The sequence below is a fragment of the Mucilaginibacter oryzae genome, assembly GCF_003148845.1.
Classification (GTDB): domain Bacteria; phylum Bacteroidota; class Bacteroidia; order Sphingobacteriales; family Sphingobacteriaceae; genus Mucilaginibacter; species Mucilaginibacter oryzae.
On record NZ_QGHA01000003.1, the window covers coordinates 263,942 to 321,612 of the forward strand.

Genomic DNA, 57,671 nt, shown 5'->3' on the forward strand with positions numbered 1-57,671 from the left:
AAGCGCGCACGGCGACCATAACGATTTGATGGATAACATTAAAACGATTGGCCCTGATAAGCTAAAACATGTATTCCTGGTGCATGGTGAGAGCGAAAGTATGCAACTTTTAGCCAATGATCTGGAAAAAGAAGGTTATGGCGTTACTATGCCTGAGAAGGGCGTGAGTTATATTATATAAATATCTGATATCTGCCGCGGGTTTAGCGCAGCGCAACCGGTGGTACACCATTACTTAAGTTTTCAACTTAAGTCCCGACCTATTTGAGCTGAAGGCTCAAACTATTTTACACCACGGGTTACGCTGCGCTAAACCCGCGGCAGTAGGTTGTTATAAAACACAAATGGATGTATCGTGCAGATACATCCATTTGTGTTTTATACTATTTGAATTGACCGCTTTATTAAGCGTTTTTAAAATGCTCAATAATCAAGCTTGCAAGTTCAACACCAATACGCTCCTGTGCCTCGTTGGTAGCGGCACCGATGTGCGGGGTTAACGAAATTTTAGGATGAGTTAAGATCTCGGCACGTGGGGTTGGTTCGTTATCAAACACGTCAAGTGCAGCGAATGAAACCTGGCCGCTGTTCAGGGCGTCAACCAGGGCCAGTTCGTCTATCAAACCACCGCGGGAGATATTTACCAGACCAACGCCTTTTTTAGTTTTAGCCAGTTCTTCAGCGCCTAAAAGGGCTTTGTCAATAAATGGCGTATGCAGGGTAATGAAATCAGCAGAAGTAATGATTTCATCAAGTGTAGCTTTTTTAACAGCTACTTTAACGGTTGTACCGCCACCCAAAACAAGATCCAGTTCCGGGTTAAAATCAAAAAGATCATAAGCCAAAACATCCATACCAACACCGATAGCTATTTTCGCTACTTCCCTGCCAATACGACCAAAACCCACAATACCTAAAGTTTTACCGCGAAGCTCAACACCTTTGGCATAAGCTTTCTTTAAACCGTTAAAGTTGGTAGCGCCTTCAAGCGGCATTTTGCGGTTGCTGTCGGGCAAGAAGCGTACGGCGCCAAATAAACTGGCAAACACCAATTCGGCTACTGATAATGAAGAAGATGCCGGGGTGTTGTACACGCCGATGCCTTTTTCCTTGGCATATTCAACATCAATATTATCAACACCTACACCACCGCGACCAATCAGTTTCAGGTTAGGCGTAGCGTCGATCAATGCTTTACGTACTTTAGTAGCGCTGCGTACCGTAATGGCATCATAATTTTTTAACTTTTCAGGAAGCTCTTCCTGTGGGATATTGTTGGTATCAACAAAAAAACCGGCGTCTTCCAGCATTTTTTTGCCTATCGGGTCGATACCATCATTAGCTAATATTTTAATCATGTCTTAATTTTTGCCCCCCGGCCCCCTAAAGGGGGAGTAAATAACCCTTTGAAGGCCGGAGGTAATTATAAACTATAGTTCCCCTTCAGGGGGTTAGGGGGTTATTTATTCTTTTCAGCAAATTCCTGCATTACATCAATCAATACGTAGATGCTGCTTATTGGCAAGGCGTTGTAAATAGAAGCACGGAAACCACCTACGCTCCTGTGGCCCTTTATACCAACAATGCCGCGTTCTTCGGCCAGTTTCAGGAATGGTTTTTCCAGCTCCGGGTTTTCCATTACGAAACATACGTTCATTTTTGAGCGGTCTTCAACGGCGGCTACTGCCCTGAACAGCGGGTTGCGGTCAATTTCCTCGTATAATACGCGGGCTTTGGTTGTATTTTCCTGCTCAATAGCAGCAACGCCACCTTTGGCTTTTAACCACTTAAGGGTAAGCATTGATACATAGATGGCAAACACCGGCGGTGTGTTGTACATGGAACCACCTTCAATTTGCGTTTGGTAGTTAAACATAGCAGGGATGTTTCTGCCGGTTTTACCCAACAGCTCATCTTTTACAATAACCAGGGTAACACCTGCAGGACCCATATTTTTCTGGGCACCGGCGTAAATTAAACCAAAATCGGCAACGTTAACTACGCGGCTAAAAATATCTGACGACATATCGCAAACCACCGGGATAGGTGATTTAAAAAACTCCTGTAACTGTGTACCGTAGATGGTATTGTTTGAGGTGATATGGATATATGCCGCATCGGCCGGAATTTCGAAATCTTTAGGGATGTAGGTAAAGTTAGCCTCTTTTGATGAAGCCACTACTTGTACCTGGCCAAAGTATTTAGCCTCTTTTAAAGCTTTATTAGCCCAAACGCCGGTTTCAACGTAAGCTGCTTTACCGCCTTCGGGCAACAAGTTGTAAGGAGCTAATGCAAACTGGGTGCTAGCGCCACCTTGCAGAAACAACACCGAATAACCTTCAGGAACGCTGAATAATTCTTTTACCAGTGCCACAGCTTCGTCTAAAACAGCTTCAAACTCTTTTGATCGGTGTGAAATTTCGAGCAAAGAAAGTCCGGTACCATTAAAATCAATAACTGCCTGTGAAGCTTGCTTTAAAACTTCGTGTGGTAAAATGCCTGGTCCGGCACCAAAATTATGTTTCATATAATTAAAGAATTGTAGGTTCGTAATAAACTATTAGAAAGTTTATATTTTGTTGGGCCGAAGTTAATTAATTTGACAAAATATATAGAGATTATTTACATTTTTTGAAAAAATATACAATTAATCAACAAACGGCCTTTTGATTGCAAATAATTAAATTAACCCTACAGGGCTGGTAGTAATTATTACAATTGTAATAACTTTACGCGTGTTTGAGTTGTGAAATGGCTGCCGGCTGGCTCGCCGACGAGAACACCGAAGTGCCTGCAACCAAAACATCCGCACCGGCTTCTACCAGTTTAGCAACGTTGTTAGCATCTACCCCACCGTCAATTTCAATCAGCAAACCTGGATTTTTCTCATTACTTAGTGTTCTCAGCTCTTTGATCTTTTTATAAGTGTTTTCGATAAAGTGCTGCCCGCCAAAACCGGGATTAACAGACATGATCAAAACCATATCCAACTCGGCCAAAATATCTTCCAGTAAAAAAACAGGCGTTGCCGGGTTAATGGCTACGGCCGCCTTGCAGCCTAATTGTTTAATTACCTGTATGGTGCGGTGCAAATGCGGGCAGGCCTCGTAATGTACGGTAATGCTATCTGCACCGGCATCTTTAAAAGCTTTGAGGTAACGGTCGGGATCAACAATCATCAGGTGAACATCCAGCGGCTTAGTGGCATGCTTTTTAACAGCACTCACTACCGGGAACCCGAACGAGATATTGGGTACAAACATACCATCCATAATATCAACATGGATCCAATCGGCCTCGCTGTTATTGATCATTTCAATATCGCGCTGCAGGTTGGCAAAATCGGCTGCTAAGATAGATGGTGCTATGAGGTGATTCATATGCAAATATATAAAAGCAGGTAATCTATGGGTTTGATCGGCTAATTATTTTTATGGGAGAATTGTAAAAAAGAAACGATAACCGCTAAAACCTAAACCCTATAGTAATATAAGGCAACGATCCCTCCTTTGAAAAACCCATCACCGCTTCGATCAACACCAATTGTGCCGGGATCACGTAAACGCCGCCGCCGTAGCCGTCATGCCACCTGTCTGATGATTCGCCCGGCACCCATACCCTGCCAACATCATTAAAGCCAATCAGGCCGAATGAACCGGGTAGCAGGTACGATGTAAAATCCGTCACCTTTAACCTTAGTTCGAGGTTATTGTAGGCGACTGTTTTGCCGGTAAACCTGTTGGTATGAAAGCCACGGAAGTTTTGCGAACCACCTAATTTCATCTGTTGAAAATAAGCTGCGTTACCTACCGTTGTACCAACACCGGTACGATTGGCGATCACCAACACCGAATCCCTATCCGGGTTAAGGTAAAAACTAAACTCAGATAGTATCTGCCCGTACGTATTATGGCTGCCTGATCCGCCGCCGCTAAAACCGCTCGCCGTGGTTGTCCATAAAATACCTTTGGTTGGAATGATCAATTTGTTGCGGGTATCGATGGTAGCGTTGGCGGTGAGGCCTCCGTAAACCCTGGTGCCAAATACTTTTTCACCAGGGAACGCGGCGTTATAGCCATTCAAAAACCGTTCATCATTATTGGATGCCTTGCTATTGTAAAACTGCCCGGCTACACCGGCGCTTACATGCAGGTTACCAAAATTGCGGTGCAGGGAAACATCGCCGGTAACATAGTCATAGTGGTTACGGTAATAGGAAATTTCCCGGTCGCCTTGGTTTTCAAAAACAGTGTTGTTACCTATCCCGAAAAAGTTACTCAGGTTGTGCGGCCCACGTGAAAGCATATTAATACGCAGATCATTATTGCCTATCGCTTTTTTCCAATCGGCTACGTAGGTAAACAGCAACGATTTACGTTCGAGCGAGTAATTAACCAGGAATTCCTGCCGAAAAGCATAAGGTTCTTTACGGAAGCCATGCCGCTCATAACTAAATCCGCCTATCAGCAAAATACCAATATCATTACTGTAGTTAGCCAGCACTATAGGTTCAAACCTGTCGTATTTAAATGCTGTTTTATCATAACTATTTACAGCAGTATCTGTAGATGTGCGGATACGGACTTGTGACGGAGCGGGTAAGTTATTCTCCTGGTCCGAACGATCATAAATGTAGTTTTTGGATTTATTATTGAGCGAGCTATCCACTTTAAAAGTATCCCTGCCCTCCCCGCCTACCATCCGCACAATGATTGATGACGGTGTTGAGCCCATAACCTCAAACTGATCGTTACCGTCAAAACCATACAGCCTCACCTCTTTGGTTACACCGGGTTTAAAAGTACGCTGATAAGTTACTTTATCAATGCTGCCATCCTTTTTGATCTTGTTCACCGTAACCGTAATATCGCCGTTAGCATTATGGGCAATGGTAAACTTGTCTGTTTTATCACTTGCGGGAACGTCGACATATATGGAGATAAACTTATAGTATTCAAGCGCCTGTTTCAGGAGAATATTTCTCCGCGCTATCAGCTTGCTGATAATTTCCGGACCGGATAGTTTATAGATGGTATCGGGCATTAGCTTAACCGCTTTCGTAATCACATCATCAGTCAGCTTACTTTGTACAAAAGCAATCTGTTCCTTCCAGTCATTCTCACTTAAGCCGTTCAGAAAATACCGGTCGAAATAGCGCGCATTAAAATTCCAGCCGTTAATATCCCTGATCTCATTGCTGTAACCCTGAAATTTTGATTTCAACCATTGATGGGCTACAATCCACGGAAATACGCCTGATGTTTTGTAATACACCTGATCGCGGTCGCGGGGAACAGGCTCGTAGGTAGTTTCGTGTTTACCGTCAATCTTTTCCCAGCGCCATTGGTCTTCGTGCCGGTCCCAATCGCCTAAAAGCATATCCAGCAGGCGGGCGCGCAACACCGTTTTCTGGTCAACCCGGTTATCATTATCATCCTTTAGCTTGCGTTGCACCTTTTCGGTGTTATCCGTTTTTTCGGCATCAAGCGGTTCGCGCTCTTCAAACAGAAACACCTGGTTGGCAAAATCCTGCCGGTACTCGCCCAGAGCCGGATCATCGGGCACATAAACAATTTTAGGGTTTGAATGCGGAACGCCAAGCGCCTCGGCCAGCGGCGGAACAGTAAGCGCCGAAAAAGGGTGGGCGGCAGATACCTGGTCTTGTAGGATATCTTTAGCGATGGTGGGCCGTAAATTAACAGGGAGGCCCTTTTCAGGATATTTTTGTAAAGTGCGGATTACCCATTGCTGACCGGTTGGATCCTGCAGGCGTAATGATTTGGTTTGTTTACCTCCGCCGCGCTGCAGTATTTTCAACCCGCCTTTTTCCCTATCAATATGAAATACAGGGAGCGTAACGGGGGCTGCCCATAGCGCGCGGTAATTATCCCCTAAAAAGAAACGATGCGTACCACTAACATGGTTGTATTGCGGTTCGATGGCCAGTTTGATGCTATCGGGCGTGGTTTGAGCGTTACCAATGTCGGCCCTGAATAAAAAGCCTGTGGTTAAAACAAGTAATAAGGAGTTAAACAGGTATTTACCGGGCCCCATAGTTTTTTAGTTAAACGATAGTACTAAAACCCTATATTACAAAATAGTTTTGGTGTCTGAATCAGAATTTACAGAATTATAGGATTTTCAGAATTTCCTGTCGCTAAAAGGTGCTCAATGCCTATCATTCGGTGTACGCTTTGCAACTTTTAAACAATTCCTAACCATTTGTTTCAACTCGTAAAAAATTCGTGTAAATATTAATTTGCCGGCAGTTCAGTTTCAAAATTAACCCCAACCCGCAAGGCTTTCAAACCGCTTACGCCCTGCAATTCTTCCAGTTCAAGATATTCCAGGTCGTCAAGTAAATAACCTTCCAGTTGCAGGTACCTGATGTACTCGTCATATTCGGCAGCTTCGCCCGGATTAAAGTATACCATGGCAATTTTACCCGGCTGGGTCAATCTTTCAAAAGTACCGGCTATCAGTACCTTATCTATACGTTTTTTGATTACTTCGTAACGGATGTTATATGCACCCTCCACATCAAAACGGCGTTCATCATTCCTGAAGCTGATATCTATAGCGTTTGAATGGATAAATATCAGGTGTGTTGTTTGCAAGGGGCGCGACAACTGATCGGCTAAGCCGTTAGTCATCCGGGCAATCTCGGCCATCGATCTTACCTGCCACAACCTAATGTTTTTTAAATACAACACGTCAAAAGCGCGTTGCGGCGCAATGGATTGACCAATATAAATATCATACTCCACGCCGTCGGTACGGAATTTCTCAAAATAGCAGGGATACGACTCCTGCACTTCGGTTTGCGCGGCTTCGAGGTACTGGTTAATGGAGGTGTTGATCAGCTGCATGGAGGTTTCGAGGTTACGCCGGTGCGCGTAGGCCGCGCCTGTTTCCTCATTAAGGGCCTCAAAATACTTATCAATGGTTTCCTTTTCGGCTGGATAATTCTTCCTGAAGTGTTCGAGAAACGGATTTACCTCATTATCAAGAAAAGTATCCAGCAATAACTCATCGTTGGTGGTGATATAGCCGCTGATCCGGTCCAGCCACTCTTCGCATTTTGAAATCAGTTTGCCGGTAAGGCTTAACCGGATATGTTTACTCAATGCCCGCAGTGTATCTGCCAACAGCGTAAGCAGGCTTTTCAAATCTTCCTGCAAGGCGCTGTTACGCTCAACGGTTGAGTTGCGGATATCGATAGCGCCAAACAGCGGATATACATGGCTAAAGGTTACCGTTTCTATCTCTGGGTTCTTTTTCTTTTTATCCTTTTGCCTGATATACTTCCAGGCTACTTCATTAAACTTCCATTGTACAGATGGCTGCAGCGAAGTGAATTTGTTTTTGATAACACTGTTAATACGCGCCTCGAACCTGTCAATACTGTTTTGCAGTAACTGGGCTATCATGGGTATGGTAGCCTGTAGTTTGGAAAGCAGTTTTTCGTAAAACACAATCTCGTTGTACGAAAACACCTCCATGATGCCAACATTTTTCTTGTTGTAATAAACAGGGAAAATACCGTACGATTTTATGCCGGCCTTTTTCAATACCTGCAAAAACGGAAATTTGGCTATCTTCTCGTCAGTTAGCGAGTTGAAAAATATCGGTCGCGGATTGGTGCTGTAATCGTCAACTACGGCATCAAAAGTTTCTTCGGCAAGGTGAAACTCTTTGGCGGCTTTTAACAGCGCGCTTTGCGAGCATTGGTCGTTATCAAATATCGGCTCGTTATTAATGCTCAAAAATGGCATCAGCGCAAACTCAATGCCCTGGTTTTCGCTGATGGTTTTGAGTGAATGGATCACATGTTCATACTGTTCCTCCTCGTTGGCCGTATGGTTAACCAATTCGGTCCGGATATTTTCCATGGCATGCTGTAGAGTGATATCTGTAAGGGATATCACCGTAAAGCCCTTAAACTTAAACAGGTGCAAGGGCAAAGCCTGCTCAATTAAATCGAGGCTGGTGTTGCTGTGCAAATAGGGCTCTATGGCGTCAAAGTTAAGTTCGGGCAATTGGCCTTTCAACTCAATCTCCACAAAGCGCGGATCTGTTTGAATATTAAAGTATCTTGAAAGCCCCGTTTCAGGGTCAACGTACGAGAACAGCAATTCATTACGTATAGCTGATGAAAAACCGTACAAACGCTCCAGGATCAGGCTATAAATAAACCTCTTCTGCCTGTCGGCAAACATCTCGTTGCGCGACTCGTTAATGGCATACAGGTTGGAACGCTGACTGGAATGAAAATCAAAAAAGGCCTCGGTGCTTAAAAAAACCTTATCGGGCACTGGTGTGCTTAAAGCCCAGTAAAATTCCTTTTCGTTGGCAATAGGCGGTGTAAGTATCGAATAAATGAGTTCCAGCATTTCGCGGTGCCTTTCGGCATCGGCGGGGCGCATGTTCAGGTCAATACAAATATCTTGTTCAAAACGCTCTAAAACATAGCGGTAAAACTCGCTTTTCAATGTTTTTTCTGTCGATACCCTTTCGCGTAAATGCTCAACGAAGGGATTAAATGTCAGGCAGGATTCAACCTGGCAAACAGAACATTCATCCTTGCTTATATTTAATACTTCGGTATGCATTATTAAATTTCTTTTTTAAAACCGGAACCCCGCCGAAAGGTATGGGTACCACCCTTCTTCCGAGTAGCCGGCTACAACTTTTATTACAGTTAACCTGGCAGGCGCCACATAAAGCCCGGCTCCGGTACCGTTATGCCATTTATTTGATGTTTGCCCGGCTTCCCAAACGCGGCCAATATCATAAAAGCCAACAAACCCAATCTGGCCCGGAACAATATAGCTGGCAAAGTCGGTAAGTTTAACGCGCAGCTCCAGGTTGTTATAAAAACTGTGCTGCCCCGAAAACCTGTACAGCCTGTACCCCAGCAAATTATCCTGCCCGCCTAAAAATAATGATTGGTAAAAGGAAGTTTTACCAACCGTAATACCGCCCCCAATCCTGTCGGCCAGTACTATAGTGCTTTTAGCGTTCAGGCTTTTGTACAATGCTACCTGCGGTATCAGTTGCGCAAAGCTGGTTGATGCATTGTTTAAGCCTTTATAGCCTTGCAGCTTAATGCTAACATAGCTACCCCAGGCCGGCAAAACCTTATCATTGCGCTTATCATTAACAAAATCAACAACCAAACCCGCGTGCAGCTTTGTTTTATCAAAGGTATAACTATCGGGCGAGTTGGTGAGTAACGGGTATGTAATAAAGCGGCCAACATTGTCATCAACATCTAATTTATAGTACTGAAACGACGGACCAACAGTTAGCGAAGTACCCGACTCATTGCGCCATCTGAAAGCCGGGTTAAAGTTAATGATGTTGAAACGGGTACGATGATACCTCCTGAAATCGCCCTCTTTGATAAATTGTGTTTCATTACCGCGGCCAAAAAAGTTGATATTATCGGGAAAGTTGAGTTCGGCGCTCATCAGGTAATCGGCCTTGCCAAACGCGTGGATCCACTCACCATTGTATTTAAACCTGAACGCCTTGGTGCTAAACGAGTGACTTGCAAATACTGTTTGCTGATCATTATAAGGAAGTTTTTGAAAGCCTTCCTGGTGCGTATACCTGAAACCGGCGCCAATTAACACGCCCTCATCCGGATTGTAAGAAACATTGGCTAACGGCGCGTACACGTTCATCAAATTCACCCTCAGGTAGGAGGTATTGGCACTATCCCTGCTGATATGCTTGTTAACCCGCGATTCATCTCCGGTAATAGTTAACTTTTTTCCCCTATCATATAATTGTACAATGTTCACAGATTTTACAATGTGATAGTTTTTAGTGCCGGTACTATCAATAAAGCGCAGTTTAATGGGCGAGGTGGCGTTGTCAAGCACAACCTTATCATCGCCGCCGCTTACGTAAATGCGCAGTTCTTTGGTTATATCGGGGTGATAACTCTGGTTCATGAGGGTATCTTTTACCTCACCTTCCTTATTAATCTTGTTGATCACCACGTTCAGGCTCCCATTTGGCTCATCCTTTACCGTAACAAGTTCATTTTTATTCGATGCATGGATATCAACTATTTTATTAATAAACTTATAGTAATACTCCATAGCCGCCGGGATATTGGCCCGGCGCTCTTTTAATTGCTGCAATAACACATCGTGCCTTAATTTGTATGACGATTCGGGCAAACGGCGCAGGCCCGCTTCCAGTACCTCGTCAGTTTCGGCAGCTATAAAATCATTTACAATTTTGGTCCACTGCTCGTGGCTGTATTGCACCGATGGCCAGCGCTGCATAAACATGGTTTTCCAGAGGGAATATTTAACGCTGTAGATCTCGCCGCTAAAACCCTGCAGGTTTGGTGCAAGCCATGGCTGGGCGGCGATGGTTGGCAATATACCCTGGTTGGTGTAAAATACCTGGTCGCGGTCGCGCGGAACGGCGGTGTATAATTTCCCTTTTCCTTTTTGCTCATCCCGCCAGCGCCACTGATCGCCGTGCCGGTCCCAGTCGCCTATCAACAAGTCAAGCAGGCGGGCGCGTAAAAACTCCTCCCCATCAACTGAATTATCGTTATCATCCAACATTTTACCGATCATCTTTACGGTATTGTCTGATTTTCCTCCCGGTTCGCGCTCTTCCAGTAAGCAAACCTTGTTGGCAAAAATGTTGGCATATTCACCTAAAGCAGGGTCGGGCGATACTACGCCGATCATGGGGTTGGCATGAGGAACACGCGCGGCTGTAGCCAATGGCGGCACTATCAATGCCGAAAAAGGATGCTGCGCGCTCATGGCATCGTTAACCCAATCTTTCGCGAATGTTTCCTGGAACTCTTCGGGCAAAATTCTTTCGGGTTGCTTTTCCACACTGCGCAAAACCCATTCCTTACCGTCCTTATCAATCAGCCTTAACGAGTGCGTTTGAAAACCACCGCCAAGCTGCTCGGCTTTTAAGCCGCCATGAACCTGCGATAGCCTGATCACCGGGAGTTTAGTTTCGGCAGCCCATTCCTTACGATAATTTTCGCCAAACCAGCGGCGGTGAAAGTTGCTTACACTATCATATTTAGAGTGAACCCTGACCATAACGCTATCGCCCTTAATTGGCGTATGCAGTGTATCGGGCACATTTTTTACCGAGGTGTAGGGCTGCGTATAGGTAAAAGCCTGCTTCATCCCTTTATCACTATCACTGTAATAGGTAAAGCGAAGGCTGTTATCTAACAACAAATCAGCAGTTACATAACCCTGGGTAGCATCGGCAAATAACGAGTACCTGCCTTTAACGGCGTAGGTTTGCTTAGCCCCTGCACCGCTTACTACCTGTACCTGTTTGCCTTTGATAAATTGCAAACCATGTTCATGCCCGGCCACATGTACCAGGTTTGGGAAACCGGCAAAAACGGCATCCACTTTTTTGATCATATCCTTGTATAAGGGATGACCGAGATCTTCGGGGTTGGAAAAGGTCGATCTTAAAAACGGGTACAACGAACCGACTACCGGCAACGGGATCCACAGATCTTTGTCGACCACGGTTAGCGGGAAAATGTGATCTTTCAACGAAAAATAACCTCCGTGCGTTCCGTAACTCTGAAAGGGATGATGGGATGCCAGGATGATAACCTTGTTTTTATTACGCTCGAAAATCAGTTTAATTTTATCCGCAATATCGTCCTTGGTTTTGCAATCACATTCGGCACCAGGATTGCTTTTGCTGAAGGGGTACAGGAACCATTCGCTGTCGAAAGCGATAACGGTAAGTTGATCACCGAGGTTAATCTCTACCGGGTCCGGGCAGCCATTTTCCGGCACCATTTTAAGCCCTTTATCGTTCTGCTCCTGCAAATACTCCCATTGGCGTTTCACTTTGGCTAAGCCCAGCGGCCCCGATTTGTCCCAGTCGTGGTTTCCGGGTATAAAATAAACCGGTGCACCGGCAGCACGCATCGGCAGATACTGTGATTGCAGGATCTTCCGGGTTTCCGCTTCTTCCGGGCTACCGGGCAAACCCATACCGCGCGGGTAAATGTTATCGCCAAGGTAAAAAACGGAGGTTTTATTTTTGATGATATTGGCCGCGGCGTGTTTCAATACCATACCCTGCCGGGTATCCATTTCGCCGGCATCGCCGATAAGAATAATACGGTACTTAACCGAATCCTGGGCGTGTGCTTTAAGCATGCCAGCCAATAAAAGTAACAGCAAGGGTAATTTTTTGATCATATGGACCGGTTTAAGATGTATGTTTTCAAGCTGTATGAGGAAGCTTCTTAATTATTTCACAAAGCTGAATTTCAGAATATTACCGGCGCTTAACTGATCCCCTTCGTTCGAAATATAAAGGTTGCTCCGGTTATCAAACGCCATCCCTTCGGGCTGGATAAAAATAGTAACACTAAGCGGATAAACCGCTTTAACCTTCCAGTCCGCGCCGGCAACCGCCAGCATCTTGTTTACTGACGACAGGATATACCACTCATTTGTAGCCGTGTTTTTGGCCATAGCCGAGGGCCGGAAAGGCACCCGCTTCTTATTGACAAGCCGTTCAATTTCTTTCACATCAATCACAAAACTACCGCTTTGTTTAAGCGAACCATCGGCATTTAATTGCAATATATACCCGCTGCTGCTTTTTGATGTTTTTTCGTCGGCGCAGTGCTTGCACAGTATATAAACCAAACCTGTTTTTTCATCGGCTGCCATGGCTTCAAATTCGCCTTCGGGCAACAAACCTTTTTGTTTTTGTACGTTAGCAGCCTCTTTATTTCTTACTTCGCTAAACGGGAATGTGAATAGTGAACCATCGCTTTTAAGCATGATTACCCAATTGCGGCAGATGGCAACATCCTCATAATCGCCGCTTTTGGCAAATTTGGTATAGGAGGCTTTGGTATCACCAAACCTGAGATTAAACAAATTACCTTCTTCATCCTGCTCGGCATAAACCGAATCAGCGTTGCCGTTATGAAAAGCGAAACCCGAGATCTCGGTAAGGTCATCAGGCATTTTATATTTCACCGGTTTATTCAGGTCATATCCCGGCGGACTAACCGGGATTGCCTTTTCTTTATTTTTGCAGGAGGCTGTTAAAACCATGGCTGCGAACAAAAATGGCCTCATCTTATAAAAATCAGCCACGCGTAACCACTCCTGCGCTTTAAACCTGTTCATATACTTTTTGCTGTAACAGTTCATAAATAGCCCGTTGCGATTGTACCAACGGTTCCGTTCCATGAACCCTTATATTCTGTAATTGTTCGTTTAAAGTAACGGCTTTTACGTTGTCATTGAGCTGCAACTCAATCATAGCCATGATCTCGTTTTTGATACCCTCATCATAAACAGGGAAGCAAACCTCTATCCTGCGATAAATATTACGGTTCATCCAATCGGCCGATCCCATAAAAACCTCGTGTTTGCCGCTGTTGTGGAATATAAAAATACGGCCATGCTCCAGGTAACGGTCTACAATACGCCTTACGGTGATATTTTCGCTCATCCCCTTTACGCCCGGAATCAGGCAACAGATACTCCTCACTATCATCCTAATTTGCACCCCGGCTTGTGATGCCTCATAAAGCTTGCCTATCAGTACCCGCTCTTCCAGGTTGTTCATTTTGATGGTAATGGCTGCGGGGTTGCCTTTGCGGGCCTGGTCAATCTCCCGGTCAATCAGCTCGATAAACTTTGATTGCAGGTTAAACTGTGCTACCAGCAGATGCTGAAAATCAATATCATAGCCATCCGCTGATTTTGCCTTTTTGGCGAGGTAAATAAATAACAGGTCCATATCGCGAAGCAGTAGCGGATTGGTTGTCATTAGGATATGATCGGTATAAAACGCTGCCGTACTTTCGTTAAAGTTACCTGTTGCCAGCAAGCCCGCGTATTTAATGCGGCCATCAACCACCCGTTTAACCAGGCCCACCTTGGCATGAACCTTTATAGCTTTATCGCTGTAAATAATACTGGCGCCCGCTGCTTTCAGTTTCTTAGCCCATTTAATGTTATTGGCCTCATCAAACCGGGCTTTCAATTCAACAAGTACACGTACCTTTTTTCCCCTTTCGGCGGCGCTGATTAGCGCGTTCACAATGCGCGAATCGCTCGCTACCCGGTAAAGTGTAACCGAAATCTCTTCTACATCCTCATCCATAGCGGCCTCATTAAAAAAGCGGAGGATGGTGTTGTACGATTGATAGGGCGCGTGAAAAATACAATCGCCCTTAGCTATAAAATCAAATATCGATTCGTTTGCGCCGATCTGCCTGTTAACCAAGGCTGGCCATTTTGTATATTTCAAACCCGGGCCGCCTGCCGGTAAGCCGGTTAAATCTTTTAAATTATGATAAAAACCGCCTTCAACAATGCTTGAGCCTTGTAAGCCAAGTTTATCCTCAATTAAATGAAGTATGCGCAGCGGGATGCCCGGCTGGTGTAAAAACCGGGTGGCAAGCCCCAGGTCGCGTTTTGCCAGTTGCTTTTCAATCTGTTCCTGAACATCGCCGTTGTAGTCACCGTCCAGATCAAGTTCGGCATCGCGCGTAATCTTAAAACTGTAGCAGCCCTTTATCGTTTCTGTTTTATAAATCTTATCAAGGTTATACCTGATGATGTCATCTAAAAACACAATGTATTGCCTGCCATCCTGGTTAACGCTGAAAAAGCGCGGCAGTTGATTGGAAGGTATATTAAGTATTACCGATTTCTCCTTCCCGTCTTTTAAAGCGAGGTTCACCAAAAAATAAAGCTGATTATTTTCGGGGAAGAATTGCTTTTTACCGCCAGTCAAATCAACAGGGTGCAAAAACGCCAGCACCTGGCTATAAAAATAATCGTTTACGGTATCGCGGATAGCTGCAGGAATGGGCTCATGAAAAAGCAGGTGGATATTATTTTCCTTTAACAGCGGGATGAGCCTTTGTGTAAAAACCTGGCCAAACCGGTTCTGCATGTGTTCAATCAGCTGCTGGGCCTTATAAAGCACGTCTTCACTCTGCTCGTTTTTGGCAAGCAGGTTTAATTTACCCAGTGCCATAACCACGGGCATACGCACACGGTAAAACTCATCGAGGTTGGATGAAAATATCGACAAAAAACTTACCCTTTCCATTACAGGTAAATCTTCGCTTTCGGCCTCCATCAAAATGCGTTCGTTAAATAACAGCCAGCTCAGGTCCCTGTCGAAAAATGAGTATTCCATAGTGTTTTTGCTTAGTTTAAGTCCTGAGTCGGTAGTCTTTAGTCAGAAGTTAATAAAATCAGGTAACTTTTGGCTCAAGGCTTCAGACTAAAAACTTTCGACTTATCTTGACTTATAACAATGATGATATAATGAATGCCAAAACCGAAACTATCAACCCGAACATAAAAATGTTGTAGGCAGCACGTAATAACCTGTATTTTTTTCCCAATACCACCCCCTGCGAATAATTGTCGCGGATCAGGCTTCCATACAAAAACTCCCTGTCGTCCATCATTTTTTCCATACCATCGCTATAAGCATCGTACGACATGCGGTAAAAGTTACCAAAAAACAGCAGGTTAACTTTTTTACTGTCGATATCCTCTGGCGTAAACAAACCCGCCGGAATTGACGGACGGGTAGAGAGTATCGAAAAAATCATGGTAGCCAAACTAACAGAAAGCAGCATCAAAGTAGGGATCAGGAGGTTTGAATGCTCATCCAGCTTGCGCAGCACGAGGCTGATAATGGCTGAAAGGATAATGGAGTTAACGGTAATCATAATATGCGCCTTATTGTCGGCCATATCACTTAAGCGCTGGTGGTTGCTTGAGCTGATCCGGAACATGGTTTCGATACCACGGTCGGGGCGGTCGCTTTTATGCTTTTTGCCATGGTCTTTATCTTTGTCGTGGTCATCCGGCTCCTTTTCTTTTTCGTGGGCAACGATGGTGCCTCCGCCGGTATCAACAGCTGCACTGATGGCGGACGGCGTTTCTTTAACCTCAACTTCGGCTTGCTTTTCAACCAGTTTTTGCAGGTTTTTTTGTTTCTGATCGTTCAGTAACAGGCGGCAATAATCGGTGTAGTAGTCATGTCCCTGCAAAAATTCGATATTGTAGGTACGCCACTGATCCTTATCGATTTCAGTTTTTTTAAACGCCTCCATCTCTTTACGCAGGAGCTTGCTTTTTTCTTTAAAATCGTCGGTACCGAGGTGAAACAGGTCGGCGTCGCAAAGTATCTGCTGTAAAAGGTCGGTGGGGTTTTGCGGCATCCTGGTGGCCTGGATGCAGCCGTTTACCTTATCAATAACAGGTTGTTCAACTTTGTGCTGTTTCAAAAAATGCCCGGCTAAGCCCGCGCTTTTCGCTTCATGATCGGTTTTATCTGTAAAATACCCGGTATCATGAAACCAGGCTGCCGAAACTACCGCAAAAAAATCCTCATCGCTTAACTGGTAATGATTAGCTATCTGGGTGGCCGCCGCAACAACATCCTTTGTATGCCTCAGGTTATGATAAACAAGATCGGGATCGTGGTGAAGATCAAAATAGGATATAACGTACTGCTTAACCTGTTCTAACAGCGGTTGAAATTTCATTGTGGTTTTTTATCGTTAAAAGTAAATCAAATTTATTTTAAAATTCCCTATTTACAGCCTTGAAGAGGCATAAACGTTAAATATCGTGTAATTGTTTACCGGGCACGCAGGGGTTTTATCATTTTCAGCCAGGCAAAGCGCGTACCTTCAAAATTTATCGCTGATTATCAAACGCTTGAGCAAAAAACAAAAGCTTCCAAACAACGATATATCGTAAAGTGCCGAAAAAAAGAAGTATGCAAATCAGGACCGGGCATTCAAAATATTAAGCCTGCGGGCTTTCAGGCCCCTCATAACTGTAATTATAAGGCGGATGCGGCACTATAAAAGTTTCCTGTACGCGCGATGAGCGCCTGAAATAAGGGATCCATATCGCAGCTACAATAACCGATCGGATAAGCGGGTTAAGCGCCGAACCGGCAAGTTTGCTGCTGATGCCGGCGGCCAAAATATAATCGGCAAGGAAAAACACAAAGCCAAAAACAAAATACCCGGTAATAAATGTCGGCAAAATATCCCGCTTATTAAGCAACAGCACCAGGCAAAAAAGGGCATATGCCATCAGTACCAGGTTACCCAACATCTCTACCACCAATAAAATCCTGAAACTAAACGCATAACGTGTATTATGATATAAATTCCAGCTATGCAGGCTAAAATAATCAACCGATATGATCCTGGAAGCAGTGATTAGCGTGGTACCTGCCAACCCCAAAGCTACCAAAATGAGCCAGCCGCCTATAGGAACAAAAGTTGATCCGTATGCGAAAACTATTCCAGGCGTTTCGCGTTGGTAAAGCCATACGGCCAGAAGGATAAGGCCGAAAGCGACAACTACAGCAAAAGCAACCAGTGTATTGTTTATGGTTGACGGACGGTTAGCTTTATCTGGCGTATAGGAAAAGCTATAGCCCAAACTTGTATTATTAAGCTTTTTCACGTCGGCCCTAAACTCATCCAGTTTATTTACGGGCACATTATCTTTCAAAAACGCAAGCTTATAGTTAAGCTTGAGCGTATCCCCGGCCGATGTAAAATTTGATTCGTAACGGTAATAATCGCGGTTGATGGCATCATGATCTTCGCTAATGTCCCAGCCGCCAGGCAGAACTACCTTAATGGTGTAAGCTGCATTGTACGGATAAGTGAGGGCGACCGGCGTTTTGGTACGGCCGGTTATTGAGGGGAGTTGATTATTGATAAAATTGGCGAACAAATCGGCATTGAGCTTACCCGAAGCAGAATCTTTCTTCAAAAAGTCACCCACTTTATAAGTTTCGATAGTTGTGAGGATATTTTTAGAAATATCGTCTTTTACCTGGATCGAATCCCTCGCTTCAATTTTATTATAAATCTTCGAATAATAATCAAGGTAGTTTTTTTCGGTTTCGTTGATCCCGGATGATTCCAGCCTGCCCCTTACATAGTCGGCTTCATCACCGCTGTAAACCGTTGTTACCGTAAATAAAACGGGCGATTTAACATCTTTAATGGTATAAACATCTTCGCAGGTTATCATCCCGTTTTTTGATGGCGGAATAGTTGTTAAAGCGTCATTACCCGCCTTTAAAACAAGTCCCTTACCATAACGGGGAAAGTAAATATCGGTTCCCTCCCCTCCCTGGTTATCCATAGTGGCATCAACCCAAACCTGTTTGCCGTTTACATTAGCCGTTACCACTGCATGGTTAAAGGCATAGGCCGTTGGTATGTATTGCTCCACATGCTCGTTCAGATCAGCGTTAACCAACACCATTTGCGCATCAATGCCGTTTGCCTTCAGCATGGATACCAGCAGCAGCGATTTATCTTTGCAATCGCCGTAACGTTGCTTAAATACTTTTTCGGGGTTATTAGCCCGGTGCGAGTACTCTCCTATTTCAATACCCATGTAACGCACTTCCTGCTGCACGGTACGCACTGCCGCCCTGAAATACTTTTCTTTACTGTTGCCTGCATCCTTTTTCAGCTGCGCTATGCGCGCAGCCAGTTCGCCTTTTATATTGAGCGAGGGCGGGTTAATGCTTAGGGCCCAGTTTACCACATCGGCCCAGGTGCTAAACTCACTTACCTGTATCAAACCGCGTTCGTTGTACCAGGATGGCTGGGTATTATCATCATGCGCGGGTGGAATTTGAAAGCCCTCGTAAGCGTAAGTTGTTAAGCCGCCATCCCGGGTTACCAGAGGTTTGGGCACCGTGTTAAACGTTTTAAAATTAAGCTTCCGGGTTGACAAAGCAATGAGGGCTATATAGTGGTGAGCGATGGGCGTACCCCATTGAAAATATAAATCGCCGCAAAAGCGTCCGTTTAGGATGGGATTGCGCCCGGTGATGGTGTATGAATATTCAATTCTGTCGCCTTTACGGATATCATCAAGAATACACAGGGCCGAAAAACTTCCCTGGTAAATAAAATTGGAAAGGTCCTGCTCGTCAGCCAGAACCTTAAACGACGAAGCTTTTAAACGATTTAAGGGTTTCCCGTTGCGCCATACGGTAATATCATGAAAATCCAGCCTTTCGTAAGCCGGATCGAAACTCACTGAAATTTGCGACGCGTTTTGAATACCTGTTTCAGAAACTATTTCGCGGATGACGTGGTTATAATCGGCCTGCTTTTCAACCTGCAATTGCTGTTCTATCAACGCGTAGTAAAACCCGCGTTCTATGGTACGTGCCGACGGGCGCTGATTGTAAGGTTTAAGGTTGCCGGCCCATGCCGGTTTTGCCGAGATATGCACAACAGGCGCATTGCCGAAAGCCGCCCCGCTACACCAAAACAAAAACACCAGACAAAGCGAAAACCCAAATACTATTTTAAAAAACCGTTGCATACCGGCTATGAAAATAAACAATCGGGCCGACTTTAGACTAATTATTTTAATATTTAACAATATATCAACGGTGGGTTTGCATATGGTTAAAACAGCTTACTCACCCCGGCATTGCTTCGCTTGTCACCCCTCTCTACGCTTGTGACCGTTGCATAATCTTTAACAACGTCGGCTCAGTAATTATAATGCGATTTCATTATTCGAAGTAGTCATTAAAACGATGGCAATTTTTAATGTAAACTGATATAAAAGTATAAATCAAGCAGCCTTTTAACCGAAGGTAAAAATTAACAACCGTAGCGTGACCGGAAAGCTGAAACTAATGTGAAGAAACTTTCCCGTTGTGTTTGCTTGCCTTGTATGCCTCAATTTACTTAAAAACAGCATTTAAATCAATATTTCAAATAACTATATTGTTAATCCCTTAATTGTGCAACAGTCACACAAATACAGCGTGGGTTGGCAAGCGCAGCAAATCCGGGGTAAATAAATATGCGGGTAATAATTTTATAAATCATCTAATGATGGGTTATTATTCTTTCAAGAGGGGAATCGCACAATACCGTCGATTTTTGCTAAACTCGACGGGTATACCTTGGATAGGTTTTTTAGGATGCGGCTTCATCCAATTGCAATATTGAGGCGTTTGTTTGCTTGCCTATTTAATTAGCTTTACTTTTGAGATAAGTATTTAAATGAAAAACACTACCAAAACTCCGGGTTCAGGGCCTACCTATAAAGCTGCGGGCAAAGTGGCTACCATTATCGAAAGGCATTTCAGGCACTTCCATGCCAAAGCACTTGCCGATAATGACGAGATAGACCTTGCTCCTACACCAGGCTGTACTACTATCGAATCGCTTATCGATATCTCATTTTGGGCAAGTTTGCGCCGTGAGGAGGGCTTTTCGCCTAAGTTTACGCTGGCTTTTTTACCGCCCGAGGCAGCCGGGCAACCCTTATTGTTTGGCAGTAAAATAAAACTCGCGCCTAATATTCTTACTAAGTTCGCTTCGGCGGTACAACAGCCGGGTATTCATCTGGGCGTGTGGTTAGAGGATGATGAACTATACATCTGGGGAACTACCCTCGCTATCCCGGCTTACTGCTTTGTATTGGAAGTAATTGAACCGGGCTTGCTGGTAATTAAACACCGCCGCGTTGAGGGCTTCGGTAAATTTGTAAATATAGCCATATTAAAAGGCGACGAAATTAAAGTAGTTGATGAGCATGGCTCCAGTATTTCTGATTGCCCCAATGTACTCTCTGCCATGCTTGATTTTACTTTGCCTTCCCTGTGGAACGACCCGGTGAATGTATTGGTTCAACTGGCTACCTCTATGCAGGCCCACAAGCGCGGCGGCATATTACTGGTGGTGCCATCAAACAGCGACGAATGGCGCGAATCCATCATCAGCCCAATCTCCTACCCGGTTAATCCTCCGTTTTCAGGTTTAACAGATCTGATGATCCACGAGGGTATCGACCGATACCATACCTCCTGGCAGGAAAAAATGCGCCGCGCGGTAGATACCATCGGCGGCTTAACCTCTATAGACGGAGCAACACTGATAAACGATAAACATGAACTACTGGCTTTCGGCGCTAAAATAGGCCGATCGGCAAAAAGTTCGCCTGTTGAAGAGATTGTAGTTACCGAACCGATAGTAGGCTGTTCAACCCGCGTTATCCACCCGGCGCAAAACGGCGGCACCCGTCACCTGGCCGCGGCACAGTTTGTTTACGATCAAAGGGATGCCCTGGCACTTGTAGCATCGCAGGACGGCCGGTTTACGGTATTTGCATGGTCGCCGATAGTGGGGATGGTGCATGCGCACCAGATTGATATATTGTTATTGTAATTTGTCTGAACCGGAATTTGGGGAAATTAAGAAATTGACAGAATTTGAAAAGGCGGAAAGCAAATTCGATAAATTCTCAAATTATTTTAAAATTTGAGTTCAGACAATGAATTCCGCCTGCAAACTCCCCCTTCAGGGGGCCGGGGGGCTCAATCGCAATTCAACAACAAATCGTAATATTTTTTCATCAGCACCGTATCGTAGTTCACTAATGATTGATAGGCTTCTGATACCAGTTCATTCAATATCGATGAACCCAGCTGGCCGCCTCCGTTGGGGATGGAGTCGTAGTAAACGATAATTTCTTTAACCCTGATAATTTCATACAAAAGCTGCTGCACCAGATCGGTCGAGCCGGCCGACTGCATCCCCTGGGGGTTGCTGTTCAGAAAGTCTAAAGGATCATTATTAGTAACAGGGGTCATTTTTATCAAACAGGATCGGATTTCGGCTTTACCAATTACATCTTAACTGCTTATAAGTTTAAACATCAGCTTTTTGTTTTAAAAAAATGAAAAATTTTAAAACAAAATAACAAAACCCTCTTAAAGAGGGTTTTGTATTATCAATAACTGATTAATTATTCGGTTTTTGTTCCGGTTTTTCCGGTTTTGGCAATAATACTTTTCTTGAAAGCTTCAGTTTACCTTGCTTATCAATATCAAGTAATTTAACCCTTACCTCGTCACCAATCTGGAAGATACCGTCCATCGTTTCAAAACGGCGGTGGTCAATTTCCGAGATATGTAATAAACCGTCTTTACCAGGCATAATTTCAATGAACGCGCCGAATGGCATGATCGATTTTACTTTACCTTCGTAAATTTCGCCAACCTCAGGTTTTGAAGCGATAGCACGGATGCGGCCTAAAGCTGCATCTATAGAAGCTTTGTTATCAGCAAAGATCTGAACAATACCCTGGTTATCTTTTTCCTCGATAGAAATGGTAGCGCCGGTTTCGCGTTGCATCTCCTGGATAATTTTACCACCTGGCCCGATAACCGCGCCGATAAATTCTTTATCAATTTTAATGGTAACGATACGCGGAGCGTGTGGTTTGTAATCCTCGCGTGGTTTTTCAATGGTTTTGGCCATTTCGCCAAGAATATGTAAACGACCCTCTTTAGCCTGGTTCAAAGCGTTGGTTAACACTTCGTACGAAAGACCGTTAATTTTCAGGTCCATTTGTACTGCAACAATACCGTTTTTAGTACCGGTTACTTTAAAGTCCATATCACCTAAGTGATCCTCGTCGCCAAGGATATCTGAAAGGATAGCGTATTTGGTACCCATTTCGTTGGTGATCAGGCCCATCGCTATACCTGATACCGGTTCTTTAATTTTAACGCCGGCATCCATCAAAGCCAAAGTACCCGCGCAAACGGTAGCCATTGATGATGAACCGTTTGATTCGAGGATATCAGAAACTACACGGATTGTGTATGGGTTTTCATCTTCAGAAGGCAATACCTGTTTCAACGAACGCATTGCCAGGTTACCATGACCAATTTCGCGGCGACCGGCACCCCTGTTTGGCCTAACTTCGCCGGTTGAAAAACCCGGGAAATTGTAGTGCAACAGGAATTTTTGATAACCGTTAATGAAAGCACCGTCAATCATTTGCTCATCATCCTTACCGCCGAGGGTAACAGAAGTTAATGACTGGGTTTCGCCACGGGTAAATACCGCCGAACCGTGAGCAGATGGCAAATAACCAACTTCGCTCCATATCGGGCGGATCTGGGTAGTGGTACGACCATCTAAACGTTTACCTTCGTCTAATACCAGGTTACGGATAGCATCGTACTCCACATCGTGGTAGTATTTTTTAGCAAGTGTTTTGGTAGCCTCATCAATCTCTCCTAAAGTTTCGATGTACTCATCACGCACCTGTTTAAATTTAACAGCACGTTCGTCTTTTGCCGAAGCCGAAGAAGCAACCGCGTATACTTTATCATAAGTAGCAGCGTAAATAGCTTTTTTCAGTTCTTCGTCGTTGTTTTCGTGGCTGTAAACACGTTTTTCAGTTTTACCGGCTTCAATGGTCAACTCTTTTTGAGCTAAACACTGAACTTTAATAGCGGCATGGGCAAATTTGATAGCCTCAACCAATTCAGCTTCCTGGATCTCTTTCGATTCACCTTCAACCATGTTGATATCGTGCTCGCTGCCGGCTACAATAAATTCTAAGGTAGCTTTTTCAAGCTGGCTTAAGGTTGGGTTAATCACCAGCTGGCCGTCAATTTTAGCAACACGTACTTCAGAGATAGGACCATTGAAAGGAATATCAGATACTGCTAAAGCAGCAGATGCTGCCAAACCGGCCAAAGCATCAGGCATAATATCTTTATCGGCAGATATTAATGAGATCATCACCTGGGTATCAGCATGATAATCATCGGGGAACAAAGGGCGTAAAGCACGGTCAACCAAACGGGAGATCAAAACCTCATAGTCTGACAAACGGGCCTCACGGCGTAAAAAACCACCAGGTATACGGCCTGTTGCAGCGTATTTTTCCTGGTAATCAACAGATAACGGCAAAAAGTCGACACCTTCTTTTGCTTCAGGCGATGATACAACGGTAGCCAATAACATGGTATCACCCATTTTCACTACTACCGAGCCATCAGCTTGTTTGGCCAGTTTACCTGTTTCGATCTCGATAGTGCGTCCGTCGCCCAGATCGATAACTTTTTTAATTACGTTTAAACTCATCTTTTTTTGTTTGTGATGCGCTTTTCATCTTCGGGAGCGCACCGGGATTTTATGTGTGTAAATATATTGTTTCAAAAGTAAAAAAGCCATCCTCAAAACAGGATGGCTTTTAAATAAAAAAGGAGAGAATTACTTAATGATATCCCTAAGCTGTAAAGCTTTGATGATAGCACGGTACCTTTCAATGTCTTTATTATACAGGTAAGCAAGTAAAGCACGACGTTTACCTACTAATTTTTGCAATGATAATTGAGTTGAAAAATCCTTTTTGTTTTTTTTCAAATGCCCTGTTAAGTGAGCAATACGGGTAGTAAATAAAGCTACCTGACCTTCGGCAGAACCTGTGTCGGTTGCTGATTTACCATGTTTTGCAAAGATCTCTGCCTTTGCTTCTTTACCTAAATACATTACTTGAATAATATTAAAGCGTTAACTATTTTGTTATTTGTGGGTGCAAAGATAGTGATTAATTACGCAATTGCAAGGGGTGGGTGATTTTTAAGTAAGTGGTTGATTGGGTTGATTATGTAAGTGGTTGATTAGATATCAGATCAAGGAATGTGTCGATGCTTATCACGTTCACCTTCGGAAAGTCAATCAAAATCAATCCCTGAAAATGTGCGTCGTTAGTTACTATAAAATCAGCGCTTCCAGCTATTGCCGCATCAACAAACTTATTGTCGTCCGGGTCTTGCTCAATCAATTTCCATCCAAAATAAACATCTACTTTACGAACGTTATTTAAATTCAATAGCATTTCGGCAATATTGCTGGCAACAATATTATTGGTCTTTTGCTGGATAATTTTCTATGTATTCAGAAAGAATTTCGTTGCTTAATATCAATTCAAACTTTGAAGCAATTAGCGCATCAAAAATTGGCCGGTAGATTGACTTTTTAGGGATCGATACCAAAAGCGCGTTGGGATCTAAAACAATAGTCATTTAACGTTATTTTCTTAAATGTTCTTTTGACCAACTTTCCATAGTTTCAGCGTCCCAATTATATTCATCCCACAACCTATCCATTTCTTCTGTAGCCGATTTTGCAAAGTATTGCGCAAGAATATCCTTTATCTCCGCCAATTGCTTTTCAGGCAGGTTATACGGAAATAATTTCAGCAACTCCAATTGCATATTGGTTAATTTTTCAACCGCACTCATAACGATGTATTTACTTGATAAACAAAAATAAGCAAATTAATGCTAATGCTACCTATCGAAATCAGGGGCGTTACCTGCGGCCCGCGCTATACGCTCATACTGCACGGGCCTTAGCCGCAAGGCCGGTATCCGCTCCTATCGCTAACGCAAATTTCGTTAAACTTCAGCCAACCACTCACTTAATCAACCACTCACCTACAACAAATACTCCCCTGCCTTACCGTATTTTTCCAGCTGCCTTATCCCTGTACTTGAAATATGTTCAAACTCCATATCGCAAAAAATGGCGGTTACGTTGATCTCTTTACCACCTAATTCCTGCAGATAGCGGTATTGGTTTAACTCATATTGCAGGTCGGAGCCATTCCTTAACCCGCGGATAATCGTAACCTCGTAACCAAGGCTATTAATAAATTCGGTTAGCAAACCTTCGTAGGTTTCCCGGCTTAGCATAACTGCAGACAGCAAGGTTCCTGGCATCAACCGTTACTAACTACTCTAAATAACACATCTCGCCAAAACAAAAAACCACCTGTTATTACTAACAGGTGGCGGGATATAAAATTAAAACAATAAACTGCTAAGCAAGGTTACGGCCGGCATTTACAATACCGTAAACCGTACGGATCACCAGCTTGTTGTAAACATCATTAAGCCCGGGATCCTTTTGGTTATTTAAACATTGCAGGGCGTAGTGCTGGATAATTACCAGCGGCAATACAATCTTTTCGCGGATGGCGATCGAACGTCGTTCAACCGGGTATTCTTCCATCAGTACCGAGCTTCCTGTCAGTTCCAGCAGCATTTCGCGGGTAAGTACAAACTCATCCTTCAGGGTTTTCCAGAACCCGCCAAACCTTTCATCATGTTCCAGGTACGCGGTAACACGGAAATCTGATTTCGACATCGCCATCATACAATTATCCAGCATGGTTTTAAAAAAACCTGATGTTTGGTACAACTCTTTAACCTCATCCCATCCGCCGCTTTCTTTAACGCTTTTCAGCGCAGTACCTACACCATAAAAACCGGGGATGCTTTGTTTCAACTGGCTCCACGAAGTTACAAAGCTGATAGCCCGCAAATCTTCCAGTTTCAACTGTGCACCAGCGTTACGCTTGGTTGGGCGGCTGCTGATATTGATCCTTGATAATAACTTCAGCGGACTAAATTTTTCAAGGTATTCAACAAACAACGGGTGCGCACGCAAATCAACAAACAGTTTATAGCTGATATCAGCCATTTGCTGAATCAATTCTTTATGGCGGCTATCCAGCAAATCATTCCTGTTAGGGTGAAGGGCAGATATCACACCGGCATTAATCAACTGCTCCATGTTAAACCTCGCGGTTTCCACCGAACCATATTGCGAACTTACGGTTTGCCCCTGTATTGTTAACTGGATGTGTTCGTTAGCGATCTCCTTACCCATCGAAGCGTAAAAACGATGTGTTTTACCGCCGCCACGTGCCGGCGGGCCTCCCCTGCCATCAAAAAACGCCAGCTGGATGCCGTATTTACGGGCCATAGCGGTAAGCTCAACTTTAGCTTTATAGATAGACCAGTTGGCCATCAAATAACCGCCATCTTTGGTGCTATCCGAGAAACCAAGCATAATGGTTTGCTGGTTGCCCCTGTTTTTCAGGTGCTCGGCGTAAAACGGATGTGTGTATAACTGCTCCATAATGCCTGCGGCATGGGTAAGGTCATTCACGGTTTCAAACAGCGGCATAAAATCAATGCTTAGGCTTTCTTTTTTCCAACCGCTCCATAAAAATAAATCAATAAGCTGCAGAATATCTGATGCGCGCTGGCAGTTACTGATAATAAAACGCTGACAAGCCTTTTCGCCGTTGCCTTTCTGAATTTCCTTAACCAGCCTGATGGTATCCAGCGTATCGTGGATCATGGCATCCTGCTCTTCCTCAGGGCAAACAAAATCAGCTTCCTTAAATACAAGGGCTTTTATTTTCTCTTCTTCGCTCAGCTCGTTATAACCTTCAGGCACTTCTGTATCGATATTTTGCGTACAGTACTCAAAAACCTTACGCAGAATGCGGCTATCCTGCCTGATATCAAGCGTTGCGAAATAACATCCAAACAGGCGTACCTTCTGGATCATATCCTCAACAATATCAACAAACAAACCATCATGGTCCTTCAGGATCACTTCTTTTATCGAAAGCAAAAGTTCCAGTAACTCACCTTGCAGATCAACCGGGGTGAGCTGCTCATTAGCGTTTTTATAGAACAAAGTTTCCAGTTTAGCCATGGCCTGCTCCACACCACGGAAAGTAATGCGGCGTTTCAGCGTACGGAAATCGCGGTAATAGCACCTGAACAGGCGCTGCCTTAAAAAGCTGGCTACATCTTTGGTGGTTTGCGTGGTTACGTTAGGGTTCCCGTCACGGTCGCCGCCCGGCCAGAAGCCGAGTTCCAGGATCTGGCGGCTCGCGGCATCAATATCAAATTCTTCTTCAAGCTTAGCCTGAATATCTGATACGGCGTGGTAAAATATATTTTCCAAAAACCATGACAGGCTGATGGCCTCATCCACAGGCGTTGGCGATGTTTTATTAAAAAACGGGGTTTTGCCCAATTGCTGCAGCAACACATCGATATTGGTAATATCGTTGGTTTTAACGGCCTCAATAAGGTCGGTCATGATACCAAGCACCGTGCCCGGGTAAAACTGGGTTGGGTGCGCTGTAAGCACCAGGCGCAACGAAAAATCCTTCAGTTTTTCGCTGATGTCCTGACGGGCTTCTTCGCTGATGGCTGCATGTTGTAAAAGGCTTTGCAGGGTACCACTATCATCAAACTTACCTATTTTGTTAAACGACGAATCTTCAATGGCATCAAACAAAACCACCTGGCGTTCAATATACTGGATAAACCTGAACATGCGGTTAATTTGCTCGCGATGGTCAATATCCGGTACATACTTTTCAAAAAACGATTGTATGATGTTGGTCGGCGAATCGTGGGTGATAGCGCCCTTTTCGCAGTGCGAGCTAAAGAACGGCAATAAGATACCGGTATCTTTTACCTGGTAAAACGGAAGCGTTTGAAACAAACTGTTATATAACTCAAATCGGGTAACAACCTCACTATTAAAGGCTGCTTCTCTTTGGCTGAGTTTTAACGTTGGCGACATAGTAAAAAGTTAAATTGAGGTAAATTGATTGGTTTAGCCTTAGGCCTTTTTCCGGGGGGTGAATTTAATGATCTTTAATTTAATTTCATCAAAAAGTAAATATTTATTAACACCATTGTGTAATTAATATGATTTCAATCAAAAAAAGCGCTTTAAATTAAAATTATGTAAATTTACCGCGGCATTTACGCCATGTAAATTATGTAAATAAAAACAGCGCCTGGCTAAACAAAATTTCTTATAATCGTTCTGTTATTTATAACGTATACCTGTTACCATGTCAATAAACACAAGGGAAGTAAAAAGTTTTTTTTACAGTCAATATTTTTCCGATGGCATCAGGATCTGTATAGGCATTTTACTGCCTTCGCTGCTGTTAATGCAGTTTGGCAAGTTTGATCTGGGGCTTACCCTTTCGCTGGGCGCGCTGTGTATTTGCGTTATTGATACGCCCGGTCCGGTTTCGCATAAGCGTAACGCCATGGCGGCAGGCAACCTGTGCCTGTTTCTGGTGGCTGTTATAACGGGGTTTGCCAGGCTTAATGTATTCACCCTCGGGGTGGAGATCACATTCTTCGCCTTTTTGTTTTCAATGTTTACCGTGTACGGTAACAGGGCGGCCTCGGTAGGCACCAGCTCTTTACTCATCATGATATTTATGATGGATAAAGCACTTGATGCGCCTGAAATATTAGGTTACAGCGCCATCATATTAGCCGGCGGGGTTTGGTATATGATATTCAGCCTGCTGTTTTTTGGCATCCGACCCTATCGCGCGGCACAACAGGCCCTTGGCGAAAACGTGACCGATATAGCCCGTTTTTTGCGTATTAAAGCTGATTTTTATTTATCAGATACGGATATCGACGAAAATTACCGGAAGCTGGTTTCCAAACAGATCCAGGTGAGCCAGCACCAGGATGCCGTGCGCGAGTTGCTGTTTAAAAGCCGCATTATGGCCCGCGAATCAACAGCGCCAAGCAGGATATTGGTATTAACCTTTGTTGACCTGGTAGATATTTACGAGCAGATTATGGCCACCCATTACGATTACGGCCACATTCGCGAACAGTTTAAAGATACCGGCATATTGCCCGAGATAGCCCGCATTATCCATAATATGGCCGATGAGCTGGACGACATCGCCTACATTATATTATCCAACACCCGTCGCCGTCATATAACCGACTTTACCGTTGAACTGGAAAAGCTGAAGTTAAAAATCGATTCGATAGGCAAAAGCAAACACGAGACCAGCAACCTGGTACTAAAAAAGATCCTGATTAACCTGCGTTCGTTAAACGAGGGTATTAATAACATTTATAAGTACTACAGTACAAAAGCAGCCGAATCACTAACCGAGCCCAAAGCCGATGTTGAGTACACGGCCTTTGTAACCCACCAGGATTTCGCCCCGCATATTTTCTTTGATAACTTCACGCTTGCCTCGGGCGCGTTTAAACACGCCTTGCGGGTGGCCCTGGTTTGTTTAATAGGCTTTATTACTGCCAAACTTGTATCCTTGGGGCACCACAGTTATTGGGTGCTGCTTACCATTATAGTAATTTTAAAGCCAGGTTTCAGCCTTTCCAAACAGCGTAATTACCAGCGTTTAATAGGCACTATTGGCGGGGGCGTTATTGGTATTGCCGTATTAACCTTTATACCCAACACAACGGCACAGTTTATTTTTTTGGTGATATTTATGTTGGGAGCTTACAGTTTCCAACGCCTTAATTATGTGGTAAGCGTAATTTTCATGACACCGTATGTACTGATCCTGTTTAAGTTTTTGGGGGTGGGGTTGCTAAACGTAGCGCAGGAACGCATCCTTGATACCATCATCGGATCGAGCATAGCGCTCATTGCCAGCTATCTTATTTTTCCAACCTGGGAGTTTGAACAGATCCAGGAAACGCTGCGTGATGTGATTGTGGCCAATATCAGCTACCTTGCTACCATTGCCGAAAGCATTTCGGGCAAAACCATCAGCGTAACAACCTACAAGCTGGCCCGTAAAGAGGTTTACGTAAAATCTGCCAACCTTTCGGCAGCTTTCGAGCGCATGACGTCTGAGCCTAAAAGCAAGCAGCGTAAGGTAAAAGATGTGCATAAGTTTGTGGTGTTAAACCATATCCTATCGTCATACATCGCCACCATAGCATCCGCGCAAAGCAAAAAAGAAATCCCGGTAGCCCATCCCGAAGCCATGAAGCTGATTAAAAAAAGCATAACGGTGCTAAATGACACCGGCAAAAAACTGGGGGGCAAGAATGTAGATTTTAACATTGGCAAGATCCCCGTTCCGGATCCGGAAACTGAAAAAGCGGTACAACGCGCCGAAGATGTGCTGCTAAAAGAGCAGCTGGGTTTTATTAACAAGATCAGTTATGATATAGCGAAGGTAACTGATGGAATACTGACAGATTAAGCTAAATAACCAACACTAAACCTATGCCTTTCACATTTGCACATCCGGCCATAATATTGCCGCTAACCAAACGCGATAAACGAGGGCTATCGCTAACCGGCCTGATAACGGGCGCTATCGCGCCTGATTTTGAATACTTTATCCGGATGCGCATATATAGTATTTACAGCCATACCGTTTCAGGGTTGTTTTGGTTCGATGTTCCGATGGGTACGCTCATCGCCTTTTTGTTCCATAACCTCGTCCGTAATTCACTTTATGATAACCTGCCATCAATAATAAGCGCGCGGCTGTATCCTTACAAATCATTCAACTGGAACACATACTTTAAAAAGCACTGGCCAGTAGTTCTGTTATCGATTTTGATCGGAGCGTGCTCGCATCTCTTTCTTGACGATTTTACGCACGCGCAGGGATATTTTGTAAAGATTGAACCTGGCTTTTTCACGCGGCATATAGTTGGTTCGATACCTCTTTTTAAAATATTACAACACACGTTTACATCACTAAGTGCCTTATATATTGTTTATTACATCCAAAAGATGCCAAAAACTGATGCGGATAATAAACCCACATTACTATACTGGGCTTGTATTGCATTGTTAAGCGTAATTATTCTAACAGTACGATTTTGGATAATTCCCGATTACAGGGGTATCGCCAATGTTATAGTTTCCGGCATATCAGCTTTTATGGTGGGATTAATTGTAACGCCGATGGTTGTACAGCGTAGTTGATTACCCGTAGCAGAATTTGGGGATGAACAGGATTCTCTGTTTTTTTTTGAACTCGAATCTATACAATTAAGGAATTTACAGAATGTACTGCAAATTCAAAACCCCCTTAATTCCATCAATTCCGGCCAAAAAAAGTTTAAACCTTTAAATTAAATTATTTCGAAATACAAAAATACCTGCTTACAAAGATAGCTTGCTGAGGTTTTTTCCCTACTTTAGCCATCAATGATACCTGTTGTTTCAAAGTTACCCCAAACCGGAACTACCATTTTCACCGTAATGTCGGCCCTGGCCAACGAGCTCGGTGCTATAAACCTGTCACAAGGTTTTCCGGATTATGACTGCTCGCCCGACCTGGTCGAACTGGTTAATAAGGCCATGAAAGCCGGGCACAACCAATACGCACCCATGGCCGGTGTAATGGCCCTGCGCGAGCGTATTGCCGAAAAAACCGAGAAGCTTTATGGCGCGGTATACAATCCCGAAACCGAGATCACCATTACCGCCGGGGGCACACAAGCTATATTTACCGCCATAAGCGCGGTGATCCACCCCAATGATGAGGTGATCATTTTCGAGCCGGCTTTTGATTGCTACGCTCCCGCCATTAAACTGATGGGTGGCGTGGTAAAATCGCTGGCGCTTGAACCGCCCGATTACCGGATTGCCTGGGATATGGTGAAGCGGCTGATTAACCAGAAAACAAAAATGATCATCCTTAACTCGCCGCATAATCCTACGGCTACTATTTTGCACAAAGAGGATATTGACGAGTTGAGTGCGCTGGTTAAAAACCAGGATATATTGATACTAAGCGACGAGGTTTACGAACATCTGATTTACGATGGCGAAACCCACCACAGCTTGGCCCGCTACCCCGAATTACAGCAACGCAGCTTTATTATAGCATCGTTTGGCAAACCTTTTCATGTAACGGGCTGGAAAATAGGGTATTGTATGGCACCGGCTTACCTGATGAACGAGTTCAGGAAAATTCACCAGTTTTTAGTGTTCGCGGTAAATACGCCTATCCAGTATGCCATTGCCGAACATTTAAAAAATGAAGAAACTTACCTGGGTTTAACAGCGTTTTTCACCGAGAAACGCGACCATTTTCGCAAAGGCCTTGAACAAACCCGTTTTAATTTGCTGCCGTGCTCAGGATCATACTTTCAATCAGTAAGTTATGGCAACATCACCGACGAAAAGGATGCCGACTTCGCCATCCGCATAGCAAAAGAATTTGGGGTGGCAACCATACCTGTTTCGGCCTTTTACAGCAAGGGTATTGACCATCATGTGTTAAGGTTTTGTTTCGCCAAAAGGCAAGAAACTTTGGATAAAGCCGTTGATAGATTAATTCGTATTTAACTTTTGGGTTCATGGTTCATAGTTGATGGATCATAGCCGGATTGTTTGAGTTTGAAGTAGGTTCATGATTCATTATTGATGGATCATAGCCATATTGTAAAAGTTTAATCAGGATGGATCAACCTGTCGTCATGCATTTTCTGCCATGAACCATGATCCATCAACTATGAACCAACTACTATGGACAATCTTAAAATTACCGTTTTTCAGGGCTATCTTTTTTGGGAGAATACCGATAAGAATCTTCAGAATATCACGCTCCGGCTCTCGGGTGGCATCCGCGAAAAAACAGACCTCATTATATTGCCCGAAATGTTTTCTACAGGCTTCAGCATGAACGCCGCAGAACTGGCCGAACCAATGGACGGCAAAACCATGCAGTGGATGGAAAAAACAGCCATGCAGTATGATTGTGTGATAACCGGAAGCATCATTATTAAAGAAGCCGGTAACTATTACAACCGCCTCATTTGGATGCGGCCCGATGGTACATATAGCCATTACGATAAACGCCATCTTTTTGGTATGGGCAAAGAAGATGAAACCTACACCGCGGGCACCGAAAAGCTTTTTGTTGAGTTAAACGGATGGCGCATTTGCCCGGTTATTTGCTATGACCTGCGTTTCCCGGTATGGCTGCGCAATGTTGAAGCAAATCCTTATGATCTGCTCATCATCGTAGCCAACTGGCCCGAACGCCGCGCGGCCCACTGGCGTACACTCATCCCGGCCCGCGCCGTTGAAAACCAGGCTTATGTAATTGCGGTTAACCGTGTTGGTCACGACGGTAACGAGGTGTACCACAGCGGCGATTCAACGTGTATTGATCCGGCCGGAAACGTGGTTTACTATAAACGCGACGAAGAAGACCTTTATACCTTCAGCATTATTGGCGACGAGGTTGAAAAAGTGCGCAGAGCCTTACCTTTTTTGAAGGATGCGGACGAGTTTAGGATCGTTTGATCAGAGGTTTCTCTGAATCAGGACTAGCTTTCTTGCGCTCATCTTCGATGAGCGCTTAACATGGTTTCGCATCTCTGATGCGTGACACTCTTTCTTGCGCTCATCTTTGATGAGTGCCTAACATGGTTTCGCATCTCTAATGCATAACACGCGATATAATCGCGAACCCATGTGAAGCACCCGTTGAAAACGAGCGCAAGAAAATTTAATTACAACGTATCAATCCTGCAAATTCAGATTCAGACAATCTTCATTTTGATTTCCTTCACTTCATACAAAATTCATAACTAATTTGAATTTTTGTTTTGTTGAATTAGAAGAAGGAAATGCGAACTATTAAATCCCTGCTATTAATATCCCCTTTGTTTTTTAGTTTATTATCACAAAAGGCCGATGCACAGACAGACACATTAAAAATTAATTTTCAGGACGCCGAAAAGCAGTTCATTGAAAATAACCTAAGCCTGCTCGCCCAAAAGTATAATGTAGATGCCTCGAAGGCATTGATACAACAAGCTAAACTGTGGGATAACCCTACCCTGAGCACCGATCAGAACATTCATGACGGGAGCACCAATAAATTTTTTAACCACAGCAATGGTGGCGGACAAATTTTTGTTCAGCTAAGCCAGGTGTTTACTACAGCCGGCAAACGCGGCAAACAGGTTAAAGTAGCCGAAGATGACGCCAAAGTTCAGGAAGCCGCTTTTAACGACCTGATGCGGAACCTGAAGTACAACCTACAACTGGATTTCAGTCAGCTGGCTACCCTTAACGCGCAACAGGCGGTTTATCAAAACGAGGTTAAATCAGCTACAGAACTGGTTAACGCCATTCAAAAATCATATGATGTGGGCAACACCTCCATGCGAGATCTGATCAGGCTGAAGGCATTGCTGTTCGGGTTGCAAAATGATATGGTAGAAAATAACCGCCAGATCAATGATCTGCAAACCGAGCTTAAAACACTGCTGCAAACCAAAGAGACCACTTTTATACAGCCCATAGTTAACGATAAACCGGTTGAAAACGTTGACCTGGACGTGCAATCGCTCATTAACCAGGCCATGGCTAACCGGCCCGACTATCTTTCCAACCAGTACCAGTTAAGTTCGGCAACGCACAACCTCGCCTATCAAAAAGCATTGGCTGTACCGGATATCACAGCCGGCTTTTCGTACGATCAAAACAGCAGTTACGCGCGGCACTATTACGGCCTGCAAATAGGGTTCCCTATCCCGCTGTTTAACCGCAACCAGGGCAATATCAAATCGGCACAATACAATATCAAAAGCCAGGAAAGCACTTTAAAACAAAGCGAGTTCCAGCTAAAAAATGATGTTGTGGCCGCGGTTAACCAGTATAAGTTAAACCAACAGCTATTTTCAACCCAGCAAATTGCCTTTAACGAGCAATATGATAAACTGTTTGGCAGCATGCTGAAAAGCTTTCAGCAACGCCAGATAAGCCTGGTGGAGTTTGTGGACTTTTTTGACACCTATAAAGATACCAAGCTTAAAATATTGCAGCAGCAATTTAACCTGCAAAAAGCCATTGCCGACCTCAACTTCGCAGTTGGCACCAACGTAATAAAATCCTGACTAATTACTATTAAAGACTAACATGATGAAAAGAGAAACGCTGTTTTCCGGCATCTCCGCCTTGCTATTGCTTGCCGCCTGCAAAGGCAAAACCCCTCCCGCTGTTGAAAATAAACAGGTAACTGTAAGCGACTCGATGGCGAAGATCATTACTATCGATACCGCCAAAATAGCCACCATAAAAAATGAGCTTACGCTTTCGGGCGAAGTTTCGTACGATGACAATACCGTTGTTAAGGTATTCCCTTTTTCGAGCGGACAGGTTATGGACGTTAAAGTTTCCCTTGGCGATAAGGTAGCTAAAGGTCAAACCCTGGCCATTATACGCAGCGCGGATGTGGCCGGTAATTATACAGATCTGAGTTCTTCAAAATCAGACCTGTCGATATCAAAACGGCAACTTGAACAAGCCGAATATCTTTATAAAAACGGCATTTCGAGCGAGCGCGATTATACCGAGGCTAAAGAAAATTACAATAAAGCCGAGGCTGCCTATAACAAGGTAAAGCAACAAATAGCTATTAACGGCGGCGGTAATACCTCAGCCGGCGGCACCCTGGTGATTAAGGCTCCTGAAGGCGGTTTTGTGGTTGAGAAAAATATCACAGCGGGCAGCTTCATCCGCCCGGATAATGCTAATAGCATGTTCACCATCTCGAATATGAAAGATGTATGGATCTGGGCCAACGTTTTCGAGTCGGATATCAACCGCGTTAAAGTTGGTTATACTGCCAAAGTAACCACAATTGCTTATCCTGATAAAGTATTTACCGGTAAGGTTGACGCCATCAGTTCGGTACTTGACCCTGATAATAAAGTAATGAAAATCAAGATCGTGTTGCCCAACGAAGGCATGATGCTTAAACCGGAAATGTTTACCAGCGTGATAATTGCCAACAGCGAAAAAGCGCAATCGGTAGCTATACCTGCCAAAGCCGTGGTTTATGATAACAGCAAAAACTTTGTAGTAGTTTATAACAATAAAAATGATCTGAAGGTAAGGCAGATATCGGTAATTAAAACCGTTGAGGATACCACCTACATATCATCGGGCTTGCAGGCCGGCGATAAGATCATATCTAAAAACCAGTTGCTTTTTTATGATGCCCTTGCAGGCAATAACTAAGTACCGGCAAACTAAAATTGCCGGGCTCAAAACCGGCGCTCACGTTTTTAAAACAGAGATACTACAATGAACAAGTTCATCAAAAATATTATATACTTCTCGCTAAGGCACCGCTACTTTGTGTTTTTTATGACACTGGTACTGGTGGTGCTTGGTGTTTGGAGTTACTCGAACACCCCTATCGAGACTTTTCCGGATGTTACCAATACGCAGATCATCATTATAGCCCAATGGCCGGGCCGCAGCGCCGAAGAGATGGAAAAAATGGTGACCATACCAATGGAAACCGTTTTAAACTCGGTACAAAAAAAAGCTAACCTGCGTACCACATCATCATTCGGCCTTTCCTATGTCCGCATCATTTTTGACGATGATGTTGATGATGCCTTTGCCCGCCAGCAGGTGTTAAGCCGCCTGGGCAATGCCGATTTACCCGACGGCGTTAAACCAGAAGTTGAACCGCCGTACGGCCCCACAGGCGAAATTTTCCGTTACACGCTGAAAAGCCGCACCAAATCATTACATGAGCTTACCGCTATACAGGATTGGGTGCTTGACCGCCAGTTTAAATCAATCCCAGGCGTGGCCGACGTAAACAGCTTTGGCGGCGAGGAAAAAACTTACGAGGTAAGCGTAAACCCATCGTTATTGCAGAAATACGGACTTACCTCGCTGGACGTTTATAATGCCATTAACCGCAGCAACATCAACGTGGGTGGCGATGTGATTGAGAAGAACGACCAGGCTTATGTGGTTCGCGGTATAGGCCTCATCAATAATATCGACGAGATCCAGAATATCATTATCAAAAACGTAAACAACGTGCCTATCCTTGCACGTGACATTGCCGATGTACGTGAAAGCGGATTGCCGCGCTTAGGGCAGGTTGGCCGCGATAAGGCCAATGACGTTATTGAAGGTATTGTGGTGATGCGCAAAGGCGAAAACCCTGCCGAAGTATTGGAACGCATCAACGCTAAAGTAAAAGACCTGAACGCGCACGTTTTACCAAACGATGTAAAGATCTCTACTTTTTACGACCGTACCACGTTGATGGACTTCTGTACTGAAACCGTTATCCACAACCTTTGCGAAGGTATTATCCTGGTAACCGTAATCGTATTGCTGTTCATGGCCGATTGGCGTACTACGCTTACAGTGGCAATCATCATCCCGCTGGCCTTATTGTTTGCCTTTATCTGTTTAAGATTGAAGGGTATGAGCGCCAACCTGCTTTCGATGGGCGCGGTGGATTTCGGGATCATTATTGATGGCGCGGTGGTAATGGTTGAGGGCATTTTCGTGGCGCTTGATCACAGGGCCAAAGAAGTTGGCATGGAGAAGTTTAACAAACTCGCCAAACTTGGCTTGTTTAAAAATATCGGCGCCGAAATGGGGAAAGCTATCTTCTTCTCCAAACTGATTATCTTAACCTGCTTGGTGCCCATCTTCGCCTTTCAAAAAGTAGAAGGTAAAATGTTCTCGCCGCTGGCTTATACATTAGGTTTCGCATTGTTGGGCGCGTTGATCTTTACACTAACATTGGTACCGGCGCTATCAAGCATCCTGCTTAATAAAAACGTAAGGGAAAAGCACAACCCGGTAGTATTGTTCTTTGAGAATGGCATCCGCCGGATGTTCAGCTATACTTACCGTAACCAAAAGTTAAGCCTCATCGTAGCTATAGCCTTTATGGCGGTTACCTTCTTTTCGGCTAAGTTTTTAGGTTCGGAATTTTTGCCACAGCTTAACGAAGGCGCCCTTTGGGTTACCGCGCAGCTGCCCATGAGTACCTCGCTTGAAAGTTCGGTTAAGGTTACTGATAAAATGAGGCAAATTCTGTCAACCTTCCCCGAGGTGAAACAAACGCTGTCGCAGGTGGGCCGCACCAATGACGGTACCGACCCCAAGGGCTTTTTTAACGTACAGATCCAGGTGGATTTGCTGCCCAAAAAACAATGGAAACGTCCTATTTCGCAGGAAGAATTGATAGCCGAAATGGACAAGAAGCTGAGCCAGTTCCCGGGGATTGTGTTCAACTACTCGCAACCTATTATTGATAACGTGGCCGAGGCGGTGGCGGGTGTACCGGCTTCGATGGCAGTAAAAATATTCGGTCCCGATTTCCAGGTACTTGACCAGAAGGCCGACTCGGTAATGGCCGTACTTAAAAAAATCCAGGGCGTTGAGGACTTAGGCATATTGCGCAACCTCGGTCAGCCCGAATTCAGGATAGAGCTTGACCAGCGTAAAATGGCGATGTACGGCGTATCAACCGCTGATGCCAACTCGGTTATTGAAATGGCCATAGGCGGAAAGGCAGCCTCGCAATTATACGAAGGCGAACGCAAGTTTGATATCCGGATCCGTTATCAAAAACCGTTCAGGGATACCCAAAGCAAGATCGAAAACCTGATGGTGCCTACGCTTAACGGTTCAAAAATCGCCATTAAAGAGATCTCGAAAATTACCACATTAACCGGTCCGGCATTTATTTACCGCGATAACAACATGCGTTACATCGCGGTGAAATTCTCGGTACGTGGCCGCGATTTGGGTAGTACCATTGCCGAAGCACAGGAAAAGGTAGGCGCCGCCGTAAAACTTGATCAAGGCTACTCATTCACCTGGAATGGTGAGTTTGAAAACCAGATCAGGGCATCAAATACTTTGGCCCACGTGGTACCTATTTGTTTACTGGTGATATTCCTGATCCTGTTCATTACCTTTGGTAACGCTAAAGATGCCGTGTTGGTGATCCTGAACGTACCATTCGCGCTGATAGGCGGTATTCTGGCCCTGCATATTACAGGCACCAACTTCAGTATTTCGGCAGGTATCGGTTTCATTGCGCTGTTTGGCGTATGTATCCAGAACGGGGTGATCCTGATATCGGTATTCAAGAAAAACCTTGAAGAAAAAATGCACCTGGATGAAGCCATCCGCGAGGGGGTGATATCACGTGTGCGCCCTGTGGTGATGACCGCTTTAATGGCTGCTATTGGCTTGATGCCGGCAGCCGTTTCAACCGGCATCGGTTCTGAAACGCAGAAACCTTTGGCCATTGTGGTAATTGGTGGTTTGGTTACTTCAACTATATTAACCTTGCTGATATTACCTATCATCTACGCTATAGTTTATCGTTTGTTTCACCGTCGTGAAAACCGTAAATTATTGAAAAAGGTGGGTATGATTAAAGGATAAAACATTCATTATTTCGAATTCATCGGAATAATGCCCAAACGTCATTGCGGTACTTCGCAATGACGTTTTTTTTATCTTATCAAATAATAAAATCGTGACCGTTCGGGTTAACAAATATTCATCGTAATTAATGTAATTTGTACCCATTCAAATCGAACTGCCCGCAACTAATATGTCAATCCTAAAAAACGTATTCCGCTCATCTTTGTCAATCGCGTTATTAACTGCTGTGCCCCTCATCTCATCGGCACAAAAGAAAAAAGAAAAAGATAAAGACTATGCCCAGCTTGTTGATCCGTTTATAGGTACCGGCGGTCACGGGCATACCTACCCAGGGCCGGTAATGCCATTCGGCATGGTGCAGCTTAGTCCCGATACCCGGTTGGAAGGATGGGACGGCTGTTCGGGCTACCATTATACCGATAGTTTGGTTTACGGCTTTTCGCACACTCACTTAAGCGGAACCGGAGTAGGCGATTATTGCGATGTGCTGTTTATGCCAACCACCGGCGAACCAAAGTTTAAAAACACCGAATACCGGTCGCACTTCAGCAAAAAAAATGAAAGCGCCGTGCCCGGCTATTACCATACCCTGTTGGATAAATATAACATAGGTGTTGAACTTACCGCTACCACCCGGGTAGGGGTGCATCGCTATAGCTATCCATCAACCGACAAGGCGAATATCATAATCGATCTGCAGCACCGCGACGAGGTGCTGGATTCATGGATTGAAGTTGTTAATGATCATGAGGTGCGTGGTTTCCGGATGTCGAAGGGATGGGCGGATAAACAGCAGGTTTATTTCTACGCCAAATTTTCTAAACCATTTAAAACTTATGGTATAGCGCTAAACAATGAGGTGCAGAATGGACGGAACAAAGTTGAGGGTAAAGATGTAAAGTTGTTTTTGCAGTTTGATAACCCTGGGGAAGTAATCAGCAAAGTAGGGATCTCTGCCGTAAGTACCGAGGGGGCATTAAAAAATCTTGATACCGAGGTGCCAGATTTCGATTTCAAAAAAGTGCAGAAGGATGCGAAAACGGCCTGGAACCACGAGCTGAATAAAATCCAGGTAGAGGGCGGCGCGCCCGCCCAGGCTCCTCAAAGCCACCCCGCAGGCGGCACAGGGCCTTATGGCTATGCGCCCCCTGCCAAAAAAACACCACAGGTTGACTATGCTAAAATAAAGCAAACTATATTTTACACCGCGCTTTACCACAGCATGGTAGCGCCCAGTATTTACAGCGATATCGACGGGCAGTACCGCGGTCTCGATCAGCAGGTGCACACCGCGCAGGGCTTTGATTATTATACGGTATTTTCGCTATGGGATACCTATCGGGCCGAAAACCCTCTGTTAACGCTGATTGATCGGAAGCGCACGCTTGATTTCATTAAAAGCTTTATGGCGATGTACGAGCAGGGTGGTTTGCTTCCCATCTGGCCGCTGGCTACCACCGAAACCTATTGTATGATCGGCAACCATTCGATCCCGGTTATAGTAGATGCCTACGCTAAGGGCATCCGCGATTTTGATGCCGAAAAAGCTTTTACGGCTATGAAAGCGGCAGTAAACCGCAACCAGTTTGGTTTGGATATTTACCGTAAAAACGGTGCGGTACTATCTGATGTTGAAGACGCATCGGTATCTAAAACCTTAGAGTACGCTTATGACGACTGGTGCATTGCCCAAATGGCCAAAATGTTAAATAAGCCGCAGGATTACGCCGAATATATTCAGCGGGCACAATACTGGAAAAACGTTTACAACAACCAGAATACCTTTATGCAGGCCCGCTTTAACGGGGGATGGTTCCAACCCTTCGACCCTACCGAAATCAACGGTAATTATACCGAAGGTAACTCCTGGCAGTACTCGTTTTTAGTACCGCATGATGTAGAAACGCTGATAGAAAAAATGGGCGGCAAACAGGCCTTTGAAGCGAAACTGGACGAACTGTTCACTACTCAATCAAAACTATCCGGTGCGGATGTGCCGGACGTAAGCGGCTTGATTGGACAATACGCGCATGGCAACGAACCAAGCCATCACATCGCTTACCTGTACAACTTCACCGATTCGCCCGATAAAACGCAGTTTTATGTAAGCCGCATTTTGCGCGAGGAATACAGCAACAAGCCCGACGGACTGGCAGGCAATGAGGATTGCGGGCAGATGTCGGCCTGGTATGTAATGAGTTCGCTGGGCATTTACAACATCGCTCCCGGTCAGCAGGATTTCCAGATCGGCATCCCGCAGTTTGACAAGGCCACCATCAACCTCGAAAACGGCAAAAAGTTTAACATCATAAACCCGGGAGCAGGCATAACCCGCGCCAATATTTACCTGCAGGGCATGAACCTTGATAAAAAGGTATACAGCAAGCTTTTTATCAACTATGATGATATAGCCAAAGGCGGCGATTTCGAAGTATTTACCGGCAGGCTGGCCAACCGTATTTTTACCCAGGACCTGGAAAAACCAACCTCAAAAATCAGCGATAGCCTCATTGTTGCCAACCCTTACATTATAGCCCCGGCCAAATCATTTAAACATCCTTTCACCATCCAGATTAAAAGCCCGGATGCCGACGCGAAGATCTTTTACATGCTGGACGGCTCTACCCCTACCGCTGCATCTACTTTGTACACCCAGCCCATCAGCATAAACAATAATATCACAGTAAAGGCCATCGCTATAAAAAACGGAAAAAGCAGTTTTGTTGACGAGGCCAGTTTTATCAAGCTTCGCGATGATATTAAACTAACTATAGTAAACAAATACCTGCCCAACTACGCCGCCAAAGGCGATGAAAGCCTGATTGACGGGCAGCGCGGCACCACCAACTGGCGCCTGGGCAACTGGCAGGGCTACCAGGGCAAGGATTTTATAGGCATTGTGGATATGGGACCGGTTAAACCGGTTGCAGAGATAGGTTTAAACACCTTGCAGGATAGCCGTGCCTGGATCGTATTCCCTAAATATGTTCAGTTCTGGACATCAAACGATGGCAAAACTTATAAACTGGCGGCCACCATTAATACTAAAGTTGACATTAAGGATACCGACGTGCAAACGCAAAATTTTTCCGCAGCGCTAAATACCAATACCCGTTACATTAAGATCATAGCCAAGCAGTACGGTCCGCTGCCTGATTGGCATGAGAATAAGGGTAGCCAATCGTACATTTTTGCGGATGAGATAACAGTGAAATAGCTGTGATTTAGTGAATATTGATTGGAGAATAGTTGTAATAGTTTGCCTCTTATCAGCTACATGATATGGTGATTCGCTGTCCATATGCCTGTAGTTTGCAACTACAGGAAAAGACTGCTACTGCAGCCCCGGAGTTTCAAACTCCGGGCATAGCTCATTCGAAGCCGGAGACCTGGAACAGCGAATTGAGGAAAATGAATATTTTCGCCAAATCCCCAAATATTGACCAATAGTTAAAAATACACCAAACCTTTTTCCATCCCCGGGGTTTTTAATTGCAAAAAACTTTACCACAGCATGGAAAACTACAAACCTACTACTGATGACGGCAAAACCGCCGGCATCATAAGCTATTTTACGCTTATTGGTTGGCTTATCGCCTATTTTGCGTTGTATAATAACAACAAAACCGCGCTGGCATCTTACCAGCTCAGGCAAACATTATTGTTTCACCTCGCTTCTATCCTGGTTTCATGGGTTGCAGGCTTTATTATCGGAGCAGCCTTTATCACTTCCGGGGTTTTTATTGGCGTATCCATTTTATGGATTATTCGCCTTGGTTTTTTAATTATCTGGATCATCGGCCTTATAGGCGCTATAAACGGCGAAAGAAAACCGATGCCGCTTATTGGTGAACCCGCCCAAAATATGTTTTCTGGTATATAATAACAGTACTCCCGGCAAAACTTACAAACCTGCAATGCTTTGTAAGTTTTGCTGTTTCAATACCAACAGCGGCGAGAGCGGTTAAATTATTTGGATATCTATCAAAGTTAGCCTTCTCCCTCTCGTTCATTTGGTTTGGCAGCACCGGTTACGCCGGTTTTAACACGGCAACGCCGACAATCGCTAAAGCCCCCTCCTGCGCCTAAAGCCCTTATTTTAGCCTGCAATAAACATTAAATTATTTATTGTGTACTTTGCATATCATAAATAACAATCAATCCGGTATCAACCTAAAATTTACCCTTGTATTTAGCGTTGTTATTATTTGTTAAACGGACTATGATATAGTGCCATAATTTTTGATATTTACCCAATGTTCAGACGTATACGCAACCGGTTTCTACGATACTTTGTCATCTTCATATATTTTGTAATTATCTTTTTCTGTTCGATAGAACTTAACTTCCTGTGGCTTTTCGGATACTCTCCTGATATGCAGGATATTAAAAACCCGGTACTATCGGTAGGTTCGGAAGTTTTTACGGCCGATGGTAAGCTGATTGGCCAGTATTATAAAGAAAACCGCTCGCCTATCGAGTTTAAAGAGATATCGCCCAATCTGGTAAACGCGCTTATAGCTACCGAAGATGCCCGTTTTTACAATCACGGCGGGGTAGACTTTTTTTCATTTTTTTCCAGCGCGCTTTCAACCGCCAAAGGCGATAAACGGGGCGGTAGTACCATAACGCAGCAGCTGGCCAAAAATCTTTTTGAAACACGGAAAAAGAAATCGCAGGGGGTGATAAAACACATCCCCGTACTGCGTACCGTTGTTTATAAATGTAAAGAGTGGCTCACCGCTTTTAAAATTGAACACGTTTACAACAAGCAACAGATCTTAACGCTGTATTTTAATACTGTCCCCTTCGGCAATAACTCTTATGGAATAAAAACCGCGTCGTTAAAATACTTTAACAAACAGCCCAATGTATTAAACCCTGCCGAATCGGCCCTGCTGATTGGTATGCTGAAAGCAACATCAAGCTATAACCCCATCCGCAACCCGCAACGCGCCACCGAAAGACGAAACGTGGTTTTGGGGCAGATGGAAAAATATCATTACCTCACTCCGGCGCAATACAAAGCCAACACCGCATTGCCGCTTAGCCTTGATCTGAGCTATGTGGAAGACGATTCGCACGGCGACTCGTACCTGCGCCGCGCCGTTGAAAAATGGCTGGACAAATGGTGCAAGGAAAACGACTATAACCTGTACGAAGACGGCCTGAAGATTTATACCACCATCGATTCAAGGATGCAACGCTATGCCGAAGAGGCCGTTGCCGAAAAGATGAAAATGCTGCAAAAGCGCTTTTACAACCTGTGGGGCAATAAAATACCATGGCGCGACTCGAAGGGAGTGGAGATTAAGGATTTTATCCTGAAAAATGAGCAGCGCCTGCCCATTTACAAGCTTCTGGACAAAAAGTATAATGGTGATACCGTTAAAATACAGGAGTATTTTAAAACCAAAAAACGGATGAAGGTATTTACCTGGAACGGCGAGCAGGACACCACCTTCTCCACCATCGATTCGATTAAATATTACGCCAAAATACTGAATACCGGCATGATGACCCTCGAGCCATCTACCGGAAAAATAAAGGTATGGATAGGCGGCATCGATCACCGTTTTTTCAATTATGATCACGTAAACCAGGCCCGCAGGCAGGCAGGCTCTACATTTAAACCATTCGCTTACCTGACCGCGCTGGATAATGGCTATACCCCCTGCGATAAGTTTACCGATAAGCCTGTATCCATCAAATACAAAGACAATGGTAAAGACGAGGTTTGGGAACCCAACAATGCCGATTTCCATTTCTCGTACCGCGAGATGTCGTTACGCTGGGCCATGGGTAAATCTGTCAATTCTATCACCGCACAACTAACCGAAAAGGTAGGCTGGGACAAAATTGTAGAATACGCCCACCGGTGCGGTATTGAAAGCCCGCTTAAATCGGTGCCCTCGGTATCGTTAGGATCTAACGATGTATCGGTTTACGAGATGGTTAGGGCCTACAGCACTTTCTTAAATAAAGGCGAAAAGATCGATCCGTTGCTGGTTACCAAAATCACCGATCAGCAGGGCAATGTAATACAGGAATTTAAACTGAAAACCGAAAAGGTACTGAGCGAAGAAACAGCCTGGCTGATGCTATACATGTTCCGCGGCGGTATGGAGGAGCCGGGCGGTACCTCGCAGGCGCTTTGGGAATACAACGGTCTCTGGAAAAAAGATAACCAGATTGGCGGTAAAACCGGCACCTCGTCCGACTATGTGGACGGCTGGTATATGGGCATCACTAAAGATTTGGTAACCGGCGTTTGGGTTGGTGCCGATGACCGTTCGGTTCACTTTACCAGTTCTGAAACCGGCGAAGGTTCGCATACGGCCCTGCCTATCTTCGGCAGGTTTATGGAAAAAGTTTATGCCGATCAGTCGCTGGGCTATACATATGGCCCGTTCCCGAAACCGTGGACCAAGATTACCAAAACCTATAACTGCCCATCGCCGCATATCGCGGAAGATACCACATCAACAGATAGCTTAAGCAACCCTATTGATACAACCGGCGTAACACCGCCTGTACAGGAACCAACGCCGGAAAACCCGGAAAGTACGCCGCCTGCACAAAACAGGTAGTTATTTTACTTGGTGAAGATAAAATGAATAAGGTTGTTTTTTAATTAAGAACAGCCTTATTTTGTTAAATTAGCCCTATCTATTACTTGAATAATATATGAATAAAGCTTACTCACTTTTCAATCGGGTTAAAAAATATGCCATTATATTTATTGCCGTTGTTGGCTCATTGCTGCTGAGCACCAATGCCAGGGCACAGTATTTTGGCCAGAATAAAGTGAGGTATAAAAACCTGAAGTTTAACGTTTACAAAACCCCGCACTTCGAGATTTACTACTACCTGAAAAACGATAGCATGGTAAAGCGCTTCGCCCAGGAAAGCGAATTGTGGTACACCCTGCACCAGCAGGTTTTCAGGGATACGTTTAAACATGCCAACCCCATTATCCTTTACGCCAATCACCCCGATTTTCAGCAAACCACGGCGATAGATGGTGAAATTAGCGTGGGCACCGGCGGTGTTACCGAAGGACTTAAAAACCGCGTGGTAATGCCTGTGATGGAAACCAACCAAACCACCCGTCACGTTATCGGCCACGAGTTGGTGCATGCGTTCCAATACCGGTTATTGTTAGGACATGATTCAACAGAGTACGAAAATATCAACAACATCCCCCTCTGGATGATTGAAGGTATGGCCGAATACCTCTCATTAGGTAAAAAAGACACCTACACAGCCATGTGGATGCGCGATGCCTACCTGAATAAAGATATCCCTACAGTACGGGATTTAACTGAGAGCAGCAAATATTTCCCTTACCGCTATGGCGAGGCCTTTTGGTCGTTTATCGGTTCAACTTATGGCGATACGGTGATCGTTCCGTTTTTTAAAAATGCGGCGCGGTATGGCCTGGAGTACGGCATCAGGCGAACATTTGGTTATGATGATAAAACGCTTTCGCGCCTCTGGAAAAACTCGATAGAAGCTACCTACAAACCTTTCCTGAAAGATACCACACAAACACCCAGGGGCATTAAACTGGTAGATAGTAAAAATGGCGGCGATTTGGTAGTTGCGCCTTCGGTTAGCCCCGATGGTAAATATGTGGCCTTCCTTTCGGCGAAAAGCTTGTTTAGTATTGACCTGTATCTGGCCGATGCAAAAACGGGGCGAATATTACGAAAGCTCACCAGCAAGGTATCCAACACTCATATTGATGAATTTAACTTCATCGAATCGGCAGGCGCCTGGTCGCCCGATGGTACAAAGTTCGCGTTCAGTGTGTTTAGCAAAGGTAGAAACCGGTTGGATGTGGTTGATTTAAAAAGCGGCAATGTGGTTGATGATATTTCGATGGAGCAGGTTGAACAGTTCAGCAACCTGTCGTGGTCGCCAAATGGCAGGGATATCGCTTTCCAGGGACTGGTTGAGGGACAAAGCGACCTGTACTCCTATAACTTTGATACCAAAAAGATCACGCAGCTTACCAATGATAAATATTCCGATTACCAGCCAAGCTACTCGCCTGATGGTAAAAAGATCGTTTTTTCGAGCGACAGGACTACTTATGATCAGAGCCTGGAGCAAGATATCCCCTTTAACCTTGCCGAGCTTGACCTGGCAACAGGTAAAGTTACCGACCTGAAAATTTTCAATACCGCCAATAACCTCAATCCGCAATACTCGGCCGACGGCAAACAGATCTACTTCCTGTCTAACCGCGACGGCTTCCGGAACCTTTACCGGTATACTATCGACGGCGGCAAGATTGAACAAATGACCAACCTGTTTACCGGTATTTCGGGCATTACCGAATATTCGCCGGCCTTGAGTATCTCCAATCATGATGATGTGGTTTACTCGTACTATCGCGCGCAGAAGTACGCCATTTACAATGCTAAAGCTTCAGATTTTACACCGGTTGTGGTACAGCCCGGCGATGTAAATTTTGCAGCAGGAACCTTACCTCCTAACCGCTCGGTAGGTGTCGATCTGATCAACTCTAACCTGAACAATTTTCTCGCTTACCGCAAAATCCCGGCTGATTCGGTGAAGGCGATCCCTTTCCGCTCCAAGTTTAAGCTGGATTACCTGGCAGGCAGCGGCATTGGCGTGGGGGTAAGTAACTTTTACGGCACCAGCCTATCAAGCGGCATCCAGGGTGTATTCAGCGATATTTTGGGCCGTAACCAGATTTTTGCCGCAGCTTCGGTTAACGGGCAGATCTATGATTCGGGTGCGGCAGTTACCTATGTAAACCAAACCGGCCGTTGGAACCTCGGTGTCGGGGCTTCGCACATACCCTACCAGTTCGGTTTTAATACGGCTACCTACCCGGTTAGAAACGTGGGCGGCAAAAACCAAACCGTATATTCTGATAACATCGATATCATCCGGAATTTTGAGGATGCCGGACGGGTGTTTACCTCCTACCCTTTTTCGCGTACTACGCGTTTTGAGGTAAGCGGCGCTGCATCGCACAACTATTATCGTGTTGACAGGTATGCCGATTATTACGGACTGGATACAGCGGTAGTAAACGGTAAACAACAGATCAGCATTGGTAACTATATTGGCTCCGACAGGAAAAAGATTCCGAATGAGGAAGAGACAGCTACCCTGAACAACAACTACGGTTCGGCGTACTTTTATAACCTCAAATCATATTCAATCCTTACACTTTCAACAGCCCTCATTGGCGACAATTCATTTTTTGGCGTTACCGCGCCGCTTAATGGCTTCAGGTACCGCCTGGAAGCGGGTTATAACTTTGGCACCTATAAATTTTTCTCGCCCACCATCGATCTCAGAAAATACGTAAGGGTTGCGCCGGTAACATTTGCCGCCCGCTTTTTTGCAACCGGCCGCTTTGGCGAAGATAAAGGCCTGTACCCGCTGTTTGTGGGCTATCCTTTTTACATCCGTGGTTACGAAGGGCAAACATTTTATAACCGCAACCAGGCCACGGCCACTAATGGTTTCAATATCGATCAGCTGTCGGGCAGCCGTTTGGCAGTTTTCAATTTCGAAACGCGTTTACCCTTTACCGGGCCGGAGAAACTGGCGGCTATTAAATCAAAGTTCCTGTTTACCGATCTGAACTTGTTTTTTGATGCCGGACTGGCCTGGAACGCCGGAGATCACATCTATTTCCAAAAGAACCCGCCCGTGCTGAGCCAGCAAAACATTCTGGATCAGGACGGCAATATTTTGAGTACCCAAACAACTTATGGCCGGGTACCGGCACTAAGCGCGGGTGTATCATTAAGGATAAACGTTTTCGGCGCTTTTATTTTGGAGCCATACCTGGCTGTGCCCTTCAACCGTACCGATGTTAAAAAACCGGTATTTGGCCTTGGCTTTACTCCGGGTTGGTAACAGCGCGATTGATGTATAAATAACAAAAGCGGCACGTTAGGCCGCTTTTGTTATTTAATGCAGTATCGCTTTTGTTATGGCAGCAGCAGATGAGCCGTCTCCATCCATTTCTTAATCAGTGCAGTTCGCTCTTTCAAAAACTTAACACCCCAGAATATGTTCGACCAGTCATCATAGTTTTCATACTGAAAACCGAGATAAAAGATCCAGAACCCAAACCCCAGATACGGTATTGCAGCTATTTCCTCATCCGATAGCGGTTTCACCTTGCGATAACTTTCAACGAAAACGCCCACCGCCCTGCGGGCTTCCTCCCGCATAATTCTGCCAAATGTAAATTCTAAAAAAAAATGAATAACAAACGAGGTTATATCATAAGCCAGCAACCCCTGTCCGGCAAAATCGAAATCAAAAAAAGTAATCCCGTCACTTTCGTCAAAGTGAAAATTCTTGGGTAAGAAATCAAAATGGCAATAACCGTAACTAAAGTTTGGAGTGAAATAATCATACCGGGCAATCACCTCAGTAGCTGTATTCTTTAAATAATTATATTCATCATCAAGCCCGGCAAAGGCTGGTGCAACTACCCGCAGCGGATTTATAATCGCGGTTTCCACCGAGTAAGGTCTTCTGGGGTAGTTCAACTGAATTGATGAACTTATCTGATGCAGGAGGGCCATCTCCCGCCCTACCGTATCTAACTGGTGATCCGTCATGGTATAAACCGGCTTTCCCTGCGCCCACGAAAATAACACGCCGTAGCGGGTACCTTCGGCGGCATTAAAAACCTGCAATAGTTCTCCATTTATTGCAGGGATTGGCGTTGATACCCTCGCGCCATTTTCGACCAGGAGGTTCAGTAACGCTACCTCGCCTTTTATCTCCGCTAATTTCCGGTGCGAATCGCGGTAAATTTTGAAAATGTATTTTTCAGCATTATTCTCAATAATGTAAGTATCGCTAACATTGCGGATCAGCAGCCTGCAGGTTGTACCGGTTAAGCCATAATTTTCACTAAGCCTAATGTTTAAAGCCTTTGATGATAAGGTTGAGTACTGGGTAGGGAAAATTTCCATAGGTGAGCAAAGGTATGCTTTTACCGGTTACGGTGAGATTTCCGGTTATAGCGAAAATCGCTGTAAACCTGTAGTAAAAATTAAAGGGGGTATAGATTAGAGATTTTCACACTAATTTTTCCGGATGATCGAATTACACCAATGCTTTTAAACAGGGCATAGCTTTTTAAGAAAAGAGTTTGTTATTGCCTATGTAAAAACCTCACCCCAGCCCTTTCCAAAGTAGAGGGAGCGCTTAAAGCGCTTCTTCTTGGAGAGGATTTAGGTGAGGCTAAACATAAGATGCCTTTTAAAAGCGATTACACCAATGCCTGGATAATAAATAAAGTGATCAGTGGTGAATTCCCCTTAAGGTTGTCAGACTTGAAAGATAATTGATGTAAGTTTCCTTATAAAACTTAGTCAAACAGTACTAACTGCTTTAAAGCAATTGTGCTGAACAATCTGTTCAGCATATGGTAATTGATTAAAAAAACACTTTTATATTTAGTATGTTTAAGTTGTAACCTACGCACCATGAAAAAGTTACTACTATCAGTATCGATGCTTTTTTATTCAGCCCTATTATTTGCACAGGCCAACGATAAAAACGGTGCGCCGGTGATCCCGGTTATGCTACCGACAAATGATATTGTAAAAAACATATCATTGATACCCAATATGAGCAGGTTTGCTTCGTTCATCAGGAAAACAAACCTGATGCGGACATATACCAGCCGCGGACCAATCACCGTTTTTGTGCCCGTTGATGAGGGTTATACCGATATGCCAGCAGGCAAGCTCGACTCGCTAAGCAAACCAGGCTATATATGGGATTTAACCGATCTGGTTACTTATCACGCGTTAGCGGGAGAATACAAACTGAAAGAGATCAGGAAACAAATCAATAAGCACAAAGGAGTTGCTACGTTTACCACCCTATCGGGCGGGATACTTACAGCTAAGTTTGATAGCAACAGTAATATTATTTTAGTTGACGCCAACGGCGGCGAAATCATGATTAACCAGCCGGATATCGCTCAAAACAACGGGATTATCCACGTTGTGAACAAAGTACTGATACCCAAAAAAAGAGTGATTTAAAAATCACCTGTTCTTACTTCACCCGGGGACACAACTGAATATCCGGGATGCCGGACCATGCCTGTTTCCAAGCCACCACCGCTGTAACGGCCTCTATAATGATGAATGACAGCTATTGCCGAAGCACCGAGTACGACACACTGCCTGGTATTGATGGCACACACCATTTAACAATGCCATAAACAGTACATAGCGTAAAAGCTTCTTAAAAAGCCAAAACCCTGCGGTTGGTATTGAGCGACGGGCGCAGTTGGGGCCTTACGCGCAAACCGTTTTCGTATTTTAAGCCGATGGTCAGATCAATCCAATCCGGATTAACCGCGCGGATCATTTTTTCTTTCTGAGGGCGGGTGAATGTGCTCACCACTTTAAAACGTTCCATAGCCTGCTCCTCGGTATTGATCTCTTCAAAGTACACGAGTCGGTTCAGCTGCTGCGCGTTATCAAAGAACAAGGTTGGCATTTCGCTGTAAAACTGGAGGGTTTTCATCAGGTCAGAACATAGGCCCACGTGCAGATTTTTGCGGTTCCTGTCGGTAATGATATAAACGAAACGTTTCATTTTATGATAAAAAATTTGGTGAACAAATAATTATTACTAACTTTATGAGCATAAAATTACTAATAAATTTAGCAAATCCAAATTTTATGTCAATAATTTCACAAAATATTAAATTTCTCCGCAAAAAAAAGGGGCTTACCCAACAGCAATTCGCGGATGAATTAGGTATAAAACGTTCATTAGTAGGTGCATACGAAGAAGACCGTGCCGACCCGAAATACGAACTACTAAAAACATTAGCAACCTATTTTGACGTTACTATTGATGACTTTATCAACGAAACCATCAACGAAAAATGGCAGCCCAAACCAAAAGGCAACCCGGCCAACATCCGGATCCTGAGCATTTCGGTTGATAAAGAAGATAATGAAAATATTGAGATGGTGCCTGTAAAAGCCAGCGCCGGTTACCTTAACGGCTACGCCGATCCCGAATACGTTTCGCAGTTGCCTAAGTTTTACCTGCCTATGTTTAAGCAGGGTACGTTCCGCGCTTTCGAAATTAAAGGCGATTCGATGCTGCCCTTACAATCGGGTACTATTATAATAGGTGAATACGTAGAAAACTGGGCAGATGTTAAAAGCGGTGAAACGTACGTGGTGATCTCTAAAAACGACGGGGTGGTTTATAAGCGTATCGGCAATAAGTTTAAAGAGAACAAAAAGCTGAAACTGATATCAGACAACCCGGTGTATGAGCCTTATGAAATATCGGGCGAGGATGTACTGGAGTTATGGAAAGCCAAAGGCTACATTTCAATGCATTTACCGGAGCCATCGCCCGAGCCTACCATGGAAAGTTTAACCAGCATGATGGCCCAGATGCAGCGTTCGATATCCAACCTACAGCAAGGCAACAATTAAGTTACATCGGCTTTTTTAAACCATTACGGTATATCTTTATCATAAGATTAAAACGTAAATAAATCAAAAGCTATGAAAAAATTATTGTTAATGTGCTGTTTCGTATTAGGAATTTCGGCAGCAAGCCATGCGCAAGGCATGATGAGGAAAAGCCCTGAAGAAAGAGCTAAGGATTTGCAAACCCAGTTTAAACTAACGGATGATCAAACTGCTAAGATCACTGCGGTTTATAAAGAACAGGTTACCAAAATGGATAGCGTACGTACTGCCGCTAACGGCGACAGGGATGCCATGCGTTCGGCAATGCGCCCGATGATGGAAGCTACGAATGCCAAAATCAAAGCCATTTTAACTCCCGAACAAGCTGCCGCTTACGATAAAGCCATGAAAGAACGTATGGAGCGTATGCGCCAGGGTGGCGGTCAATAAGCATTAAACATTACCATAAATTGAAAGCGGCCATTAGCCGCTTTTTTTATTTTTGCATAAAACAGCAGCATTGAAACAGGCCGAAGATTTTTTGATATTTAAACTTGCCGAAAGGCAACAGGCGGGTAATTACAGGGCCTTGAAAAGCGAAAGCGGCCTCGCCGATTTTTGTTCGAACGATTACCTCGGCTTTGCCCGCTCAGAAGCTTTAAAGCAAAGTATTGCAGCCGAGACGGCAAATCATCCGCTTAGCTTAAATGGTTCGGCCGGGTCGAGATTGCTATATGGCAATATACAATATGCCGAAGAGCTGGAAAAGCAAATAGCCGACTGGCACGAAAGCGAAGCCGGTTTATTATTTAACTCAGGCTATGATGCCAACCTCGGCCTGATTTCCTCCCTGGCGCAGCGCGGCGACACCCTAATTTTAGATGATCTGGTACATGCCTCCATTATCGACGGTGCCCGTTTAAGCTATGCCAACCGTTATAGCTTTAAACATAACAATCCCGAAAGCCTTGAAAATAAATTAAAACTGGCCAAAGGCAATTGTTACGTGATTATTGAAAGTGTTTACTCGATGGATGGCGATACCCCCCCTCTGCATGAGATTGTAGCCCTCACCGAAAAATATAATGCCGCGCTTATTGTTGACGAAGCACACGCGGTAGGCCTGTATCCCAAAGGCCTGGTTCATAACCTTAATTTACAGCAGCGCGTTTTTGCCCGTGTGGTTACTTTCGGCAAGGCGCTCGGCAGTCACGGCGCTGCGGTGCTGGGCAGCAATAACCTGCGCAATTACCTCATAAACTTTGCACGCCCTTTTATTTATACCACCGCCGCCCCGTTTCACCAGCTGGCGGCCGTAAAAATGGCTTACGGACTCCTTGAAACATCGGCAGATAACATGCGTGAGCTCCGAAACAACATCTGCCTGTTTAAGGATAAAATTAAACCAGGTAAGGATTTTACGCTGATAGAGAGTAACAGCGCCATACAGTGTATTTTGTTAGGGAGCAACCAACTGGCACGCCAGGCAGCTAACCAGTTGCAGATAAACGGCTTGGATGTGCGCGCTATTTTAAGCCCTACGGTTGCAACCGGAACCGAACGCATCAGGATTTGCCTGCACAGTTTTAATACAGAAAATGAATTAACTTTGCTGGCTGATACCCTTAAAAATTTAGCACAAGTACATGCCTGATAAGCAACCTATTTTTATTACCGGTATTGGCACCGGCATTGGTAAAACAATAATATCGGCTATTTTAACCGAAAAACTAAAGGCAGATTACTGGAAGCCCATACAATCGGGCGACCTGGATAAAAGCGATACGCTTACGGTTAAAAGCCTCATTTCGAACAAAGTTACCAGGTTTTTTCCCGAAGCATACGCGCTTACACAACCGTTTTCGCCCCATAAATCGGCAGCACTCGACAAGATTACCATCGACCTGGAAAAAATTGTGCTCCCTCAAACACAAAACCAGCTGATCATTGAAGGAGCCGGTGGCCTCATGGTGCCACTGAATAATAATTTTTTAATTATCGATCTCATTAAACAGTTAAACGCGCGGGTAGTACTGGTAAGCAGGCATTACCTTGGCAGTATTAACCATACCCTGCTATCGATACATGCGCTTAAAAAATACGGCATCCCGGTTATGGGTATCGTATTTAACGGACCAAAGGATATTTATTCCAAAAGCTATATCCTTGAATATTCTGAACTGAACGATCTCGGCCAGATCCCGGATTATCAAACTATCGACAAAAAAACTGTTAAGGAAGCGGGGAAGTTGATTACCTTGTAATGGCGTTATTTTTAAAATATCTTTAAAAGGCAATTAGCACCTCATTATGAAAAACATTACCGTGATAGGTTCGGGTACTATGGGCAACGGCATTGCTCATACTTTTGCGCAATACGGCTTTAATGTAGCCGTTGTTGATATCAGCGACGATGCCCTGAGCAAAGCCCTGCAAACCATTGCCGCTAATTTAGACAGGCAGGTAAAAAAAGGTGTCATCAACGAGCAAACCAAAGCAGATACCCTGAATCATATCAGCGTATTCACCGATTTAGCTGAAGGCGCCAAAAATGCCGACCTGGTAATTGAAGCCGCTACCGAAAACCAGGAAATAAAACTGAAACTATTTAAACAGCTGGCCGAGATTTGTGGTGAAAACACCATCCTTGCCTCTAATACCTCCTCTATATCTATCACCAAAATAGCTTCGGTAACTAAAAACCCGGGCAATGTGATTGGTATGCACTTTATGAACCCCGTGCCAGTGATGAAACTGGTTGAGGTAATAAGAGGATATGCTACCACCGATAATGTTACGGCAACTGTGATGCAGCTTTCGCGCACCTTGGGTAAAGAGCCCGTTGAGGTGAATGATTACCCCGGCTTTGTTGCCAACCGCATTTTAATGCCCATGATTAATGAAGCCATTTATACCTTATATGAAGGCGTTGCCGGTGTACAGGAAATTGACACGGTAATGAAACTGGGTATGGCCCACCCGATGGGTCCGCTGCAACTGGCCGATTTTATTGGTTTAGATGTATGCCTGGCTATTTTAAAAGTATTGCAGGATGGCTTTGGCAACCCTAAATATGCCCCATGCCCTTTATTGGTAAATATGGTAACAGCAGGGCATTTAGGTGCAAAAACCGGCAAGGGTTTTTATCAATATACGCCGGGTAGTAAAGAACTGGTAGTAGCCGGTAAGTTTAGCCGTTGAGCGGGTTAAACTTTTGATGTTTGTGGTTGTCAAAAAATAAAAACTTAACAACAAAAGCATCATTAAAATGAAATCCATAGTTAAATTAGGAATAGTGCTTGCCTTAACAGGTTCATTATTTGCCTCATGCGCAAGCCAGGCTTATGTTACCGAACAACCTGTTGAACCTGTTTATGTACGCCCGGTAGCACCATACCCCAATGCCGTTTGGGTTCCGGGCGAGTGGGTTTGGCGCGGCAACCATTATGTATACCACCGGGGTTTTTACGCACGACCACGTTATAACAGAGTGTATGTACAAGGCCACTGGCAGCCAACCAACCGCGGTTACGTTTGGATAAGAGGTTATTGGAGATAGTCATGCCCCCCTGCCCCCTAAAGGGGGAGTTATAAATGACAAAAGCCGGAAGCAAATCAATTTTGCTCCCGGCTTTTGGTTTTCCGCTGTTGCTCCCCCTTCAGGGGGTTGGGGGGCTTACATCCTTTCCGGCACTTCTATCCCTAACAATTTCATCCCTTTGGAAATCACTTTGGCTGATGATGCCGATAAAATCAGCCTGAATTGCTTCGAATCCTCATCTTCGGCCTGCAGTATCGATTTTTCGTGGTAAAACTTATTGTAGGTTTTAGCCAGTTCATATACATAGTTGGCAATAACTGCCGGGCTGTACCCTTTAGCCGCCTCTTTAACTGTTTCCGGGTATTTATCGAGCATTACCACCAGATCGCGCTCTACATCTGCAAGCTCAGTTACCGCCGGTTTGTTTTGAGGCTGATAACCGGCCCTGCTCAATACCGATTTGATACGGGCGTGGGTATACTGAATAAATGGCCCGGTATGTCCCTGAAAATCCACCGACTCATTAGGGTCAAACAACAAACGCTTTTTCGGGTCAACTTTTAACAGGAAGTACTTAAGCGCCCCCATACCAATAGTATGGTAAAGTTCCGCTTTATCTGCTTCACTAAAGCCCTCAACTTTACCCATCTCTTCGGTTTGCTGCTTCGCTGTAGCCTCCATCTCGGCCATCAGATCATCCGCATCAACCACTGTACCCTCGCGCGATTTCATTTTACCCGAAGGCAGATCGACCATCCCATACGACAGGTGAAACAACCCATCGGCACCTACTTTACCCAACTTCTGCAATATCAGGAACAAAACTTTGAAGTGATAGTCCTGCTCATTACCCACCACATAGACGGATTTATCCATATGGTAATCGTTGTACTTGAGTTGCGCAGTA

Annotated in this window: 40 protein-coding genes (2 of these 40 running past the window's edge); 20 read left to right on the forward strand and 20 right to left on the reverse strand. The window is 44.5% G+C overall.

Features of this window, described 5'->3' with window-relative positions:
• Nucleotides 1-181, forward strand: the final stretch of a protein-coding gene (locus LX99_RS10365) for an MBL fold metallo-hydrolase (protein ID WP_109607820.1). 1,226 nt of this gene lie to the left of the window's left edge; the window shows 181 of its 1,407 coding nt (coding positions 1,227-1,407); its start codon lies beyond the left edge, outside the window; it ends in the stop codon at nt 179-181.
• A 223-nt stretch (nt 182-404) separates the two neighbouring features.
• Here LX99_RS10365 and LX99_RS10370 read toward each other — a convergent pair whose 3' ends face one another.
• The 10 genes from LX99_RS10370 to LX99_RS10415 all read right to left on the reverse strand — a co-directional run bounded on the left by LX99_RS10370 (nt 405) and on the right by LX99_RS10415 (nt 19,415).
• Complete coding sequence (locus LX99_RS10370; RefSeq protein WP_211318996.1) at nt 405-1,358, reverse strand: D-2-hydroxyacid dehydrogenase; 954 nt, start codon at nt 1,356-1,358, stop codon at nt 405-407.
• A 101-nt stretch (nt 1,359-1,459) separates the two neighbouring features.
• Nucleotides 1,460-2,527, reverse strand: a complete 1,068-nt coding sequence (gene serC / locus LX99_RS10375) for a 3-phosphoserine/phosphohydroxythreonine transaminase (RefSeq protein WP_109607821.1) — start codon at nt 2,525-2,527, stop codon at nt 1,460-1,462.
• A 202-nt stretch (nt 2,528-2,729) separates the two neighbouring features.
• Nucleotides 2,730-3,380 (reverse strand): ribulose-phosphate 3-epimerase, encoded by a 651-nt coding sequence (gene rpe, locus LX99_RS10380; RefSeq protein ID WP_109607822.1) that lies wholly within the window; start codon nt 3,378-3,380, stop codon nt 2,730-2,732.
• 85 nt (nt 3,381-3,465) lie between these two features.
• Complete coding sequence (locus LX99_RS10385) at nt 3,466-6,054, reverse strand: BamA/TamA family outer membrane protein (protein ID WP_211318997.1); 2,589 nt, start codon at nt 6,052-6,054, stop codon at nt 3,466-3,468.
• Between the two features lie 200 nt (nt 6,055-6,254).
• Nucleotides 6,255-8,612 carry a GAF domain-containing protein gene (locus LX99_RS10390; protein ID WP_109607823.1) on the reverse strand — a complete coding sequence of 786 codons (2,358 nt, stop codon included), beginning with the start codon at nt 8,610-8,612 and terminating at the stop codon, nt 6,255-6,257.
• 15 nt (nt 8,613-8,627) lie between these two features.
• Nucleotides 8,628-12,233 (reverse strand): BamA/TamA family outer membrane protein, encoded by a 3,606-nt coding sequence (locus tag LX99_RS10395; RefSeq protein ID WP_109607824.1) that lies wholly within the window; start codon nt 12,231-12,233, stop codon nt 8,628-8,630.
• Nucleotides 12,234-12,284: 51 nt separating this feature from the next.
• On the reverse strand, nt 12,285-13,181 hold the full coding sequence (locus tag LX99_RS10400; RefSeq protein WP_211318998.1) for an SdiA-regulated family protein: 897 nt from the start codon (nt 13,179-13,181) through the stop codon (nt 12,285-12,287).
• Nucleotides 13,168-15,213 carry a polyphosphate kinase 1 gene (ppk1, locus tag LX99_RS10405; protein WP_109607825.1) on the reverse strand — a complete coding sequence of 682 codons (2,046 nt, stop codon included), beginning with the start codon at nt 15,211-15,213 and terminating at the stop codon, nt 13,168-13,170. The genes LX99_RS10400 and ppk1 overlap by 14 nt, the downstream gene beginning before the upstream one ends.
• Before the next feature lie 112 nt (nt 15,214-15,325).
• Nucleotides 15,326-16,579, reverse strand: a complete 1,254-nt coding sequence (locus tag LX99_RS10410) for a Pycsar system effector family protein (protein ID WP_109607826.1) — start codon at nt 16,577-16,579, stop codon at nt 15,326-15,328.
• A gap of 265 nt (nt 16,580-16,844) precedes the next feature.
• The gene (locus LX99_RS10415) at nt 16,845-19,415 is read right to left on the reverse strand and encodes a DUF3857 domain-containing protein (RefSeq protein ID WP_146203096.1); all 2,571 of its coding nucleotides are present in this window, start codon (nt 19,413-19,415) and stop codon (nt 16,845-16,847) included.
• A 695-nt stretch (nt 19,416-20,110) separates the two neighbouring features.
• Here LX99_RS10415 and LX99_RS10420 point away from each other — a divergent pair.
• On the forward strand, nt 20,111-21,277 hold the full coding sequence (locus LX99_RS10420; RefSeq protein ID WP_109607828.1) for a putative sensor domain DACNV-containing protein: 1,167 nt from the start codon (nt 20,111-20,113) through the stop codon (nt 21,275-21,277).
• A 149-nt stretch (nt 21,278-21,426) separates the two neighbouring features.
• Here LX99_RS10420 and LX99_RS10425 read toward each other — a convergent pair whose 3' ends face one another.
• From LX99_RS10425 to LX99_RS10455, 7 genes are all read right to left on the reverse strand, one after another.
• Complete coding sequence (locus LX99_RS10425; RefSeq protein WP_109607829.1) at nt 21,427-21,702, reverse strand: hypothetical protein; 276 nt, start codon at nt 21,700-21,702, stop codon at nt 21,427-21,429.
• 151 nt (nt 21,703-21,853) lie between these two features.
• Entirely contained in the window at nt 21,854-23,995 is a 2,142-nt protein-coding gene (gene pnp / locus LX99_RS10430) for a polyribonucleotide nucleotidyltransferase (RefSeq protein WP_109607830.1), read from the reverse strand.
• A 129-nt stretch (nt 23,996-24,124) separates the two neighbouring features.
• Nucleotides 24,125-24,403, reverse strand: a complete 279-nt coding sequence (gene rpsO / locus LX99_RS10435; RefSeq protein WP_022833422.1) for a 30S ribosomal protein S15 — start codon at nt 24,401-24,403, stop codon at nt 24,125-24,127.
• A gap of 115 nt (nt 24,404-24,518) precedes the next feature.
• Nucleotides 24,519-24,800 (reverse strand): PIN domain-containing protein, encoded by a 282-nt coding sequence (locus tag LX99_RS26455; protein WP_407937402.1) that lies wholly within the window; start codon nt 24,798-24,800, stop codon nt 24,519-24,521.
• Between the two features lie 145 nt (nt 24,801-24,945).
• Nucleotides 24,946-25,158: a hypothetical protein gene (locus LX99_RS10445; protein WP_109607831.1), complete on the reverse strand. Its 213-nt coding sequence runs from the start codon at nt 25,156-25,158 to the stop codon at nt 24,946-24,948.
• Between the two features lie 195 nt (nt 25,159-25,353).
• Complete coding sequence (locus tag LX99_RS10450) at nt 25,354-25,638, reverse strand: nucleotidyl transferase family protein (protein WP_109607832.1); 285 nt, start codon at nt 25,636-25,638, stop codon at nt 25,354-25,356.
• Nucleotides 25,639-25,738: 100 nt separating this feature from the next.
• Complete coding sequence (locus LX99_RS10455) at nt 25,739-28,315, reverse strand: phosphoenolpyruvate carboxylase (RefSeq protein ID WP_109607833.1); 2,577 nt, start codon at nt 28,313-28,315, stop codon at nt 25,739-25,741.
• Between the two features lie 277 nt (nt 28,316-28,592).
• Between LX99_RS10455 and LX99_RS10460 the strand changes: the two genes are divergently transcribed.
• The 11 genes from LX99_RS10460 (at nt 28,593) to LX99_RS10510 (ending at nt 49,660) form a co-directional block, all read left to right on the forward strand.
• Nucleotides 28,593-30,746, forward strand: coding sequence for an FUSC family membrane protein (locus LX99_RS10460; RefSeq protein ID WP_109607834.1), 2,154 nt, complete (start codon nt 28,593-28,595; stop codon nt 30,744-30,746).
• Between the two features lie 23 nt (nt 30,747-30,769).
• Nucleotides 30,770-31,483 carry a DUF4184 family protein gene (locus LX99_RS10465; RefSeq protein WP_109607835.1) on the forward strand — a complete coding sequence of 238 codons (714 nt, stop codon included), beginning with the start codon at nt 30,770-30,772 and terminating at the stop codon, nt 31,481-31,483.
• 225 nt (nt 31,484-31,708) lie between these two features.
• On the forward strand, nt 31,709-32,854 hold the full coding sequence (locus LX99_RS10470; RefSeq protein ID WP_109607836.1) for a methionine aminotransferase: 1,146 nt from the start codon (nt 31,709-31,711) through the stop codon (nt 32,852-32,854).
• A gap of 180 nt (nt 32,855-33,034) precedes the next feature.
• Nucleotides 33,035-33,817: an amidohydrolase gene (locus LX99_RS10475; RefSeq protein ID WP_109607837.1), complete on the forward strand. Its 783-nt coding sequence runs from the start codon at nt 33,035-33,037 to the stop codon at nt 33,815-33,817.
• A 326-nt stretch (nt 33,818-34,143) separates the two neighbouring features.
• Nucleotides 34,144-35,418, forward strand: coding sequence for a TolC family protein (locus LX99_RS10480; protein ID WP_109607838.1), 1,275 nt, complete (start codon nt 34,144-34,146; stop codon nt 35,416-35,418).
• Nucleotides 35,419-35,440: 22 nt separating this feature from the next.
• A complete protein-coding gene (locus LX99_RS10485) occupies nt 35,441-36,544 on the forward strand; it encodes an efflux RND transporter periplasmic adaptor subunit (protein WP_245927890.1) in 1,104 nt (367 codons plus the stop codon).
• Nucleotides 36,545-36,610: 66 nt separating this feature from the next.
• Nucleotides 36,611-39,748, forward strand: a complete 3,138-nt coding sequence (locus tag LX99_RS10490) for an efflux RND transporter permease subunit (protein ID WP_109607840.1) — start codon at nt 36,611-36,613, stop codon at nt 39,746-39,748.
• A 172-nt stretch (nt 39,749-39,920) separates the two neighbouring features.
• Complete coding sequence (locus LX99_RS10495; protein WP_109607841.1) at nt 39,921-42,968, forward strand: GH92 family glycosyl hydrolase; 3,048 nt, start codon at nt 39,921-39,923, stop codon at nt 42,966-42,968.
• A gap of 297 nt (nt 42,969-43,265) precedes the next feature.
• The gene (locus LX99_RS10500; RefSeq protein ID WP_022830438.1) at nt 43,266-43,634 is read left to right on the forward strand and encodes a hypothetical protein; all 369 of its coding nucleotides are present in this window, start codon (nt 43,266-43,268) and stop codon (nt 43,632-43,634) included.
• Between the two features lie 373 nt (nt 43,635-44,007).
• A complete protein-coding gene (locus LX99_RS10505) occupies nt 44,008-46,341 on the forward strand; it encodes a penicillin-binding protein 1A (RefSeq protein WP_109607842.1) in 2,334 nt (777 codons plus the stop codon).
• Nucleotides 46,342-46,438: 97 nt separating this feature from the next.
• Nucleotides 46,439-49,660: a DPP IV N-terminal domain-containing protein gene (locus tag LX99_RS10510; RefSeq protein ID WP_109607843.1), complete on the forward strand. Its 3,222-nt coding sequence runs from the start codon at nt 46,439-46,441 to the stop codon at nt 49,658-49,660.
• Between the two features lie 74 nt (nt 49,661-49,734).
• On the opposite strand, the gene LX99_RS10515 is transcribed toward LX99_RS10510, so the two are convergent.
• Nucleotides 49,735-50,736: a phosphotransferase enzyme family protein gene (locus LX99_RS10515; RefSeq protein WP_109607844.1), complete on the reverse strand. Its 1,002-nt coding sequence runs from the start codon at nt 50,734-50,736 to the stop codon at nt 49,735-49,737.
• 516 nt (nt 50,737-51,252) lie between these two features.
• On the opposite strand from LX99_RS10515, the gene LX99_RS10520 reads away from it, so the two are divergent.
• Nucleotides 51,253-51,819: a fasciclin domain-containing protein gene (locus LX99_RS10520; protein ID WP_109607845.1), complete on the forward strand. Its 567-nt coding sequence runs from the start codon at nt 51,253-51,255 to the stop codon at nt 51,817-51,819.
• A gap of 205 nt (nt 51,820-52,024) precedes the next feature.
• Here LX99_RS10520 and LX99_RS10525 read toward each other — a convergent pair whose 3' ends face one another.
• Nucleotides 52,025-52,381, reverse strand: a complete 357-nt coding sequence (locus LX99_RS10525; RefSeq protein WP_109607846.1) for a GIY-YIG nuclease family protein — start codon at nt 52,379-52,381, stop codon at nt 52,025-52,027.
• Between the two features lie 86 nt (nt 52,382-52,467).
• On the opposite strand from LX99_RS10525, the gene LX99_RS10530 reads away from it, so the two are divergent.
• The 6 genes from LX99_RS10530 to LX99_RS10555 all read left to right on the forward strand — a co-directional run bounded on the left by LX99_RS10530 (nt 52,468) and on the right by LX99_RS10555 (nt 56,782).
• Nucleotides 52,468-53,244: an XRE family transcriptional regulator gene (locus LX99_RS10530; protein WP_022833185.1), complete on the forward strand. Its 777-nt coding sequence runs from the start codon at nt 52,468-52,470 to the stop codon at nt 53,242-53,244.
• Nucleotides 53,245-53,316: 72 nt separating this feature from the next.
• Nucleotides 53,317-53,673, forward strand: coding sequence for a hypothetical protein (locus LX99_RS10535; RefSeq protein ID WP_109607847.1), 357 nt, complete (start codon nt 53,317-53,319; stop codon nt 53,671-53,673).
• 52 nt (nt 53,674-53,725) lie between these two features.
• On the forward strand, nt 53,726-54,877 hold the full coding sequence (locus tag LX99_RS10540; protein WP_245927891.1) for an aminotransferase class I/II-fold pyridoxal phosphate-dependent enzyme: 1,152 nt from the start codon (nt 53,726-53,728) through the stop codon (nt 54,875-54,877).
• The gene (gene bioD, locus LX99_RS10545) at nt 54,870-55,487 is read left to right on the forward strand and encodes a dethiobiotin synthase (RefSeq protein ID WP_109607849.1); all 618 of its coding nucleotides are present in this window, start codon (nt 54,870-54,872) and stop codon (nt 55,485-55,487) included. Before LX99_RS10540 ends, bioD begins: the two co-directional genes overlap by 8 nt.
• A 46-nt stretch (nt 55,488-55,533) precedes the next feature.
• Nucleotides 55,534-56,424, forward strand: coding sequence for a 3-hydroxybutyryl-CoA dehydrogenase (locus tag LX99_RS10550; RefSeq protein ID WP_109607850.1), 891 nt, complete (start codon nt 55,534-55,536; stop codon nt 56,422-56,424).
• 67 nt (nt 56,425-56,491) lie between these two features.
• A complete protein-coding gene (locus LX99_RS10555) occupies nt 56,492-56,782 on the forward strand; it encodes a YXWGXW repeat-containing protein (RefSeq protein ID WP_109607851.1) in 291 nt (96 codons plus the stop codon).
• 117 nt (nt 56,783-56,899) lie between these two features.
• Here the strand turns inward: LX99_RS10555 and argS are convergent, their stop codons facing one another.
• A protein-coding gene (argS, locus tag LX99_RS10560; protein WP_109607852.1) for an arginine--tRNA ligase crosses the window boundary here: on the reverse strand, nt 56,900-57,671 show its 3' end. The gene runs 1,157 nt beyond the window's last position; the window shows 772 of its 1,929 coding nt (coding positions 1,158-1,929); its start codon lies off the right edge, out of view; it ends in the stop codon at nt 56,900-56,902.

Coding starts and splice junctions, on each gene's coding strand:
- LX99_RS10495 (WP_109607841.1), top strand. CDS start 39,921: ATGTCAATCCTAAAAAACGTATTCCGCTCATCTTTGTCAATCGCGTTA.
- LX99_RS10550 (WP_109607850.1), top strand. CDS start 55,534: ATGAAAAACATTACCGTGATAGGTTCGGGTACTATGGGCAACGGCATT.
- LX99_RS10415 (WP_146203096.1), bottom strand. CDS start 19,415: ATGCAACGGTTTTTTAAAATAGTATTTGGGTTTTCGCTTTGTCTGGTG.
- LX99_RS10510 (WP_109607843.1), top strand. CDS start 46,439: ATGAATAAAGCTTACTCACTTTTCAATCGGGTTAAAAAATATGCCATT.
- rpe (WP_109607822.1), bottom strand. CDS start 3,380: ATGAATCACCTCATAGCACCATCTATCTTAGCAGCCGATTTTGCCAAC.
- LX99_RS10505 (WP_109607842.1), top strand. CDS start 44,008: ATGTTCAGACGTATACGCAACCGGTTTCTACGATACTTTGTCATCTTC.
- ppk1 (WP_109607825.1), bottom strand. CDS start 15,213: ATGGAATACTCATTTTTCGACAGGGACCTGAGCTGGCTGTTATTTAAC.
- LX99_RS10385 (WP_211318997.1), bottom strand. CDS start 6,054: ATGGGGCCCGGTAAATACCTGTTTAACTCCTTATTACTTGTTTTAACC.
- LX99_RS10515 (WP_109607844.1), bottom strand. CDS start 50,736: ATGGAAATTTTCCCTACCCAGTACTCAACCTTATCATCAAAGGCTTTA.
- LX99_RS10490 (WP_109607840.1), top strand. CDS start 36,611: ATGAACAAGTTCATCAAAAATATTATATACTTCTCGCTAAGGCACCGC.
- LX99_RS10455 (WP_109607833.1), bottom strand. CDS start 28,315: ATGTCGCCAACGTTAAAACTCAGCCAAAGAGAAGCAGCCTTTAATAGT.
- bioD (WP_109607849.1), top strand. CDS start 54,870: ATGCCTGATAAGCAACCTATTTTTATTACCGGTATTGGCACCGGCATT.
- LX99_RS10420 (WP_109607828.1), top strand. CDS start 20,111: ATGAAAAACACTACCAAAACTCCGGGTTCAGGGCCTACCTATAAAGCT.
- LX99_RS10410 (WP_109607826.1), bottom strand. CDS start 16,579: ATGAAATTTCAACCGCTGTTAGAACAGGTTAAGCAGTACGTTATATCC.
- LX99_RS10460 (WP_109607834.1), top strand. CDS start 28,593: ATGTCAATAAACACAAGGGAAGTAAAAAGTTTTTTTTACAGTCAATAT.
- LX99_RS10480 (WP_109607838.1), top strand. CDS start 34,144: ATGCGAACTATTAAATCCCTGCTATTAATATCCCCTTTGTTTTTTAGT.
- LX99_RS10395 (WP_109607824.1), bottom strand. CDS start 12,233: ATGATCAAAAAATTACCCTTGCTGTTACTTTTATTGGCTGGCATGCTT.
- serC (WP_109607821.1), bottom strand. CDS start 2,527: ATGAAACATAATTTTGGTGCCGGACCAGGCATTTTACCACACGAAGTT.
- LX99_RS10525 (WP_109607846.1), bottom strand. CDS start 52,381: ATGAAACGTTTCGTTTATATCATTACCGACAGGAACCGCAAAAATCTG.
- LX99_RS10475 (WP_109607837.1), top strand. CDS start 33,035: ATGGACAATCTTAAAATTACCGTTTTTCAGGGCTATCTTTTTTGGGAG.
- LX99_RS10500 (WP_022830438.1), top strand. CDS start 43,266: ATGGAAAACTACAAACCTACTACTGATGACGGCAAAACCGCCGGCATC.
- LX99_RS10465 (WP_109607835.1), top strand. CDS start 30,770: ATGCCTTTCACATTTGCACATCCGGCCATAATATTGCCGCTAACCAAA.
- LX99_RS10450 (WP_109607832.1), bottom strand. CDS start 25,638: ATGCCAGGAACCTTGCTGTCTGCAGTTATGCTAAGCCGGGAAACCTAC.
- pnp (WP_109607830.1), bottom strand. CDS start 23,995: ATGAGTTTAAACGTAATTAAAAAAGTTATCGATCTGGGCGACGGACGC.
- LX99_RS10445 (WP_109607831.1), bottom strand. CDS start 25,158: ATGAGTGCGGTTGAAAAATTAACCAATATGCAATTGGAGTTGCTGAAA.
- LX99_RS10390 (WP_109607823.1), bottom strand. CDS start 8,612: ATGCATACCGAAGTATTAAATATAAGCAAGGATGAATGTTCTGTTTGC.
- LX99_RS10470 (WP_109607836.1), top strand. CDS start 31,709: ATGATACCTGTTGTTTCAAAGTTACCCCAAACCGGAACTACCATTTTC.
- LX99_RS10370 (WP_211318996.1), bottom strand. CDS start 1,358: ATGATTAAAATATTAGCTAATGATGGTATCGACCCGATAGGCAAAAAA.
- LX99_RS10400 (WP_211318998.1), bottom strand. CDS start 13,181: ATGAACAGGTTTAAAGCGCAGGAGTGGTTACGCGTGGCTGATTTTTAT.
- LX99_RS10530 (WP_022833185.1), top strand. CDS start 52,468: ATGTCAATAATTTCACAAAATATTAAATTTCTCCGCAAAAAAAAGGGG.
- LX99_RS10485 (WP_245927890.1), top strand. CDS start 35,441: ATGATGAAAAGAGAAACGCTGTTTTCCGGCATCTCCGCCTTGCTATTG.
- rpsO (WP_022833422.1), bottom strand. CDS start 24,403: ATGTATTTAGGTAAAGAAGCAAAGGCAGAGATCTTTGCAAAACATGGT.
- LX99_RS10535 (WP_109607847.1), top strand. CDS start 53,317: ATGAAAAAATTATTGTTAATGTGCTGTTTCGTATTAGGAATTTCGGCA.
- LX99_RS10425 (WP_109607829.1), bottom strand. CDS start 21,702: ATGACCCCTGTTACTAATAATGATCCTTTAGACTTTCTGAACAGCAAC.
- LX99_RS10520 (WP_109607845.1), top strand. CDS start 51,253: ATGAAAAAGTTACTACTATCAGTATCGATGCTTTTTTATTCAGCCCTA.
- LX99_RS10555 (WP_109607851.1), top strand. CDS start 56,492: ATGAAATCCATAGTTAAATTAGGAATAGTGCTTGCCTTAACAGGTTCA.